The 57671-nt window shown below is 32.9% G+C and carries 52 protein-coding genes (2 of these 52 running past the window's edge); 15 read left to right on the forward strand and 37 right to left on the reverse strand.

The features are described from left to right. The 22 genes from IEV63_RS05235 to hisG all read right to left on the reverse strand — a co-directional run. Positions 1-598 carry the 5' portion of an N-acetylneuraminate synthase family protein gene (locus tag IEV63_RS05235; RefSeq protein ID WP_188405735.1) on the reverse strand. 386 nt of this gene lie to the left of the window's left edge, so only the first 598 of its 984 coding nucleotides appear in the window; its start codon is at positions 596-598; its stop codon lies beyond the left edge, outside the window. Further along, positions 591-1406 carry a cytidylyltransferase domain-containing protein gene (locus tag IEV63_RS05240; RefSeq protein WP_188405736.1) on the reverse strand — a complete coding sequence of 272 codons (816 nt, stop codon included), beginning with the start codon at positions 1404-1406 and terminating at the stop codon, positions 591-593. The genes IEV63_RS05235 and IEV63_RS05240 overlap by 8 nt, the downstream gene beginning before the upstream one ends. Before the next feature lie 30 nt (positions 1407-1436). Then, positions 1437-2480, reverse strand: a complete 1044-nt coding sequence (locus IEV63_RS05245; RefSeq protein ID WP_188405737.1) for a nucleotidyltransferase family protein — start codon at positions 2478-2480, stop codon at positions 1437-1439. 10 nt (positions 2481-2490) lie between these two features. Further along, on the reverse strand, positions 2491-3546 hold the full coding sequence (locus IEV63_RS05250) for an N-acetylneuraminate synthase family protein (protein WP_188405738.1): 1056 nt from the start codon (positions 3544-3546) through the stop codon (positions 2491-2493). 15 nt (positions 3547-3561) lie between these two features. After that, the gene (locus IEV63_RS05255) at positions 3562-4380 is read right to left on the reverse strand and encodes a glycosyltransferase (protein WP_188405739.1); all 819 of its coding nucleotides are present in this window, start codon (positions 4378-4380) and stop codon (positions 3562-3564) included. 7 nt (positions 4381-4387) lie between these two features. Further along, entirely contained in the window at positions 4388-5008 is a 621-nt protein-coding gene (locus IEV63_RS05260) for an acetyltransferase (RefSeq protein WP_188405740.1), read from the reverse strand. 1 nt (position 5009) lies between these two features. Then, positions 5010-6158: a LegC family aminotransferase gene (locus IEV63_RS05265; protein WP_188405741.1), complete on the reverse strand. Its 1149-nt coding sequence runs from the start codon at positions 6156-6158 to the stop codon at positions 5010-5012. 12 nt (positions 6159-6170) lie between these two features. Continuing rightward, positions 6171-7382, reverse strand: coding sequence for a UDP-N-acetylglucosamine 4,6-dehydratase (locus IEV63_RS05270; RefSeq protein ID WP_188405742.1), 1212 nt, complete (start codon positions 7380-7382; stop codon positions 6171-6173). A gap of 17 nt (positions 7383-7399) precedes the next feature. Next, a complete protein-coding gene (locus tag IEV63_RS05275) occupies positions 7400-8263 on the reverse strand; it encodes an ABC transporter permease (RefSeq protein ID WP_188405743.1) in 864 nt (287 codons plus the stop codon). Between the two features lie 401 nt (positions 8264-8664). Beyond that, positions 8665-8985 carry a type II toxin-antitoxin system PemK/MazF family toxin gene (locus tag IEV63_RS05280; protein WP_188405744.1) on the reverse strand — a complete coding sequence of 107 codons (321 nt, stop codon included), beginning with the start codon at positions 8983-8985 and terminating at the stop codon, positions 8665-8667. Continuing rightward, positions 8982-9209 carry a hypothetical protein gene (locus IEV63_RS05285; RefSeq protein WP_188405745.1) on the reverse strand — a complete coding sequence of 76 codons (228 nt, stop codon included), beginning with the start codon at positions 9207-9209 and terminating at the stop codon, positions 8982-8984. Before IEV63_RS05285 ends, IEV63_RS05280 begins: the two co-directional genes overlap by 4 nt. Positions 9210-9672: 463 nt before the next feature. Further along, on the reverse strand, positions 9673-10659 hold the full coding sequence (locus tag IEV63_RS05290; RefSeq protein WP_188405746.1) for an SDR family oxidoreductase: 987 nt from the start codon (positions 10657-10659) through the stop codon (positions 9673-9675). A gap of 457 nt (positions 10660-11116) precedes the next feature. Beyond that, entirely contained in the window at positions 11117-11329 is a 213-nt protein-coding gene (locus IEV63_RS13115) for an endonuclease domain-containing protein (protein ID WP_373283719.1), read from the reverse strand. Continuing rightward, positions 11319-11522: an endonuclease domain-containing protein gene (locus tag IEV63_RS12990; protein WP_229737185.1), complete on the reverse strand. Its 204-nt coding sequence runs from the start codon at positions 11520-11522 to the stop codon at positions 11319-11321. The genes IEV63_RS13115 and IEV63_RS12990 overlap by 11 nt, the downstream gene beginning before the upstream one ends. A gap of 306 nt (positions 11523-11828) precedes the next feature. Beyond that, positions 11829-13115 carry a nucleotide sugar dehydrogenase gene (locus IEV63_RS05300; RefSeq protein ID WP_188405747.1) on the reverse strand — a complete coding sequence of 429 codons (1287 nt, stop codon included), beginning with the start codon at positions 13113-13115 and terminating at the stop codon, positions 11829-11831. A gap of 116 nt (positions 13116-13231) precedes the next feature. Continuing rightward, complete coding sequence (locus tag IEV63_RS05305) at positions 13232-15700, reverse strand: polysaccharide biosynthesis tyrosine autokinase (RefSeq protein WP_188405748.1); 2469 nt, start codon at positions 15698-15700, stop codon at positions 13232-13234. Positions 15701-15706: 6 nt separating this feature from the next. Further along, positions 15707-16501, reverse strand: coding sequence for a polysaccharide biosynthesis/export family protein (locus IEV63_RS05310; protein ID WP_188405749.1), 795 nt, complete (start codon positions 16499-16501; stop codon positions 15707-15709). A 320-nt stretch (positions 16502-16821) separates the two neighbouring features. Continuing rightward, positions 16822-17403 (reverse strand): imidazole glycerol phosphate synthase subunit HisH, encoded by a 582-nt coding sequence (hisH, locus tag IEV63_RS05315; protein ID WP_188405750.1) that lies wholly within the window; start codon positions 17401-17403, stop codon positions 16822-16824. A gap of 384 nt (positions 17404-17787) precedes the next feature. After that, complete coding sequence (gene hisB, locus IEV63_RS05320; protein ID WP_188405751.1) at positions 17788-18930, reverse strand: bifunctional histidinol-phosphatase/imidazoleglycerol-phosphate dehydratase HisB; 1143 nt, start codon at positions 18928-18930, stop codon at positions 17788-17790. Between the two features lie 5 nt (positions 18931-18935). Beyond that, on the reverse strand, positions 18936-19982 hold the full coding sequence (gene hisC, locus IEV63_RS05325) for a histidinol-phosphate transaminase (RefSeq protein ID WP_188405752.1): 1047 nt from the start codon (positions 19980-19982) through the stop codon (positions 18936-18938). A 7-nt stretch (positions 19983-19989) separates the two neighbouring features. Continuing rightward, entirely contained in the window at positions 19990-21273 is a 1284-nt protein-coding gene (gene hisD / locus IEV63_RS05330; protein WP_188405821.1) for a histidinol dehydrogenase, read from the reverse strand. Positions 21274-21275: 2 nt separating this feature from the next. After that, complete coding sequence (hisG, locus tag IEV63_RS05335; RefSeq protein ID WP_188405753.1) at positions 21276-22130, reverse strand: ATP phosphoribosyltransferase; 855 nt, start codon at positions 22128-22130, stop codon at positions 21276-21278. A gap of 418 nt (positions 22131-22548) precedes the next feature. Between hisG and IEV63_RS05340 the strand changes: the two genes are divergently transcribed. Continuing rightward, positions 22549-23181, forward strand: coding sequence for a MarC family protein (locus IEV63_RS05340; RefSeq protein ID WP_188405754.1), 633 nt, complete (start codon positions 22549-22551; stop codon positions 23179-23181). Between the two features lie 189 nt (positions 23182-23370). Further along, positions 23371-23766, forward strand: a complete 396-nt coding sequence (locus tag IEV63_RS05345) for a glyoxalase (RefSeq protein ID WP_188405755.1) — start codon at positions 23371-23373, stop codon at positions 23764-23766. 55 nt (positions 23767-23821) lie between these two features. Here the strand turns inward: IEV63_RS05345 and IEV63_RS05350 are convergent, their stop codons facing one another. Both IEV63_RS05350 and gyrA read right to left on the reverse strand, forming a co-directional pair. Beyond that, the gene (locus tag IEV63_RS05350; protein WP_188405756.1) at positions 23822-25090 is read right to left on the reverse strand and encodes a tetratricopeptide repeat protein; all 1269 of its coding nucleotides are present in this window, start codon (positions 25088-25090) and stop codon (positions 23822-23824) included. 21 nt (positions 25091-25111) lie between these two features. Next, on the reverse strand, positions 25112-27670 hold the full coding sequence (gene gyrA, locus IEV63_RS05355) for a DNA gyrase subunit A (protein ID WP_188405757.1): 2559 nt from the start codon (positions 27668-27670) through the stop codon (positions 25112-25114). Between the two features lie 226 nt (positions 27671-27896). Between gyrA and IEV63_RS05360 the strand changes: the two genes are divergently transcribed. Both IEV63_RS05360 and IEV63_RS05365 read left to right on the forward strand, forming a co-directional pair. Next, positions 27897-30458: an ATP-dependent Clp protease ATP-binding subunit gene (locus IEV63_RS05360; RefSeq protein WP_188405758.1), complete on the forward strand. Its 2562-nt coding sequence runs from the start codon at positions 27897-27899 to the stop codon at positions 30456-30458. After that, positions 30451-30951: a hypothetical protein gene (locus IEV63_RS05365; protein ID WP_188405759.1), complete on the forward strand. Its 501-nt coding sequence runs from the start codon at positions 30451-30453 to the stop codon at positions 30949-30951. Before IEV63_RS05360 ends, IEV63_RS05365 begins: the two co-directional genes overlap by 8 nt. Before the next feature lie 49 nt (positions 30952-31000). On the opposite strand, the gene IEV63_RS05370 is transcribed toward IEV63_RS05365, so the two are convergent. Together IEV63_RS05370 and IEV63_RS05375 are read right to left on the reverse strand one after the other, a co-directional pair. Continuing rightward, positions 31001-32032, reverse strand: a complete 1032-nt coding sequence (locus IEV63_RS05370; protein ID WP_188405760.1) for an RluA family pseudouridine synthase — start codon at positions 32030-32032, stop codon at positions 31001-31003. After that, entirely contained in the window at positions 32032-32670 is a 639-nt protein-coding gene (locus tag IEV63_RS05375; protein ID WP_188405761.1) for a PASTA domain-containing protein, read from the reverse strand. The genes IEV63_RS05370 and IEV63_RS05375 overlap by 1 nt, the downstream gene beginning before the upstream one ends. A gap of 400 nt (positions 32671-33070) precedes the next feature. On the opposite strand from IEV63_RS05375, the gene IEV63_RS05380 reads away from it, so the two are divergent. The 4 genes from IEV63_RS05380 (at position 33071) to IEV63_RS05395 (ending at position 35050) form a co-directional block, all read left to right on the forward strand. Next, a complete protein-coding gene (locus IEV63_RS05380; RefSeq protein WP_188405762.1) occupies positions 33071-33211 on the forward strand; it encodes a hypothetical protein in 141 nt (46 codons plus the stop codon). Between the two features lie 67 nt (positions 33212-33278). Beyond that, a complete protein-coding gene (locus tag IEV63_RS05385) occupies positions 33279-33566 on the forward strand; it encodes a phosphoribosylpyrophosphate synthetase (RefSeq protein WP_188405763.1) in 288 nt (95 codons plus the stop codon). Between the two features lie 90 nt (positions 33567-33656). Continuing rightward, positions 33657-34133, forward strand: a complete 477-nt coding sequence (locus IEV63_RS05390) for a Dps family protein (RefSeq protein ID WP_188405764.1) — start codon at positions 33657-33659, stop codon at positions 34131-34133. 68 nt (positions 34134-34201) lie between these two features. Continuing rightward, positions 34202-35050, forward strand: a complete 849-nt coding sequence (locus IEV63_RS05395) for a mechanosensitive ion channel family protein (protein ID WP_188405765.1) — start codon at positions 34202-34204, stop codon at positions 35048-35050. A 17-nt stretch (positions 35051-35067) separates the two neighbouring features. Here the strand turns inward: IEV63_RS05395 and bshA are convergent, their stop codons facing one another. The 8 genes from bshA to IEV63_RS05435 are packed head-to-tail and all read right to left on the reverse strand — an operon-like array spanning position 35068 to position 44388. Next, on the reverse strand, positions 35068-36189 hold the full coding sequence (bshA, locus tag IEV63_RS05400) for an N-acetyl-alpha-D-glucosaminyl L-malate synthase BshA (RefSeq protein WP_188405766.1): 1122 nt from the start codon (positions 36187-36189) through the stop codon (positions 35068-35070). Positions 36190-36233: 44 nt separating this feature from the next. Next, on the reverse strand, positions 36234-39146 hold the full coding sequence (locus IEV63_RS05405; protein ID WP_188405767.1) for a serine hydrolase domain-containing protein: 2913 nt from the start codon (positions 39144-39146) through the stop codon (positions 36234-36236). 9 nt (positions 39147-39155) lie between these two features. Beyond that, positions 39156-39638: an ABC transporter ATPase gene (locus IEV63_RS05410; protein ID WP_188405768.1), complete on the reverse strand. Its 483-nt coding sequence runs from the start codon at positions 39636-39638 to the stop codon at positions 39156-39158. 2 nt (positions 39639-39640) lie between these two features. After that, positions 39641-40432 carry a (Fe-S)-binding protein gene (locus IEV63_RS05415; RefSeq protein ID WP_188405769.1) on the reverse strand — a complete coding sequence of 264 codons (792 nt, stop codon included), beginning with the start codon at positions 40430-40432 and terminating at the stop codon, positions 39641-39643. A gap of 11 nt (positions 40433-40443) precedes the next feature. Next, the gene (locus IEV63_RS05420) at positions 40444-40866 is read right to left on the reverse strand and encodes an LNS2 domain-containing protein (protein WP_188405770.1); all 423 of its coding nucleotides are present in this window, start codon (positions 40864-40866) and stop codon (positions 40444-40446) included. Positions 40867-40876: 10 nt separating this feature from the next. Further along, complete coding sequence (locus IEV63_RS05425; protein ID WP_188405771.1) at positions 40877-42211, reverse strand: 4Fe-4S dicluster domain-containing protein; 1335 nt, start codon at positions 42209-42211, stop codon at positions 40877-40879. Between the two features lie 5 nt (positions 42212-42216). After that, on the reverse strand, positions 42217-43164 hold the full coding sequence (locus IEV63_RS05430) for an MlaD family protein (RefSeq protein WP_229737186.1): 948 nt from the start codon (positions 43162-43164) through the stop codon (positions 42217-42219). Between the two features lie 39 nt (positions 43165-43203). After that, positions 43204-44388, reverse strand: a complete 1185-nt coding sequence (locus IEV63_RS05435; protein WP_229737187.1) for an N-acetylmuramoyl-L-alanine amidase family protein — start codon at positions 44386-44388, stop codon at positions 43204-43206. 66 nt (positions 44389-44454) lie between these two features. Between IEV63_RS05435 and IEV63_RS05440 the strand changes: the two genes are divergently transcribed. From IEV63_RS05440 to IEV63_RS05450, 3 genes are read left to right on the forward strand one after another with little or no spacing between them, the layout of a single operon-like run. Next, positions 44455-47163, forward strand: coding sequence for a putative LPS assembly protein LptD (locus IEV63_RS05440; RefSeq protein ID WP_188405772.1), 2709 nt, complete (start codon positions 44455-44457; stop codon positions 47161-47163). A 6-nt stretch (positions 47164-47169) separates the two neighbouring features. Continuing rightward, positions 47170-47553, forward strand: coding sequence for a Rid family detoxifying hydrolase (locus tag IEV63_RS05445; RefSeq protein ID WP_188405773.1), 384 nt, complete (start codon positions 47170-47172; stop codon positions 47551-47553). Positions 47554-47557: 4 nt separating this feature from the next. After that, positions 47558-49288, forward strand: coding sequence for a sodium:solute symporter family protein (locus IEV63_RS05450; protein WP_188405774.1), 1731 nt, complete (start codon positions 47558-47560; stop codon positions 49286-49288). A gap of 30 nt (positions 49289-49318) precedes the next feature. Here the strand turns inward: IEV63_RS05450 and IEV63_RS05455 are convergent, their stop codons facing one another. Genes IEV63_RS05455 through IEV63_RS05465 form a run of 3 tightly spaced genes read right to left on the reverse strand, consistent with a single transcriptional unit; the run spans position 49319 to position 54170 of the window. Beyond that, positions 49319-51289, reverse strand: coding sequence for an OmpA family protein (locus IEV63_RS05455; protein WP_188405775.1), 1971 nt, complete (start codon positions 51287-51289; stop codon positions 49319-49321). Positions 51290-51291: 2 nt separating this feature from the next. Beyond that, complete coding sequence (locus IEV63_RS05460; protein WP_188405776.1) at positions 51292-52221, reverse strand: PorP/SprF family type IX secretion system membrane protein; 930 nt, start codon at positions 52219-52221, stop codon at positions 51292-51294. After that, positions 52221-54170, reverse strand: coding sequence for a choice-of-anchor L domain-containing protein (locus tag IEV63_RS05465; RefSeq protein ID WP_188405777.1), 1950 nt, complete (start codon positions 54168-54170; stop codon positions 52221-52223). Before IEV63_RS05465 ends, IEV63_RS05460 begins: the two co-directional genes overlap by 1 nt. 373 nt (positions 54171-54543) lie before the next feature. Between IEV63_RS05465 and IEV63_RS05470 the strand changes: the two genes are divergently transcribed. The 4 genes from IEV63_RS05470 to gpmI form a co-directional block, all read left to right on the forward strand. Beyond that, the gene (locus tag IEV63_RS05470) at positions 54544-55098 is read left to right on the forward strand and encodes a ClpP family protease (RefSeq protein WP_188405778.1); all 555 of its coding nucleotides are present in this window, start codon (positions 54544-54546) and stop codon (positions 55096-55098) included. 1 nt (position 55099) lies between these two features. Then, positions 55100-55537 carry a GNAT family N-acetyltransferase gene (locus tag IEV63_RS05475; RefSeq protein ID WP_188405779.1) on the forward strand — a complete coding sequence of 146 codons (438 nt, stop codon included), beginning with the start codon at positions 55100-55102 and terminating at the stop codon, positions 55535-55537. After that, on the forward strand, positions 55530-56270 hold the full coding sequence (locus IEV63_RS05480; protein WP_188405780.1) for a M15 family metallopeptidase: 741 nt from the start codon (positions 55530-55532) through the stop codon (positions 56268-56270). The genes IEV63_RS05475 and IEV63_RS05480 overlap by 8 nt, the downstream gene beginning before the upstream one ends. 63 nt (positions 56271-56333) lie before the next feature. Further along, a protein-coding gene (gpmI, locus tag IEV63_RS05485; protein WP_188405781.1) for a 2,3-bisphosphoglycerate-independent phosphoglycerate mutase crosses the window boundary here: on the forward strand, positions 56334-57671 show its 5' portion. 177 nt of this gene lie beyond the right edge of the window; only the first 1338 of its 1515 coding nucleotides appear in the window; the start codon lies at positions 56334-56336; its stop codon lies beyond the right edge, outside the window.

Here is a 57671-nt window from a genome sequence, read left to right on the forward strand (position 1 = left end):
TGCTTAATATTGCATAATTATCATCAAAAGCAGAATGATCAGTATATCCAATCTCAAGATCAGGAAAGATAGATTTGAGTTGTTCAATTTTAGCTATTTTTATTTTTTCAAGTTTCGATGGAAAGGATTGAAAGCCCACCATTAAAATTTTTAGTTTATTACCAAAATTATTTTTTTGAAGGATAATCTCATCCAAGGTTCGCCCTCCTACACCTAATATTATCTCAACATCTGATTTTTTTATAGCTTTAAGAAGTGATGTGTCGTTAAAAGAAACTGAATGAATATCTATATATTTTACCGAATGTTTTTTTAATAAATCCAAGGCTTGGATATTAAGAGGCATCAATATAATATCTAAGTTCAAACTTTTTGTATAACTGAATATTTCATCCCATTGCTCTATACTTAAGCAATAATCTGATAACTCATCATAAGCTTTGTGATATGTACTAACAAAATCATCAATATTAGTTAAAACCTGAAATTTAACCCCACTAGAACCTGCGTTTTTAGAATTAAGTATTAATTTTTTTAAAAAATTAATATCACCTTGATGGTGAAAAGCTGTTTCAGTATAAAGATAAAAATTATTCATTTAGACTCATTTTTAAAGATTCATTTTTCCTTCTATTCATATCTTTAGTAAACTCTTCAAAGCTAATTAACTTGTCATACGGCATTTTGACCATTTCTTGAGCTTCAAAAGATTTAACTGGCAACTTAATGTTGTCATTCTTATATATCTTTAAAATATCTGAAAGTTGAATTTCTCTGAAATCAATTTGTTTCAAGTGACTTAAAGTTAATCTTGTCCTTTCTAAATCAGCTTTTGTATCAACAGTCAACGAATATTTCGAATTATCTTCATTTGTAATTTCGATAATACCACAATTAAAATTTCTTGGTTCAAACAAATACAACATCAGATATTCACTTACATTGGGATCCATTTGTTCATGACACTTTTTTAAAGCTTTGTATCTAATAACTTCCGCAGTCGACCCTATTGGTGTGTTAATAAGTCTTACATAATCTAGATTCTTCTCATTCAAAAATTCAATTTGCTGTCCTATATATTCAATGGAAGTGAATGGGTTATCGCCTGTGATTCTTATTATATTATCTGCTTTTTCTATTTCACCCACTGCTAATAATCTCTCTGTAACCTGATTTGCAGAACCCCTATAAATTTTTATATTATTTCTAAGTGAAATATCCTCAAAAATATCATCCACAGGTTCAGATGATGTGCAGATATAAATAGAATCAATCGAATTAATAGTCTTTAGTCTTTCGATTAAAAAATCAATCATTGTAATATTTGGCAACAAATCTCTTAAAACTTTAAGTGGAAGCCTTGTAGAAACAGTTCTTGCTACTATACACGCAACTGATTTTGCCATATTAAATTTTTATTAAATTAGATGAAATCATCAATTTATATGTTTTATAAATTCCTGAGCTCTTTTATAGTCTGAAGGACTTCCTATATCAATCCAATAACCTAAAATAGGGTTATAAATAAGTTTTTTAGCTTCTAATACATTTTTTTCCATTAAATCTGTAATATCATAGAATTGATTTTTAGGAATTTTCCTTATTAGCTCTGTTTTGAACATATAAACTCCAGCATTGGAATGATACACGTAAGATGGTTTTTCTTTAAAACTTTTTATCTGTCTTTTTTCGGTTTCAAATACTGCAAATGGCACATCTACTTTATATTCTGTTGAGGCTATAACCATATCTGCTTTTTCATTTACCAAATCGAGATATAAATCTTCAAAGTCTACGTCTGTAAACAAGTCGCTATTCATTAATAAAATATATTCAGAATCGAAACTATCAACTAGAGACAATGCTCCTGCTGTACCTAAAGGTTTATCTTCCCAGACATATTCAATCGCTATTCCTTTACTACTTCCATCTCCAAAATAATCTTGGATTTGCTCTCCTAAATATTTTACAGATATATAAATTTTTTTCACACCATAACTGATTAAACGATCAATATTATGTTCTATAATAGGTTTGCCTCCTAAAGGTAACATGGGTTTAGGAATACTATCTGTTAAGGGGCTTAGACGTTTACCTCGTCCTCCAGCCATAATCATGCACTCTACTGGTAATATTGACTTTTTCTTCTCTAAATCAACAATTTTAACCATTTTGAATTGCTCATCTAAAACAGGCAGTATTAAAATATTTTTCTTTTTATACTTTTTCAATTCGACATAACCATCTTTATTGTAAATAAACTCAAAGTTTCTGTTACAAATCGAACCAACAGTTTTATTTATATCTTCATTTGAAGCAAGTGATCGCCTTATATCTCCATCTGTAAGTGACCCTATAACCTTATCACCATCATCAACTACAAACAAAATAAGCCTACTTACGTCCCTAACCTCATTTAGTTTTTTGAGAGCATCTAATATGCTTTGATTCTGATGAATTTGTATTTGATTAAGCTCCATTATAAAAAGGTTATATTAAATTTTCCCATTTCAATAAGCTATCTTCTTCCATGTTGGTCTTAAGAATTCTTCCGACAACATATTGTATTTCATTGGGAGGTATCTGCGTTCCCGGCCGCTTTGCAGTCAAATCTTCTCTAGTCAAAACATGACCTTTTGGAAGGTTACTTTTTATAACTATGCTTCGTCTGAATCTTTCTTTTTTATTTTCTTCTGCTTCAGAAACACTTCTCGTGAAGCTTCCTAATGAACTGACTATGTTTTTAGACTCTGTACATATAATTTTTAACTCTTCAGGATTTGCTGAAATCTCATGATCCCATCCTGGTAAGTCTTTGTCTAATGTAAAATGTTTTTCTATTAAACAAGAACCTAAAGCTACGGATGCTAAAGGAATTGATGTCCCAATTGTGTGATCTGAAAATCCAACAGGCAGATTAAAAGCCTGTTGAAGCATAGAAATATTATTTAGATGAATATCCTTATACTCAGGTGGATAAATCGATATACAATGAAGTAATATAATCTGTTCATTCCCAACACTACGGCAGGCTTCTATAGCTTTTTCAATTTCAGCTAAGGTTGCCATACCTGTAGATAATATAATAGGTTTCTTAAAAGATGCGACGTGTTTAATAAAATCAATATAATTGATATCCATAGACGCTATCTTAAAGAAATCAACATTCAAACGATTTAATAAATCTGCTTCTTCTTTAGAAAAAGGCGAAGAGGCGAAAGCAATATTATGACTATCACAAAAATCTTTTAACTCACGATGTTGCGCTTCTGTGAGTGCATATTTTTCTACCATTTCCTTTAAGGATCCAAAATGCTTTTTTTTGGAATCGTTGTAGGTTTGATTTCGCTCATATTCTTCTTTTGAAACTAATGATGTTGGAGTCCATGATTGAAACTTTACACAGTCTGCCCCAGCTTCTTTTGCACTTAAAATCATTTTTTTTGCAAGTTCCATATCGCCGTTGTGGTTGGCTCCAATTTCGGCTATTACATATGGTGTTTGATAATTAGCCACTTCTTTACTACCTAGAGTTATTTTGTTCATCTATTAAAATTTTAATTATGTTTCCCACCAAAAAGAATCATGTCTTGATTCTAATGTGTTTGTAATTGAATTAAGCTTTATATTCTTTAAATTAAGACTTTCTAGTTTCATATCATAACCAGCAGACTCCAAACCTTCGTAGTGAGCCTTTCTGACTTTAATTAATCTTTCTAATGCTTCATTACTTGTTTTGTGTAAAGTTGAGATATTATTTTGATGTTGTCTGTAGTAAGTGGATGTCTCCGATGTAAATATTGCGTTGATTGTATGGTCCTTCAAAAGTTGATAAAAAATAAACCAATCTGCTGCGTAAATTTCTCTATTAGCAGTTACTATATTTAAATCAATCAACACATTTTTTTTTATTGATGTATTTCCTAGTCCAATAATATTTTTATCATTGATAAATTGATCATTTATTTTAAAATTATTTTTAAGTCTATCACTCCAAATATTTTCTCTATATAAATCTCCATTATAAGTCATCAATGATAAATCATTAACAACAAGGTCATGTTTTTTCAACTTACCTACAACAACCTCTATTCTTTTTGGACCCATTAAATCATCAGCATCTTGAAAAATAATGTAATCCGTATTTAAAGTTTTTAAGAACTCAAAAGCTTCCAGCCTATTTTCGAATGGAGTTCCTTTTACTTGAATAATTTTAAAGTTAATTTTTAACTCTTCTAATTCTTCTTCAACGCCTTCCATATTGTCATTAAACACTATTAGTTCATTAGGAAGTAACGACTGTTCATTTATCGATGCCACTAAACCAAAAATAAAAGACTTTACATTTGGATAAAAAAAAGTAACTAGAGTCGATTTCATATTATCATTATTTAATCTTGCCAGGTACTCCTATAACCAAACTTTCTGAGTCAATATTTTTAGTTACTAGGCATGAACCTCCTATAATATTGTTTGAACCAATTTGCAATTTTTGAAGGATTATACTTCCTACTCCAAATAAATTATTGGAACCTATTTTTACTTCTCCAGATATATTCGCAGAAGGATTTATAACATTAAAATTTCCTATGTTAGAATCGTGACCGACCGTACTATTTAAGTTGAAGATATTAAGATTTCCTATTTTTATATTTGCTGTGAACACAACATTTTGAGTAATAATATTTCCATAACCTAAAGAAACATCTATACCAATATTAGCTTTATCACTTATAATATTCGGAAAATTAAATCCAGAAAATTTTTGGTGAATTTTTTTAATTTTATTTGGATCACCAATACCTATTGCAATATTAATATCCTTTTTATTGCTTAATAAAAATTCTGTCTCATCAAAAATGGGAACATTTTCATTATTTATTTTCAAATAGTTAAACTCAGAATTATAGTCAATAAAACCCTTTACTTCATACTTCCTTTCAGTTACAATAAGACTATAAACTTCTTTTGCAAACCCTGATGCTCCAATAATAAAAATCTTTTCCATATTACTTAACACTACTTGGTATATTTACAACTCGATCTTCTAAATACTCTGCATTTTCAAGATTGGCTTTTGGGCAATCCTGAAACATAGCTAATTTGGTCATCAATTGCCAAATGGGTCTGGTCATGACACCAGCGTCATTCATTTCTTTTAAAAATAAATTTCTCTCTCCCAAAGATTCTAAAATAACTGCATTTAACCAATAGTTAGACATTTCATCGGTTCTTTCCTCAAAAGTTTTGATGCCTTGTTTTTCAAAAAAGGTTTTATATGCTTGAGCTAAATTTCTCTTTTTCTCAAGGAATTGGTCGAGTTGTTCCAGTTGAGCTAAACCCAATGCTGCATTTAAGTTGGGCATTCTGAAATTATACCCAATTTCATCATGATGGTATTCCCATGAATGTGGCGTTTTGGCTTGTGTACTCAAATGCTTGGCTTGCTGTGCTAGTTCTTCATCATCAGTAACAATTACACCTCCACCACCGGTAGTCATAATTTTGTTACCATTAAAGCTAATTGCGCCTAATTTTCCAAAACTCCCTAAATGTTGACCTTTATACTTGCTTCCCATAGCTTCAGCTGCATCTTCCACCAATTCGATATGGTATTCTTTACAAATCTGCCTAATTTCATCTATTCTACAAGCATGACCAAAGGTATGCATTGGTAAGCAAGCTTTAATACGTCTTCCGGTGTTTTTGTTGTAACAGGTCATTTTTTTCACTTCAGCATTTTGCCCTAAAAAATTGAGCATCGACTTTGGTGATAAACCCATAGTATCTATATCCACATCTACAAAAACAGGAATGGCATTGGCATAGGTAATGGCGTTTGTTGTGGCGATAAAAGTTAAAGGCTGAGTAATGACCTCATCGTTTGATTCAACACCAACTAACTTCAAACATAAATGAATTGCATTGGTCCCATTCACACAAACTACCGCTTTTTTCACACCAACATATTTTGCTAGTTTTATTTCAAACTCATCCACAAATTTACCAACGCTCGAAACAAAAGTAGAGTTAATACATTCGTTTAAATAAGCTTTTTCATTTCCATTAAAAACTGGAGCATGTAGCGGAATAAAATCTTTTGTCCCGTAATATTTCCTAATAAAATTGATGATATGTTGGATTTTTACTTGGTTCATTATAAAAGTTAATTACATTTTACCATCTAAATATTTACCTGTCTCTTTGTGTCCAAAATTAGAAATCATTTTATTGAATAAGCTTACTATTTCTGTTTTATTCCACTTTCTGTTTTGAAGCATTTTATTGATTTCATCTTCGAAATAATTTAACTTCTTTTCATCAAGTTGAAGTTCGTTTTTAATTACGCCTAAATTTTCAAATTTATTCATGTCTAAAACTTCATCATTTGTGTAGAATTCTTCAAAATCCTTTTCCCCTGTGGTATCACTTTTTGTAAATAAACAAGGCCACACTTTATCTTTGTTAGTTGATTGTCCAATCTTTTTTTCATTTTCAAAAAACTTTCTGGCTTCTTCTTCTGATGAACAGATATATGGTTTATATCCCAATTGTTTTAGATAATTTTCAGCAATTTCAGAAAATGTAATTAAATGCAATTCTTCACTTAATTTAGGGAAATATATATCTCGATTTTCACCAAAAACACTTGACATCAAGCACAATTCTCCAGATTCTTGGGGGATTACAAAATAGCGTTTTATGTCGTGAGGGGCAACTATTGGTTGTTGTTTTTGAATACGTTGATTAAATCCATGAAGAAGAGACCCATCAGAAAAAGCAACGTTAGCAAAACGAGCAGTGGAAATTTCAATCTCTTTACTTCTGCGCATCAAAAACATTTCCATGATTCGTTTAGAAGCACCCATGATGTTTACAGGGTTAGCTGCTTTATCTGTCGATACACAAAAGTATTTTTTTACGCCTTTATTTATTGATTGTTGGAGTGTTTTATCTGTATTAAAAATATTAACCTGAATCATCCGCATTAACGTATAGGGATCTTTTTCAGAGCGAACATGCTTAAGAGCAGAAAGGTTTAGCACAAAGTCATAATTACCATCAGCTTCCCAAAATGCATCGTATTCCACAGAACCAATATCTAAAGCAAAGGTTTGAAAGTCACCATTAATATAACCGAACGAACTTCTTATATCTCTAACCAACTCTACCATATTGTTTTCGCTGATATCTACAACATGTAGTTTCCTAGGGTTACGTTTAAAAATTTCTTTGGTTGTTGCCGCTCCAATTGTTCCTGCTCCTCCAAGAACTAGAAATTTAGAATTTAAAATAATTCTTGACAAATGTTTATCTACATTATTTAAATCACTAAAAAATAATTTTTTATTTCTACCTATAAGCTCTAATAAATCTATCAAACTAATGTTACTTTAAATTAAACCGTATCTACAAAACTCTTTTCTGTGCGATTAAAAATTCCTAAGCCCAAAAAGAAGACCACTAAGGAAAAACCAAGTGCGTAAAAGAATCCCCACCAGGTGAACATTCCTGTGTCTAAGGTCATATAACGGAAGCCTTCTATAATTTGTGCTAAGGGATTGTATTTAAATACCCAGAAATATTCGGGTTTCTTTTCTAAAATTTCCCCCATAGGGAAAGGAACAGCAGAGATGTACATTAACAGCTGCACACCAAAACTAATTAGTACCGTAAGGTCTCTATATTTAGTGGTCATAGCGGAAAGAATCATTCCCAAACCTAAGCCTGTTGTTCCCATGATAAATACATAAGCTGGGAATAAAACTAAGTTGGCGTTGGGATTCACGGGACTTCCTGAAAGTACGAAGTAAATATAAAACCCGATAAAAATACTTAGCTGTATGCCGAGCTTTAATAAGTTAGAAACAGTAATGGACATGGGCATAATTACTCTTGGAAAATACACCTTTCCAAAAATACTTGCGTTTTTTGTAAAAGTATTAGATGTTCCGGTCAGACATTCTTTAAAATACGTCCAAGCTGTGATTCCCGCTAGGTTAAACAAAAAACTAGGCACTGTGCCGGTTTGTATATTGGCTACATTATTAAATACTAAAGTAAAGATGACCGAAGTAAAAAGTGGCTGAATTAAAAACCATAATGGCCCTAAAACGGTTTGCTTGTATACGGTAACAATATCTCGTTTTACAAAGAGCACTAATAGGTCTTTGTAGCGCCATATTTCCTTAAAGTTAAAATCGAATAAGCTTTTTTCTGAGTTGATCTCATAAAGCCATTCCTTAGATTCTGTTTTGTTCATCTTTTGTACAATGTTGTTAGTTGGTAGCTGTTAGTTGGTAGTTTTTGGTTTTTAGTTTGTAGCAGTTGATTGTAAGCCTTTGGTCGTTAGTTATTAGCTAATAATTTTAAATTCATAAATCTTGATTCTAAAATCTAATATCTCAATTCTTAAATCTAATTTCTAAGCTGATAAATTTAAAGATTTGAATTGTTTCCTCCCTTGCTTGTGCTGAGTTAAACCAAAGTAAGGGAGTCCCGATAATTATCGGGAAAGGTTGGTGTTTAGTTTAGTGAGTTATTTTTCTTACAATTCAAATCAAGTTTGCTTTAAGTCCTGGCTTTGATTCATGAGATTCCGTATAAATTTCTTGGGAAATTTTACGGAATGACAGTTCTATTTGAACTTCTACCAGGTGATTTTTAATTCAGTTTCAGCAAACTGATTAAGGAATTATTTAAATCTGCTATTTCCGCATGTTTTAATTCTCCTAGTTTCCCAATGGCTAAATTTTTATTTAAGGTAACTATTTTCCCAACTCGGATGAGTGAATTCATTTTTAGACCATTCAATTCTGTAGGTTTAATAATCATGTCATGATTAGTTTTCCACTTTAATTGAGTTGTCATGAAACTTACCGTTATGTCATCTTTAGCTTCCACTAAAATTACTGCTGGTCGTTTTTTAATTCCAGATAAATCAGTAAACGGAAATGGTATGAGTACAATATCTCCTTTTTTCACTTAAAACGTTCTTTTAAATCTGATTCATCATACAAGTCATCGTCATCGGCTAAAAAGTCGAATGTCTTAGCATCTGTAGCTAATTGCTCAATATTTTTCTGTACTATCTGATTATCTAGCTTGCTCAGTAAGTATTCAACATAATCACTGACATCTTTAAGTTTATTCTCAGGCAAATACTGTAAATTTTGAGTAGCTTGTTGTATTAATTTTTCTCGATTCATTATGCTAGGATTTAGTTGTTAGCTGTTAGCTGGTAGCTGTTAGCCTGTAGTTGTTAGTTGGTAATTTTAGTTGGTCGTTAGCTAGTCATTTTAAATTCTTAAATCTTGATTCTAAAATCTAATATCTCAATTCTTAAATCTTATTTCTAAGCTGATAACTTTAAAGATTTGAATTATTTCCTCCCTTGCTTGTGCTGAGTTAAACCGAAGTAAGGGAGTCCCGATAATTATCGGGAAAGGTGGGTGTTTAGCTTAGTAAATTATTTTTTATTCTGATTAATTAGACACTGAAACAAGCCTGTCTGACGGCAAAGGCAGGTTCAGTGTGACAGGTTTAATCAGTGTTTAGCTTAGTGAATTATTTTTTATAATTAAAATTAAGTTTGCGATAAGTCTTGACTTTGATTCATAAGATTCCGCATAAACTTCTTTGAAATTTTACGGAATGACAGTTGAAATTTGTTTATTCCCCTTTGGGGATTGAGGGGCTGAACTTCTCCCATGTAATTTTTAATCCATCTTTTACCGAAAACTTAGGTTTATAATCTAATAGGTTTCTTCCTTTTGAAATATCGGCTAATGAATCTCTGACGTCTCCTTGTCGTGGCGGACCGTAATTGGCTTGTAATTGAATCCCTGAAATAGCTTGTAAATCTTTCCATAATTGATTTAAACTGATGCGTTCGCCAAAGGCTACATTATACACTTGGTTGGTAGCTTCTTTAGGAGCAAAAGCTGCTTTGATGTTGGCTTGAATGGCATTTTCTACAAAAGTAAAATCTCTGGTTTGCTCGCCATCACCATTGATTGTAGGTGCTTTTCCGTCTTTTAGTGCTTGCATGAATAGTGGAATTACCGCAGCATAAGCTCCATTTGGACTTTGTTTGGGTCCGAATACATTAAAGTAACGCAAACCTATAATTTCAATTCCATAGGTTTTTGCAAATACATCTGCGTATAACTCATTTACATATTTGGTCACTGCATAAGGCGAAAGTGGCTTTCCGATGTTCTCTTCTACTTTGGGAAGTGCTTTTGAATCGCCATAAGTGGAAGATGAAGCGGCATACACTAATCGTTTAACGGTGTTGGATTCTTTTTGGGCTACCAGCATATTTAGAAATCCATCGATATTGACTTTATTAGTGGTAATCGGATCATTAATAGAACGTGGAACAGATCCTAAAGCTGCTTGATGCAATACAATGTCGATACCAGTCATGGCTTTTTTACAGATTTCCAAATCACATATATCGCCTTCTATAAATTCAAAGTTAGGATGGGTTTCAAATTCTTTGATGTTATGATAGTAACCATTTGAAAGGTTATCTAGTACAACTACTTTAGGACAACTATTTTTTAATAAGAATTCAACGATGTTGGAGCCGATGAACCCTGCGCCCCCTGTTATCAGGAACTTGTTGTTTTTTATGTTTTTGTTTTGTGTCATGAATTATTATATTTCTTGCTCAGTTGCGTTTGCCCTAGACCTAAAGAGAACGCAACTTACTTGAATATTTAGTTTATCTGTTTTTAAATTCTTTTTGCTCTCTTTAGGGTTGGGGAAACAAAAGGAATAAAACTATGTTGGTTTTGGGTTTTCAGTTGCGTTTGCCCTAGACCTAAAGGGAACGCAACTTACTTGAATATTTAGTTTATCTGTTTTTAAATTCTTTTTGCTCCCTTTAGGGTTGGGGAAACAAAAGGAATAAAACTATGTTGGTTTTGGGTTTTCAGTTGCGTTTGCCCTAGCCCTAAAGAGAACGCAACTTACTTGAATATTTAGTTTATCTGTTTTTAAATTCTTTTTGCTCCCTTTAGGGTTAGAGAAACAAAAGGAATAAAACTATGTTGGTTTTGGCTTTTCAGTTGCGTTTGCCCTAGCCCTAAAGAGAACGCAACTTACTTTATTTAGTCGTTAATTTTGTAATCACGGTTTTCAATTTATTCATGACGACTTCGATTTGGTTTTCAATTTCATGGTTGGTGAAACGTATTGTTGTAATTCCGTTAAACCTTAAGAACTCATCTCTTTTAGAGTCGTGTTCTCTTTGTTCTTTAGAATTATGATACTCTCCATCAACTTCTATACAAAGTTTAAGTTGATGATTATAAAAAATCTAATATATAATACCCTAGTGGATGCTGTCTTCGAAATCTGTAACCCACACTTTCTTTATTTTTAAGCAACTCCCACAGCTTCGTTTCAGATGAAGTCATTTTACTTCTTAATGTCTGTGCTCTTTTAAAGGTTTCTGGTCTAGCGCCCTTAAACATACTATTGTTATGATATAAATCTTTATTAGAACTCAAATCATAATTTTATTTCTCCCTTCGTGGACTAGGGGGATTTCCCCATGGCTTCGCCATAGCTAGTCCCATTTTACAATTGGAATAGCGATGCTGGTTTTATTAAATCTAGCTCAAATATACAGTTATCTTGAACTTATAAAAAATTCTTAAATGCTAAAATTTTAGGATCTTATGAAAGACTTATTATGGTTTACCAAAAGCTTAGATAACTGACATCAAAAGTAGTAGCTATAAGGTAAGTATAAAAGATTCTTTTTTAAATTTACTTTCCAAATTTTTAGGAAAACAAAGTTTTTCATAAAATCATTATAATCTTCCGTCTACTTTATCTTTTGGTAAGCATGATTTTACATCGAAAATCACATGATTTTCGGCTGTTAATTGGTCAAAATCTAATGCTAAGAATTCATTATGCGAAACCGCTAAAACAACGGCATCGTATGTTTTTGAAAAGCTATTGCATTGGGTTAGTAAATCTACATCGAATAGTGTTTTTACTTCCTGCGGATTTGCCCAGGGATCGCAAACATCTACGTTCATATTGTAAGACTTTAGCTCTTCAATAACATCAATTGCTTTCGTGTTTCTAGTATCTGGACAATTTTCTTTAAACGTAATTCCTAATACCAACGCATTTCCGTTTTTTACTTTTGCTTCTTTGTTAAGCATTAGTTTAATCACTTCGCCGGCCACATAGCGACCCATGCCATCGTTCATACGTCTTCCTGATAATATAATCTCTGGGTTGTAGCCTACTTCTAATGCTTTTTGAGCTAAATAATAAGGATCTACACCTATACAATGCCCGCCTACTAAACCCGGTGTATATTTGGTAAAATTCCATTTGGTTGCTGCTGCTTCTAGTACATCGTCGGTATCGATATTCAACAATCTAAAAATCTTAGACAGTTCGTTTACAAAAGCAATATTAATATCTCTTTGTGAATTCTCAATTACCTTAGCCGCTTCAGCAACTTTAATGCTGGGAGCTAAATGTGTTCCGGCTGTAATTACAGATGCATACACATCGTCTACAACTTTAGCTATTTCTGGTGTTGAACCCGAAGTTACCTTTAAAATTTTCGTAACGGTATGTTTTTTATCGCCTGGATTGATACGTTCTGGCGAATAACCTACATAAAAGTCAGCATTCATTTTTAATCCAGATACATCTTCTAAAACTGGCACACAAACTTCTTCAGTAACCCCTGGATATACGGTTGACTCATATACCACGATATCATCTTTTTGTAAGTGTTTCCCAATGGTTTCACTAGCCTTAATTAAAGGAGTTAAAACTGGTTGGCGGTTTTTATCTGTTGGGGTTGGTACGGTGACTACATAAAAATTAGCTTCTACTAAATCTTCGGTATCTGCTGAAATTGTAAGTCCAAATTCTGTATTATGTAAAGCTTTTTGTAAATCTTCATCTTCTACTTCAAGCGTATGGTCGTGACCTGATTGAAGTTCTTTTACACGTGCTTGGTTAATATCAAAGCCAATGACTTTGTATTTTTTTGCGAAAGCGACTGCCAACGGAAGCCCCACATATCCTAGCCCGATAATTGCGATGGTGTGTTTTTTATTGTTCATAATATAGTTGTTAGTGGCTTCACTACGATTTCATTTTCATAAAATCACTCAGCCTATAAGTTAGTTATCCTTCTTAAATTTTTAAATTATAAATCGCAAATCATATATCATAAATTTCAACTTTTAAATTTTCGTTTCAATTTAGACCAAGTGCTTTTTTTCTTATCTCTAGCTATGTATCCATCTCCATATTTACCATATCCGTAGCCGTAGCCATAACCATAGCCATAGCCGTAACCATAGCCATATTTTGCTTTTTGCTCGAAAAAGTTCATCACAAAACTGATGTTATTGATCTCACCCATTTTGTATTTTTCATTGATAATTTCGAGCATACCTTTTTTGGTATAGTTTTGTCTAACTAAATACAAAGTTGTATCTACATGTTTAATAATGTTTAAGGCATCGGACACCAAACCAATTGGTGGTGTATCAATAATAATGTAATCGTATTCTTTTTTCAATTCTTCGATCATTTCATCCATTCGGTCACTTATAATAAGTTCTGATGGATTAGGGGGAATTGGTCCTGAAGTAATAATATCTAAATTGGTAAAACCTGAATTTTGTTTTACATCTTCCAGACTAGTTTGACCTATTAAATAATTTACTACTCCTATTTTGTTGTTAATGCCAAAGTCGTCAAATATTTTTGGCTTTCGTAAATCTAAACCTATCAATACTGTTTTCTTACCGCTAAGCGACATGACAGAAGCGATGTTAATGGATGTAAAGGTTTTACCTTCTCCAGATATAGAAGAAGTACACATAATAACCTTTGAAGCTGATATATCATTCCCTTGTTTAAACGTAAACTGTAAACTAGTTCTTATAGCCCTAAAGCTTTCGGCTACTGCTCCTCTTGGTTTTTTAAGCACTGCCAAATTATTAGCAACTGGCGATTTACCAATTACGCCTATAATTGGAATGTTAGATTTCTTTTCAATATCTTGTGGATTATTTATTTTGTTATCTAGCAAAACAATAACAAATATAAAGAGCAATGGAATTAAACTTCCAAACAAAATAGCCATTACATAATTTAGCTGATTGTTAGGGCCTATTTTACCACCACCTGTATCTTTAGCAATATCTATAATTTTAATATCGCTTACACTAGCTGCCTTAATCAGTTTAGCTTCATTTTTCTTAGTTAGAAATAAATCGTAGGTCGCTCTACTTAAATCGTATCTGCGTTCAATTTTCAGTAATTCTTGTTGATCTTGCGGAAGCTCTCTTACTTGTTCTTCAAACTTCATTACTTCTTTGCCAATACGTTTTAAATCGTTGTTTAACAATTTTAAGGAAGAATTGATGTTTTCTAATAAAACATTTTTAATAGCTTCAATATCGCGGTCTACTTCTACAAGACTTAAGTTTCCTTCTTGTGCAGTATAGCTTAACTGATTTCTACGATTGGACAATTGTATAATTTGTTGCACTAACAAACTAATACTATTTTCTTCTATTCCAGAAACTGTTGGTGCTGGAATTTCTGAATAATCTGTTTTGTTTTGAAGATATTCTTTTAAGTTTTTATAATAGTCAATACTTCTAATAATTTCGCGTTCTTCGTTGTCTAATGAAGTTAAACGACTTCTCAATAGTGTACTTTCTGCATCTAAATCGAAAATATTGCGTTCTGTTTTGAACTCGTCTAGTTCATTTTGAACCATTTGTAGTTCTTCTCCCCGATCAATTAACATAGAATCGATAAATTGAATAGTACGCGTTGCAAATAGATTTTTCTCTTCTAGCATTAACTTACTCAGTTCGTTTACGGTACCATTTAAATAATCTACTATCCGGTTTTTATTGTTACCCCTTAAACCAAGGTTAATTACCGATGAACTCTTTTCACTTTCTGCCGAAATATTTTGGTAATTACTCACTTTTCCATTTAGAGATGAAAACTTAAAAAAATATTCACTACCATCGGATGGCCAGTATTTTAAATCTACTTTTTTAAGTTTACCTTTAAAGAAATGAGTATGGATTGGTTCGTTAAATTTATACTTTTTACTAAAATTAAGTGAATCAACAGGTTTTGTTAAATCGTCTTCTTTGTAATAATTATAAAAAGTACCATTAAACGGCAATTCGGGTTCAAAGCTTAGTGTAAATTCTTTTTCGTTAAGTATTTTAACTTTAAACAACTGATTTTGTAATTGATAAGCAGAAGTTTCTTGTTCGATTTTAAAAGGTGTATTACCATAGGAATCTACTAATTGATACTCTCCCATTTTAAGGTAATCTATATAATATTCCAGATTTTTTACTACCCGTTCGTTGTGCGTACGAGATTGTAAAACAATAATGGTTGAAGTAACTTTGTTAGATGTACCACCCCAGTTGAAGGTTAAGCTGGTATTTGATGTAAACAAAGGATTGGAATTATCTTTAATTTCAATCATGCTCTTCATCTCGTAGATAGGGAGTTTTCGTACACTGATGTAGTAAGCAATAAACAAGCCTATACTTATACTTCCTAAAAAAAGCCACCAATAACTTAACAACTTAAAAAGAAAGCCCTTAATATCAAAAGACCCTGTAACATCACCAATTTCAAATTCTTCTTCTGCCATAATGCCTTAAGGATTAAAACGAATAAGTAGTATTGAAATTGTAGCAAGAATACCTACTAAAGAAGTAATGGTTGAAAAGGCATTCTCTCCTAAGCCAAGTGTTTTTGAAGGTAAGGGATCGGCTATCAATATATCGTTGGGTTGTACGTAATAATACGGGGAGTTGATCGCATCAATATTGGTCATATCTACATGATGTATTCGTGTGCCATCAGGATATTTTCTTAAAATAACAATATTGCGCATGTCTCCTGTTAAATTTATACCCCCTGCATTAGCTATGGCCTCCGTTAAGGTAACTTCGGGGCGATAAAAAACTTGCCCTCCTTGGCTACCAAACTCACCTAAAGTAGTATAACGTATACCTGGCAAACGTACAGTTACATATATGTTAGCTTCTTTTTTAAAAGACTTATCTAGCAATTCTTTTTCTACCAAATGTTCTATTTCTTCTAAAGTTAAGCCAATCACTTTTATTTTTCCAAGATTAGGAATACGTATTTCTCCATGACGGTCTATTTTATACCCGTCGAAATAAGCTGCTTCTTCTGTGGTTGCTGTCGCATTAGCATCGGTAACTGGATTGAATATGTTTACCATTTCTTGGTCTAAAGCTTTTACTCGAATGCTCAATAAGTCATTAATTTGAACACGATAAGGTTCTTGAAATTTTTGTAGAGAAATTAATGAATCTGTTAAATCTTCATCACCTTGTTGTAAATAGGTAATTTGTTTTCTAGTGATACAAGATGAAGCGAGTATTAAACTCAATAATGCCAAAACTAATACGTTTCTGCTCATTTAACAAATAATTAGGTGAGCAAATATAGAGTTTCGTTTTTTAAAAGGAAAATAAAAAAAGCTTAAAATAAGGACTGGATGAAAAGAATTCTGTTTAGATGCTTTTGTAGGTGTTTTTACGTAGTAATACTTCTACAATCAATCATTTATAGTCTAAACTATGAATTTTACTTTAAGTGTGTGCTATATATATGATGACCTAAAAATAACTGTAGAAATATGCTGCGCTTGATATAAAAATAAACGGGTATATTTAATCAGATTATGCTTAAAATCTCTCTGAATCAGAATTTTAAGGAATGGCAGGTCAAAATTTAATTTTAAAGTGCTAAGAAATTTTTTAGCAACTGCTCTCCTACTTTTCCACTTTTTTCGGGATGAAATTGTACTCCGTAGAAATTATGTTTTTGTAAAGCTGAAGTGTAGTCTATTCCATAGTTGGTTGTAGCAATAGTATGCTTATTTATGGGAACGTAATATGAATGTACCAAATACATATAATCTTTTTCCTTGATGTCTTTGCATATAGCTGATTTTAAATCGAATATTTGATTCCAAGCTATTTGTGGCACTTTTAATGCATTGCTGAATTTCTTTACTTCTGCATCAAAAATACCCAAACAATCGGTATTGCCTTCTTCTGAATACGTACACATGAGTTGCATGCCTAAACAAATGCCTAAAACCGGTTGTTGTAAACTGGGAATTAGCTTGTCTAATCCTGTTTTTTGTAATTGCTGCATTGCATAATTGGCTTCGCCTACTCCAGGAAAAATTACTCGATCAGCTTGCTGAATTTCTTCCCAATTAGACGAAAGCTTGGCTTCAACCCCTAAACGTTGAAATGCAAATTGAATGCTTTTGATGTTGCCTACGCCGTAATTGATGATGATTAAATTCATTTTGGGATTTAGGATTTAGGATTGATGATTTTTGATTTAGGATTTTTGATTTAGGATTTGATTTCGATACAATTTTAAAGTTTTTTTATTTGGAAAAGCTTTAAAACCAATCCATCTGACAATATCTTAATACAATTTTTTTTCAATATCGTGTAAAAAAATCATAGACACGTTATTTTAAGTTCGATATCTTCGACCAAAGCTCAGGATTAACTGAAGGCGAGAAGTGTTTCCATCTCGACTCCGCTCGATGCTCAAACCTATTGTAAAATTCAAAAAAAAAATCAAAAGTTCAAAAAATGATAGGATTAAAAGACTAAACTGACGAAAAAGAACAATTACATTATTTCTTAATACTTAATTCTAATATCTTCATTTTAAAAACTACAGTATTCCTTTTGTGCTGGGTAAAATCATTTTTTCTGTGTTTCGTTTAGTTGCCATTTTAATGGTCTTGGCAAAGGCTTTAAAAATAGCTTCTATTTTGTGGTGTTCGTTAGCGCCGATGGCTTGTATATTTAGATTTGCTTTTGCGGCATCTGAAAAGGATTTAAAGAAATGCAAAAACATTTCAGTCGGCATTTTGCCAATCATTTCTCGTTTAAAATCGGCTTGCCATACCAACCAATTTCTTCCACCGAAATCGATGCTTACTTTGGCTTCACAATCATCCATGGGTAAACAAAATCCGTAGCGTTCTATTCCGAGTTTATCGCCTAAAGCTTCGTTAAAAACTTCTCCTAATACTATGGCCGTATCTTCTATGGTGTGGTGTTCATCTACTTCTAAATCGCCTTTAACCTGAATGTTTAAATCGACTTGACCATGTTTCGCGATTTGCGTTAACATATGATCAAAAAATGCAATTCCCGTTGAAATTTCACTTTTTCCACTTCCATCAAGGTTCAATTCGATGACTATTGAAGTTTCTGAAGTAATCCGTTTTATTTTTGAAACGCGATTCCCAAACTTTAAAAAACGGTAAATCGCTTCCCAAGATTGGGTTTCTAAAGCAACAAAAGGGTTTAAATCTTCTGCTATTGATACTTCTTCGCTTCCTAAATCAGGATTTACGTTTAAAAAAATTGCTTTGGCTCCTAAGTTTTTGGCTAATTTTACATCGGTAATTCGATCGCCAATAACCAACGAATTGGCTAAATCGTATGCTTCTGAAAAATACTTGGTTAACAATCCCGTATTGGGTTTACGTGTCTCTGCGTTTTCTTCGGGAAAGGTTTTATCGATGAGTACCTCAGCAAATTGAACACCTTCATTTTTAAAACTACGTAAAATAAAATCGTGTACAGGCCAAAAATTCTCTTCTGGATGTGATTCCGTTCCTAAGCCATCTTGGTTGGTAATCATCACTAATTCGTAGTTTAATTCCCTTGCAATTTTACCCAAATAAAACAAGGCTTGTGGATAAAAATCGAGCTTTACAAAAGCATCGATTTGAAAATCGGCTGGCTCTTGAATTAAAGTACCATCCCGATCGATAAACAAAACTTTTTTTGGAAGTTGATTCATGTAATTTATTTTTGAGCATTTAAGTTCAGTAAAGCCTGAACTAACTTTATATTTTCTTTGGGTGTCCCGATACTAATTCGCAAACAATTTTCACAATGTAACTCGTTAGTTCGGTTGCGGACCACAATTCCTTTTTCAATTAATTGATGGTAGCGTAAAATAGCATTATCTACTTTCATCAATAAAAAATTAGCTTCCGATGGAAATAGTTTTTCAACAAAAGAAATCTTTTTTAGTGCATTACGCAGTAATTCCCGTTCAGAAATTAACATTTCTACTTGATTCTTATAAGTTTCAGCTGAAGCTATTACTTCCATCGCTTTGGCTTGCGTTAACTGATTCACATTGTAAGGTGGTTTAATTTTATTGAGCAATTGAATGATTTCAGTTTGCGCAAAACCCATTCCTAAACGGATTCCTGCATGCGCAAATGCTTTTGAAAAGGTTTGTAAAACTACTAAATTTGGAAAATGATTCAACTCACTTACGAATGAAGCTTGTGTAGCAAAATCAATATAAGCTTCATCTAAAACTACCAATCCCTTGAAATTTTTTAAAATGAATTTAATGGCTTTGGTATTCATTACATTTCCACTCGGATTGTTAGGAGAACACAGAAAAATCAATTTTGTACGTGAGGTAATCGCTGCTAAAATCGCTTCGGTTTCTATCTGAAAATCTTTAGTTAAAGGAACTTCATTTAACTTAATCTCGTTTACTTCTGCCAATACTTTATACATTCCGTAAGTTGGCGGAATGCTAATAACTTCGTCTTGTTTAGGTTCACAAAATGCACGAAAAAGCAGGTCTAAAACTTCATCGCTTCCGTTGCCTAAAATCATATTTTCTGCAGGAACACCTTTCAATTTTGCTAAAGCTATTTTTACTTTTGAAGCATGGGGGTCGGGATAGCGATTGTAACCCGAATTAAACGGGTTTTCGTTCGCATCTTGAAAAATAAAATCCTGATGGCTTTCGGTAAATTCATCTCTGGCAGATGAATATGGCTTCATTTGAAGCACATTTTTACGGGCTAATTCACTTAATTTCATAACCAAGCTATTTTAATGATTCGATTCGTAAGCTCATGGCATTTTTGTGCGCATCCAATCCTTCGGCTTCAGCCATCAATTCTACGGCCTTTCCTATATAATGAACACCTTCTGGCGAAATCTCTTGAAAAGTAATGCTTTTGGTAAACGCATCTAAATTTACTCCGCTGTATTGTTTGGCGTAGCCGTTAGTAGGTAAAGTATGATTGGTTCCTGAAGCGTAATCACCTGCACTTTCTGGGGTGTAATTTCCTATAAAAACGGAACCTGCGTTTTCAATATTTTCAATAAAAAAATCATTATCATTTGTACAGACTATAAAATGTTCGGGAGCGTATTCATTGATTAAATTCAATGCGTCTTCCTTATTTTCTAAGAGAATAATTTTAGAATTTTTAATAGCCTTTGTTGCGATTTCTTTTCGAGGTAATTCATTTAATTGTCTAATAATTTCCGTCTGAACTTCACCTACTAAATTAGCTGAAGTGCTTACTAAAATTACTTGCGAATCGGCTCCATGTTCGGCTTGACTTAATAAATCCGAAGCGACAAATGCAGGTTTAGCCGATTCGTCTGCCATAACTAATAATTCTGATGGTCCAGCCGGCATATCGATACTCACATTGTATTGGGTAGCCAGTTGTTTGGCCACGGTTACATATTGATTACCCGGTCCAAAAATTTTAAAAACCTTAGGAATGCTTGCCGTTCCAAATGTCATTGCTCCAATAGCCTGAATTCCTCCTGCCTTGCATATTTTTGTAATTCCGCATAACTGAGCTGTGTATAAAATAGCTGGATGAATTTTTCCTTCTTTATCGGGTGGTGTGCACAACACGATTTCTTTACAACCAGCTATTTTGGCTGGTAAAGCCAGCATTAAGACTGTTGAAAAAAGCGGAGCGCTACCACCAGGAATATACAAGCCAACTTTTTGGATCGGTCTTTTTTCTTGCCAGCATTTTACGCCAGGTTGTGTCTCTACTACTACCCGACTGGTTTTTTGGGCTGCATGAAAAGTTTCTATATTATGTTTAGCTAGTTGAATGGCTTCTTTTAAATCGGAAGTTATAAGTTGTTCAGCTTCTTGAACTTCTTCATTCGAAACCAGCAAATGATCTACTTCAACGCCATCGAACAAGCGTGTATATTTACTTACCGCTTCATCGCCTTGTTGAATTACTTCAGCAAAAATTTGTTCAACTGTTGCTTCAATATCTTTTAATTCTTGGGTAGGTCTTTTTAAAATAGTTTCCCATTCTTGTGGTGATGGATTTGTAATTAATTGCATCATTAGATTACCATTTTTTCGATTGGACAAACCAAAATTCCTTCAGCTCCCGCTAGTTTTAGCTCGTCTATAATTTCCCAAAATTTTTCTTGTTGAATTACGGTGTGCAAAGAACTCCAGCCTTCTTTAGCTAACGGCAGTAAAGTGGGGCTTTTCATACCGGGTAAAATAGAAATAATTTGGTCGATTTTGTTGTTGGGTGCATTCAGCAACACATATTTAGACTCTTTAGCTTTTAAAACCGTTTGAATTCGGAATTGCAGCTTAGCCAATAGCTCTGCTTTCTCATTTGATAAATTAGGTGATGTAGCTAATACCGCTTCACTTTTTAAAATAATTTCAGTTTCCTTTAAATTGTTTTTAAAAAGCGTGCTTCCACTAGAAACAATGTCGCAAATGGCATCGGCTAATCCAATATTTGGAGCAATTTCTACCGAACCACTAATTTTATGTAGTTCAGCTTCAACTTGGTGTTTTTTAAGAAACTTTTGAACCGTATTGGGATACGAAGTAGCAATTTTTTTACCTTGTAAATCATCAACTGAATGGTAGAATTCATTTTTAGGTATTGCAATAGAAACTCGACATTTGGAAAAGCCTAATCGTTCGACAATAGATAAATCTTCTCCTTTTTCGTATAATAAATTCTCGCCTATAATCGCTAAATCTGCAACGCCATCTCTTAGGTATTGTGGAATGTCTCCATTTCTAAGAAAAAGTACTTCCATAGGAAAATTAGTAGCTGAAACTTTTAGTTGATCACGACCATTATCGATGTAAATTCCGCAATCTTTCAATAATTTAAGCGATTGTTCGTTTAATCTACCCGATTTTTGAATTGCTATTTTTAATTTCATTTATATGTAATTATAAGTTTATAAAAAAACCCGTTTGATAAGCTCAAACGGGTTTTGAATTTTATTTATGATGTAGCACCAATCATTTATTCAACGCCGTTTTGAGCGATGTGTGAAAATGATGTATGTGCCAAAATTTCTTCATTATCCTACAAAATTAAACCTTAAATTGAATATGCCAAGTTTACTAACAATTATTTAAGTAAGTTGGAAGGTTTTTAGCTAGTGGTAGTTGGTAGTTAATAGTTGGTGGTTTTTCTATTTATATATGGGTTATTGTCAAGATCTTGATACATTTTTTTGAAGTTACTTGAATAAATAAGAAATTGATCTCTTTTAAATATTTTAAAATTAGATGAATTGGCTATTGTTATGCTTTAAACTTAATCCTATTTTTGCAAGCTTAATTTTTTGAAAAATGACAGATTACATCACTTTTGGAATTTTGTGTTTCACTACTTTTTTTACCATTATTAATCCGCTAGGAGTTATGCCTATTTTTATGACTATGACGCGAGAAATGGAAAAAGAAGACCGAAACTTAACAGCTAAAAAGGCTATTTTAGCATCTTTTATTACTTTAGTGGTCTTTGCCTTTTCAGGACAAATATTGTTTAATTTTTTCGGGATTTCTGTAAATAGTTTCCGTGTTGTTGGTGGAATTATCTTCTTTTTAATGGGTATGGATATGCTGCAAGCCCGATTAGGTACAGTAAAAGTAAAACCCGAAGAAATTAAAGCCTACGTTTCCGATATTTCAATTACACCACTTGCTATTCCTATGATTACTGGTCCTGGTGCCATTACCAATGCTATTGTTTTAATGGAAGATGCTAAAGAGATCGAGTTTAAGTTGGTTTTATTGGTTGCCATTTTAATTGTATTTGCTATTACGCTAGTAATTTTGCTTAGTGCAACTAAAATTATCAAGCTATTAGGTACAACTGGTAATAATGTATTGATGCGCTTAATGGGCTTAATTATTATGGTAATTGCTATTGAATTCTTTTTGAGTGGTTTCAAGCCGATTATTCAAGACATTTTGGCTTAAACAGTTTATGCTTATGTAGTTTATATTTCGACTAGACTTGCTATGCTAGAATCTTAAAATATGTTTGTTATATCTTGAGATTAGTACGGATTAATAGAGCCTATTTATTTAGAGCTCTAAACATTTACATTATTTAATTTTTAACTAAATATATAGGTTTACAAAAATGTTGATGTTTAATTTGCAGTTATGAAAAATAGAGATGAATATTTGCGATCAATCAGACCTGAATTGAAGAAAGCAAAAGTAAAACCGGACACTTTAGCGCACGAAGCTTTTCAAAATAATACGCTACGACCAATTGCTAAATTTCAAAACGATTTGTTAGCTGAAGTTTTTAAGGTTTACATCAAGTACCGTAAAAATAAATTTTACGGTTTAAATTTAGAAAACAAACAAACTTATATAGAAGATGCTGTAAAAAAAGATGCTAAGTTAAGAAGACAATTACAAGGGGTTTTTATTGGTCTTTTTACAATAGAAGAGTATGAAGTATATTCATCGGACTACAAAGCTTATAATAAACGTATTAACAATCTGTGTATTGAACGTTTAAAGAGTCAATTGCAATTGTTTGAAGCATAAAAAAACCGTCTCAATAATTTGAAACGGTTCTGTTATATGTATTAAGCTGCAAAACTTAGTTCATTGCATCTAACTTTTCTTTCATATCTTTTGCCTTTTCATCTTCACCTGTTTGGTAGTAAATGTTCATTAAAGTTTGAACTACTCCTTTACTATCTGGATTAATTTTATAAGCTTCTAATAAAATAGGTAAGGCTTCTACATAAATTTCTTGTTTCTGTTGGTTTAATTTTTCATACTTTTTATTGTCAGCAGCACTCATGCCCAATTCATTCATTTGGTCGATAATGCCTTGCTCTTTAGCTAAAATTACACTGGCTAAATTTAAGTATGCATTCAACAATTCAGGGTTAAGCTCAATGGCTTTTTCGTAGAATTGCTTAGCCGCTTCCATATCATCTAATTGTTCTGAAGAAATACCCAAATTTAAATATACATTAGCATCGTCTGGAGCCATATCTTTAACTTTATTCATAATTTCTCTGTACATTTCCAAATTATCCATTTGGTAATACAAATCAGCTTCTACTTGTAGCATGGTAATATCTTCTGGATCCATTTCTTTGGCTACTTGAACCGCTTGCATTGCTTTTTCTGGCTCTTCTAACTGTAAATACAATCTCGAAACTGTTTTTGCTATCTCAGCTTTTAGTGATGGAGATTTTTCATCTACAGGATCTTTATAATCGCCCGTTTTTAATGCGATATCTCGGTAGTCTTTATCTTGACCGAAACTTTCTTTTTGGCCAGTTTCTATATTGGTTGCAAAGTAAGTTACCGAACTCCCATCAAAACCTAATTCCATTAACGTTTTAAAATAATCAATAGCCGTATCGTATTTTTGAGCGTTTATTGCATTACCAGCTGCATAGTATAAATGAACCGTATCTTTTTTTCCTAATTGGTAAGATGTATAAAGTTTTTTGGATGCCAACTCAAACTTCTCTTCATTTTGATTATCTACTGCTCCATTAACGAGTGCATTTTTAATTTGGGTAATACCGTTTAACGCATCTTCATCGTTTGCATCATTAGCTAAGGTTTTATTATAAAATTCAGCTGCTTTTTTTAAATCTTCTAAAGATGCATCTTTTCCTTCATTTGGTCCGAAGTAAAATTTACCATAAGCATTGTAGTAACGGTTTACCCATTTTTCACTTTCGGCTTCAATATTTAATTCTTTTGCTTTTTCAAGTTCAGTTTTAGCATCAGCAAAATTGTTTTGGTCTAAAGCTTTCATTGCGCTTCGTACTTCTCCTTTTTGAGCATTAGCGACAAAACTTAAACATAAAGCCAATCCTAAGGTTATTAATTTAGTATTCATTTTGATGTATAATTTTTGTTATTATTCGTTTGTTGGTGCATCATCTTGCGGTGCTGCATCAGTATTATTCGTTTGTTGATTATTTTCTAAATTATCAGCTTCTTCGTCAATTTCTTCGTCTTCGATAGCTATTTTAGCAACTGCAGCAATGGAATCGCCATCTTTTAAATTGATTAATCGAACTCCTTGCGTGGCTCTACCCATGGTTCGCAGTTCTTGCATAGACATTCTAATAGCCACTCCAGACTTTTTAATAATCATTAAATCGTCTGCATCGGTAACATTTTTAATCGATACTAAATCGCCAGTTTTTTCTGTAATTGAAATGGTTTTCACCCCTTTTCCACCACGATTGGTAGTACGATAAATCGGGTCACCCGATTCTGGGTCATCTATAAATGTACGTTTACCATAGCCATTTTCTGAAACAACCAATACGGTTTCTTCTTTTGGGTTGTTAACGGTTATCATACCAACAACTTCATCTTGATTAGAACCTAAGGTAATTCCGCGAACACCAGAAGCATTCCTTCCCATAGGACGAGTTTTGCTTTCTTCAAATCGGATAGCTTTACCTGATTTTAAAGCAAGCATAACTTCAGACTCTCCATTGGTTAGTGTAGCCGAAAGTAATTCGTCTCCTTCTTTAATAGTAATGGCATTAATTCCGTTGGTTCTTGGTCTTGAATACTGTTCTAAAGATGTTTTTTTAACCTGACCTTTTTTAGTAGCCATCAACACGTAATTTGAATTTACGTAATCTTCATCTTTTAAATCTTGCGTACAAATAAAAGCTTTTAGCTTATCATCTGGGTCGATATTAATTAGATTTTGAATAGCTCTTCCTTTAGAAGCTTTAGTTCCTTCGGGAATTTCAAAAACACGCATCCAGAAACATTTACCATTTTGTGTGAAAAACAGCATGTATTGGTGGTTGGTTCCCACAAACAAATACTCAGAAAAATCTTCGTCTCTTGTAGTTGTTGCTTTCTGTCCTACTCCGCCTCTACTTTGTGTTTTATATTCAGACAATGAAGTTCGCTTAACGTATCCTGCATGAGAAATAGTAATGACAACTTGTTCATTAGGAATCATATCCTCCATGCTCAAGTCACCACCAGCATATTCTATAACAGAGCGGCGTTCATCACCATATTTTTCTTTAATTTCAAGCAATTCATCTTTAATAATTTGCATTCTTCGTTCTTCGCTGCCTAAAATATCTTTTAAATCTTCAATCGTTTTCATCAAATCTTCATATTCAGATCTAAGCTTATCTTGTTCAAGACCGGTTAATTGTCTTAAACGCATTTCAACGATTGCCTTAGCTTGAATTTCAGATAATTCGAAACGCTCAATCAATTTAGCTCTTGCTTCGTCTGCGTTAGATGAGCCGCGAATAATTTTAATTACTTCATCAATATGGTCTGATGCGATAATTAAACCTTCTAAAATATGAGCTCGTTCTTCTGCTTTACGGAGTAAAAATTGTGTTCTACGAGTTACTACATCGTGTCTATGTTCTACAAAATGATGAACTAAATCGCGCAAATTCAACATTTGTGGTCTTCCTTTTACCAGTGCAATATTATTTACACTAAAAGAAGATTGCAATGCAGTATGCTTATATAAGGTATTAAGAACTACATTAGGAACCGCATCTTTTTTCATAAAATAAACAATACGCATTCCGTTTCGATCAGATTCGTCGCGTATTAAAGAGATGCCTTCAATTTTTTTATCGTTTACTAAATCGGCTGTTTTCTTAATCATATCAGCCTTATTCACTTGGTAAGGAATTTCAGTTACGATAATACACTCTTTACCATTTACTTCTTCAAAAGAAGCTTTAGCACGCATAACTACTCTTCCACGTCCTGTTTTGTAGGCTTCTCTTACTCCGTCGTAACCATAAATAGTTCCTCCGGTAGGAAAATCGGGAGCTTTAATAAACTCCATTAAACCTTCCACATCAATTTCTTTATTATCGATGTATGCAGAAACGCCTTCAATTACTTCAGTTAAATTATGTGGAGCCATATTCGTGGCCATACCAACAGCAATTCCACTAGCACCATTTACCAATAAGTTAGGAACTCGGGTAGGTAAAACAGTAGGTTCTTCAAGCGTATCATCGAAGTTTAATGAAAAATCTACGGTTTCTTTGTCTATGTCCGATAGTAATTCTTCACTAATCTTACGCATTCTCGCTTCAGTATATCGCATTGCTGCTGGGCTGTCTCCATCTACCGAACCAAAGTTACCTTGCCCATCAACTAATTGATAGCGCATACTCCAATCCTGTGCCATCCTTACCATTGCATCGTAAACCGAAGTATCTCCATGCGGATGATACTTACCAAGCACTTCACCTACAATTCTAGCTGATTTTTTATGTGGGCGATTCGATAGAACGCCTAATTCATTCATTCCAAATAAAACCCTTCTGTGTACTGGTTTAAGACCATCCCTAACATCGGGTAAGGCTCTTGAAACAATTACAGACATTGAGTAATCAATGTAAGCTGTTTTCATCTCGTCTTCAATATTGATAGGAATCAATTGTTCGCCGTCTGCCATAAATTAAATTTTAATTAATTTGTTTGAGCCGCTAATTTACATAAAAAAATCACTATTTTGGCACTACTGAAGTCATAAAACCTGCTTTTTTGTTAACAAAAGATTATTAGCAACTTAATGCCATATTGGCATCATTTTATGGCATGTTTAGTATATATTTTGTTATTTAGTATTTATTATTAATGGTATTGTTTTTGAACAATAGTATACAAATGAAGATAGAAATATGGACGATAATTTTTCACCTAAAGTAAAAGATGTAATTAGTTTTAGCAAAGAAGAAGCCTTACGTTTAGGCCATGATTTTATTGGCACTGAACATTTAATGCTTGGTTTGCTAAGAGATGATACTTGTAAAGCCGTCGAACTTTTAAACAGTTTTGATGTAGACCTCAACCGACTTCGAAAGAAGGTAGAAATTATAAATCCTACCGACTTTACTTCAAATAAAATTAACACTAACCAAAATTTACATTTAACTCGACAAGCTGAACGCGCTTTAAAAGCTTCATTTTTGGAAGCTAAGCTTTTTCAAAGTTCATCGATTAACACTGCACATTTGTTGCTTTGTATTTTACGAAATAACGAAGACCCTATTACCAAACTATTGGGTAAATTAAATGTTAATTACGATAATGTAAAACAAGAATTTAAGTCTATGATTTCAGAAAACGGAAATACGTTTAACGAACCTAGAGCAGAATCCTATCCTGAAGATAATCCTGCTGGTGGTAGAAAATCTCCTTTTGAAGGCTCCAGCGACAGTGGTAAATCCTTCAAGTCTAATAAAAAATCTAAAACTCCCGTCTTAGATAATTTTGGTAGAGATTTAACCGCCATGGCAGAAGATGGAAAACTAGATCCTGTTGTGGGTAGAGAAAAAGAAATTGAACGCGTATCGCAAATTTTAAGTAGAAGAAAAAAGAATAATCCTTTACTTATAGGTGAACCTGGTGTTGGTAAAAGTGCTATTGCTGAAGGCTTAGCCTTGCGCATTATTCAACGAAAAGTTTCCCGTATTTTATACGACAAACGCTTAATTACTTTAGATTTAGCTAGTTTAGTTGCTGGCACGAAATACCGTGGTCAGTTTGAAGAACGCATGAAAGCGGTTATGAATGAATTGGAAAAGAATGATGATATTATTCTGTTTATCGATGAAATTCATACTATAGTTGGTGCTGGTGGTGCAACGGGTAGCTTAGATGCTAGCAATATGTTTAAACCTGCTTTAGCGCGTGGCGAAATACAATGTATTGGTGCAACTACTTTAGATGAATACCGACAAAATATTGAGAAAGACGGCGCTTTGGAGCGAAGATTTCAAAAAATTATTATAGAACCAGCTTCTATTGATGAATCTATTGAAATATTACAAAATATAAAAGAAAAATACGAAGACCACCATAATGTAGAATTTACGGAAGAAGCTATTTTGGCATGTGTAAAGTTAACATCTAGGTATATGAATGATCGTTTTCTTCCAGATAAAGCTATCGATGCTTTAGATGAAGCTGGATCTCGAGTACATATTACTAACATTAATGTACCACAACGAATTTTAGATCTAGAAGAGAAATTGGAAGAAATTAGAAAAATAAAGAATACAGTTGTTAAAAAGCAAAAGTATGAAGAAGCAGCTAAGCTTAGAGATGACGAAAAGAATGTTGAAAAAGAGCTAGAAATTGCTCAAGAGGAGTGGGAAGCGGATGCAAAAGAGAATAAAATTGTTGTGCATGAAAACGACATTGCAGATGTAGTTTCGATGATGACGGGAATACCGGTTAATCGAATTGCTAAAACTGAAGGCAATAAACTAGCAGAATTACCCAACACCATTAAAGGAAAAGTTATTGGTCAAGATGAAGCTGTTGTTAATATTGTAAAGGCCATTCAGCGAAATAGAGCTGGTTTAAAAGACCCTAACAAACCTATAGGTTCGTTTATTTTCTTAGGTCAGACTGGAGTTGGTAAAACTCAATTGGCTAAAGTACTTGCAACCGAGTTATTCGACAACGAAGATGCGCTAGTGCGTTTAGATATGAGTGAATATATGGAGAAATTTGCAGTTTCTCGTTTAATTGGTGCTCCTCCTGGCTACGTTGGTTATGAAGAAGGTGGGCAACTTACCGAAAAAATTAGACGTAAGCCATATGCTGTACTCTTGTTAGATGAAATTGAAAAAGCGCATCCCGATGTATTTAATATGCTGCTTCAAGTTTTAGACGATGGCCATTTAACCGACAGCCTTGGTCGAAAAATTGACTTTAGAAATACCATTATTATTATGACATCGAATATTGGTGCACGAAAATTAAAAGACTTCGGTACAGGTGTTGGTTTTGGAACTAAATCTCAAAAAGAACAAGAAAAAGATAACAGTAGAAAAGTTATTGAAGGTGCTTTGAAAAAAGCTTTTGCTCCAGAATTTTTAAATCGTGTAGACGATGTAATTATTTTTAATGCATTAGATAAAAAACATATTCATAAAATTATAGATATAGAATTAGCCAAATTATTCGCTAGAATTGAAGAAATGGGCTACACATTTAGCCTTTCTGATGATGCTAAAGATTTTATAGCAGAAAAAGGATTCGATGCTAAATATGGAGCTCGGCCTTTAAATAGAGCAATTCAGAAATACATTGAAGATGCATTAGCCGAAAAAATTATCAATACCGAAATTAACGAAGGTGATGAAATTAAAATGGATTTTGATAAAGAAAGCAATAAGCTGGTGTTGAGCACAAGCAATACTAAAAACCCTAAATCAAAAGATAATGAATAAGTTTTTAATTTCATTAAGTTTAATTGGATTGCTAACTTCTTGTAAGAATGAAAACAACAAGTCCAAAGAAGCTGAAATAGAAAACAAACAAGTTAAAGAAGTAACTCCTAGTATAGTTTCTCCTGAAATGGAAGAAATACCTGTTTTAAAAAAGTGTTACACCTATAGAGCTAAAGATCAAAAAGCTAAACTAAATTTAGAGCTGGAAGACGAAATGGTTACTGGTAAATTAAGTTTTAAAGGAAACGACAATAAAAATGGTTATGTAATAGGACAATTTCAACAAGACACTTTATACCTTACCTACAAATATGTAGAAGATAATCAAAAAATGGCAAAAGAATTAGTGCTACTAGAAAATAAAGATGATTTTACTTTACAAATGGCCACTGCCAATTATACACAGGTTAAAGGAATTGATGTTATTGCCGATCAAAGTAAAATTAAATTTAATGGACTTATATTCGAAAAGTTCGATTGTAAACAAGAGTAATACAATTTATTTTTCTGAAAATTTAAAAGCTGCTGTTTAGCAGCTTTTTTTAATATTGCTTACTATGTTTTGCATAATTTCTCCATTTAGCAATACATTCTTGTATATCCTGAGGTATTGGAGAATCAAATTGCATCCATTGCTTGGTTTCTGGATGCTCAAAACCAAGAGTTTTAGCATGTAAAGCTTGACGTGGTAAGACTTTAAAACAATTATCTATAAACTGTTTGTATTTAGAAAAAGCAGTACCTTTTAATATTTTATTTCCTCCGTAACGTTCATCGTTAAATAAGGTATGGCCAATGTATTTTAAGTGAACTCTAATTTGATGCGTTCTACCCGTTTCTAGTTTACAACTAACTAAAGTTACATACGTAAAACGTTCAATAACTTTGTAATGCGTAACAGCAGGCTTGCCAAATTCAGCATCGTCTCCTTCAAAAACAATATTTTGCATTCTATTTTTGGGGCTTCTACCAATATTTCCATCAATGGTTCCTTCGTTATTTTCTACATTTCCCCAAACCATCGCCACATATTCTCGTTGACTTGTTTTATGAAAAAATTGGTTGGTTAGGTGTTGCATAGCTGCTTCTGTTTTAGCAACAACTAATAAACCACTTGTTTCTTTATCAATACGGTGAACCAAACCCGGACGCTGACTAGAATTGTTTGGGAGATTTTCAAAATGATAGATTAGGGCATTGATTAAAGTACCCGAATAATTTCCGTGTCCAGGATGAACAACCATTCCCGCTGGTTTATTTACAACCAACAATGCATCGTCTTCATAAACAATATCGAGTGGAATATTTTCAGGTATAAGCTGAGATTCGTAGGGAGGATAAGACAAAAGCACTTTTACTTCGTCAAAAGCTTTTACCTTATAATTTTGCTTTACACTTATATTGTTTACATAAATATTACCATCTTTTGCTGCTTGTTGAATTTTAGAACGCGTTGCACTTTCTATGAAATTCATTAAAAATTTATCTATTCGAAGCGGCTCTTGGCCTTTTGCAGCAGTAAAATGATGATGCTCGTAAAGTTCGTCTTGATCCTGATCAAAGTTATTTTCCATTAGTTGTTTAAATTGGGATTTGTTTCTAAGTGCAACGTACTGTCTGCATTTGGCAAACTATCGCTTGGTGGTATTTTTTGACCATATTTCAATTTACCGTCGCCTACTACTAAATTTAGTGTAGATGTTTTTTTAATTCGCTGACCAGGCTTAATGGTATCCTTTTCGTGTAACAAATGTAAGACTACATCTGCAATATTTGGTACTACTTTTATTTCGCCAACCTGCAAACCTACAGATAATAAACTTGGTTTAGCTTGTCGCAAAGATTTTCCAATAATGTTTTTAGGAATTTCAACTTCTGGATATCCGGAAGGGTTTAAACTAATATAAATCTTACGATTTTCTTTAACAGAGCTACCCGATTTTGGCATCTGATCGGTAACCGATTTTTTAGGAAAATCTGGGTTGTAAGAAGTAGAATCTATAACTTCATATCGCAAATTAAGCGATTGGAGCTTTTTTTCTGCAATACTTAATTCTAATTTAGACAAATTTGGAACCTTAATATATTCTTGATGATTAGTAGAATATTTTAACCATACCAAAGTAGATAAAACAATTAAAGCTATTAAAATAACAGCAATGACAATTTGCTTTATAAAAGTTTTGCTTAAAAGAAATTGAAAAAAATTCATTTGGTACGATTTGGCGCAAAGATATTAATTGGAATGACTTAATTATAGTAAAAAAGAAAATCAATTTAAAAGTTAATGCATACTTTGGCTAAGCTCAGCTTTTATTAGCAGTTAAATTAAGAGACATGACTTTCTTATTTATAACCATATCATCAAACAAATAATAGCATTGGTAAATAAAATCTGCCTAACACAAAAACACTTAAAATACATTCTTTTTGGAATAGATTAAGGTATTGTAATTAGTATCAACGATTATCAATACTTATAATGTATATTAAATTGAACATTCTAAAGCAAAATATTTACTAAAGTTTAGCTATAAAAACTTTAGATTGCTTATTTTAATTGATGTTTATTTTAATTATATACAAAGGAAGCTAACTATAAGATTTAATATATGAAACTATCAAAATCAACATGGCTGTATATGGCTGCTGCAATTATTACCTTATATGGAATAATAACCGGTTTTTATTTATTTATTTTTCTTGCATTCCCTGTTGGTTTGTTTGGCTATCAAGATCAGAATAAGAAATAATACGTTAAATTGAATTTAATCAAACCTAAATTCTCTATAAAAACAGCTATCTTGGAAAAAAACAATTATGGATACACAAACATTATCACAAAAAATTGAAGAGCTTAAACAAAAGGGATATTTGGTTAATTATTCAGTAAAAGACAACCGTATTGTTAATCAAGATGAAAAAATTGAACTAAAAATAGATGACTTAATTATAGATGATTTTTTTAGATTTGAAGGTATGTCAAATCCATCTGATACATCCATACTCTATGCCATCAATACAGAAAATGGAAAGAAAGGGACTTTGGTTGAAGGTTATGGAGTAAATAGCAGTATTTCTAAAGCATTAGCTGAAAAAATAAAATAGCAACTGTTAAACATAATTTAAAGTGAAGCAAATCCTTAACTATAACTAATATTTATTTTATATTCGTATTTAATAATAAAAACTTATAAAATGACATATTTAAATTTAGACGAAAATAAAACAAAAGAAACCGTAAAAGAACTAAATAATCTATTAGCAGATTATCACTTGTATTACCAAAAGTTAAGAAATTTTCATTGGAATGTAAGTGGAAAAAACTTTTTCGATTTACATGAAAAGTTTGAAGAATTATACGATGATGCAAAATTAAAAATTGATGAAATTGCAGAACGTATACTTACTTTAAGACAAAAACCAAAAAGCAACTTATCAGATTATTTAAGTTTGAGTAATGTTAAAGAATCTGATGATGATTTGGAAGATTATAAAATGGTCGAAATGTTAATTGAAGATCATGGAATAATTATACAACAAATGCGTAAAGTAGTTAACGTAGCAGATAATGCTAGTGATGAAGGTACGATAGATTTGGTTGGAGCTTACATCCGTGAGCTAGAAAAGTCTAGTTGGATGCTCGAAGTATGGTCTAAAAAGATTAAAGCATAGTGTTTAATTACTCACTACTAAATAAATTCTCAGAACTCAAGTCTGAGCTAATTGACAAAATTTCAGGAATGGTAGATTCAATTATTTTGAATCTACCAAATTTTGTTATAGCTATATTAGTATTTATAGTTTTTATTATTATAGCCAAATATACAGGAAAACTCGTTGATCGAATTTTTCAAAAAACTACAGCCCAGCGTTCTGTTCGCATCATAATTGTAAAAGTTACGAAAGTTAGTGTTATTTTACTAGGCTTTTTTATTGCTTTAGGAATACTAAACTTAGATAAAGTATTAACTTCAGTTTTAGGAGCAGCAGGTGTAATTGGTTTAGCAATTGGTTTAGCACTACAAGGCACCTTAAACAATACCTTTTCTGGCGTAATTTTGAGTTTTTTACCACGAATCCAAATAGGCGATTGGGTAGAAACTAACGACTTTAGTGGTAGAGTTACCGATATAGATTTGCGTAGTGTTGTATTGCAAACCGCAGATCAAAATCAAGTAATTATTCCCAATTCCAAAATAGTAGATACACCATTCAAAAATTTTTCAAGAACGCATAGAGGAAGAATTAGCCTGTCTTGTGGTGTCGGTTATGAAAGTAATTTGGAAGAAGTACAACAACTTACAGAAAATGTAATTCAAAACACTTTTGAACAAAACATAGGCGAAGAAATTGAATTTTATTACCAAGAATTTGGAGACAGTTCTATCAATTTTATTGTTCGGTTTTGGACTAATGTTAGAGATCAAAAAGATGTATTAAAAGCTACTCATTTGGCTATACTAGCTATTAAAAGAACTTTTAATGAACATGATATCAACATACCTTTCCCAATTAGAACCTTAGATTTTGGAAAGAATAAATTCCGATCTGAAACTATTCAGATTAACCAAGATTCAAAGCAAACTTAAGTCACTTTAAAGTTTGCTTATTTACTCATTTTACGGTATAAATTTTCGTACATCGGCACAACTTCTTTAATATCAAATTTCCAAGCTTGCTTTTCTGCATTTAGCTTCATTTTAGCTAACTTTTCTTCATCTTTTAAGATACGAATACCACGTTCTGCCATAGCATCAACATCGCCTATATCACATAAATAACCAGATTCACCATCGGTAATTACTTCAGGCAATCCTCCCGCATTCGAAGCTACAACTGGTAAACCATGCGCCATGGCTTCTAATGCCGCTAGACCAAAACTTTCTTTTTCAGATGGCAATAAGAATAAGTTAGAAAAACACAATATACGTTCAATCTCGTTCGATTTACCTAAAAATATAATTTGATCTCGGATTCCTAATTCGTGTGCTAACTTTGATGCATTTTCACGTTCAGGACCATCGCCAATGATAAGGAGTTTCACCTTAATTTCTTTTTGTATTTTATTGAAAATTTCAATTACATGGTCAATTCGTTTTACAGGCCTTAAGTTACTAACGTGAACAATAATTTTTTCATCTTCATTGGCCATTAAATGGCGCTTGCAATTTTCAAAATCTTTTTGAAGATTATTCATATCGATAAAGTTAGGAATAACATGAACTTCCTTTTCAATATCAAAAATTGCTAAGGTATCTGCTTTTAAACTAGCTGAAACAGAAGTTACAACATCGCTTTTATTAATACTAAAATTAACCGCAGGCTTGTAAAAATTATGGCTTCCTACTAAGGTGATATCTGTTCCGTGAAGTGTTGTCATCATGGGCAAATGAATATTTTCTTCTGCTAGCATTTTTTGTGCCATATAACCAGCATAAGCATGTGGAATGGCATAATGTACATGTAAAACATCAATTTCAAACTTTTTAACTACGGTTACCAATTTACTTGAAAGTGCAAGTTCGTAAGGTTGATAATGAAACAAGGGATATTCGGGTACAATTACTTCGTGGTAATGAATATTATGTGTTAAATAATCTAAACGAACAGGTTGTTTGTAGGTTACAAAATGAATTTCATGCCCACGTTTTGCCAAGGCAATTCCCAATTCGGTTGCTACTACTCCACTCCCACCAAAAGTAGGATAACACACAATGGCTATTTTCATTTATTTAATTTTATTCAGATATTACTTTAAATCATCTTAAAAGTTTAATCACTTATTAGAGCTTCATATATAATTTCTTGGATTCTAGTTCTAACATTAGATTGTATTAGTTTTTTATTGTTAGCGTCTGGAAACGTACGATTAGATAAAAATACATAAATTATATCTTCATCGGGGTCAGCCCATGCATAAGTTCCCGTAAAACCAGAATGTCCAAAACTATTCATCGATAAGCAGCCACAAGTAGGACCCAAATCTTCAAGTTGTGGTTTATCGAATACAATTCCGCGTCTAACTTCATCATCACAATAATAGCAGGTATTAAATTTATCGATGGTTTCTGGTAACAAGTATTGTTTTCCTGCATAATTTCCACCTGTATTATACATCATCATTATTTTGGCAACGTCTTCAGCATTACCAAATAATCCAGCATGTCCACCCACTCCACCTAACATAGCAGCACCTTGGTCGTGCACAGTTCCTTGTACAATTTGCTTGCGCCAAAGTAAGTCGTTTTCTGAAGGGACTATTTGTTCTAATTTAAAATAATTTAAAGGGAAATACCGTAAGTTTTCCAATTGCATGCTTCCATAAAAAAAGCTTTTAGCAAGTTGATTTATAGGTTTACCATAAATATTTTCTAAGTAAGGCTTTATTATATAAAATGGCAAATCGCTATACTTGTATTCTTGTTTATTAAGTAATTCAGAATTTTTAATTTCTTTATAGATGCTGTCTTTATAGTCTGTACGTAAAAACAATTGCGATGCTACTGGTATTGAAAATTCTTCTGAATAATTGGGTTGATAATACGTATCAAAATTATCTAAAGTATTTTTATAAAATGGTATCCAAGATTGCAAACCTGCGTAATGCGAAAAAAGTCTTTTTAAAGATAAATTTGCCTTATTTGTCGATTTATATTCTTCCAAAATATCACCTAACTTAGAAGTTTCTATATCTAGATACGCTTGCTCCTGAGCAAGCATTAAGATGGGAAGCGTTCCTAAAATTTTGGTTAAAGAAGCCAAATCGTATATACTATTGCTCGTAACTGGAATTTTACGTTCGTAAGTATGGTAACCAAAGTTTTTTTGATACACAATTTCGTTTTCTTTTGCCACTAAAATTTGAAAACCAGGTGCCATTTTTTCTGCTAAAATTTCATCTGCTATGCTATCAATCTTAGAAAAAATAGAATAATTAAAATTCTTATTTATCGGGTTAGCATAGCCAAACAAATTAATGGCTTTAGTTTGTAAACCTGTTCCTTCGGGAAAGGAATTTCGAATACTAACCGGTAATTTTCCTGAAATAGGTTTTGCCCCAAATAGCATTTGAGCTGCTAAACTTTGCGCGATTTCAGTATTTTGATAAGCTTGTAAAATCACTTCTGTATTGATATAGCTTTGTAAGTCTGAAAGCGCGTAAGGACTAGAAAAATTAACTAAATAAACCCTGTTATTTTCACTGATAAAGTCGATAATTTCTTTGTCACTTTTAGATAAGGCATAAGATTTCCAAGGATTTGAATTAGAAACATGGTAACCGATAATGACCTGATCGTACTTTTCAAGATTATTTTTATTTGAAGCTTCCTTCAACGAAATTTGATCGATTTGATGGTATGTATTCAGTCTATTCAAAAAAGCCTGTCCATCCGCATCTCCTAATTTTAAATAGGCCATTTTTTCTTTATGGTTATTTAGGATAGGTAAAGCAGCCATATCATTTTTAACTAAAGTAATTGCATTTTGAAAGGCTAACTCTTCTATCGCTTCATTTTCAATTGTATGTAAATCTTCATATAAATGCTTTGTATTTACCAATCTATTTTCATGAAGGCCGGCTAAATACTTCGCCATCAGGATTTTTTTTACCGAATTCGCCAAACGCTTTTCAGAAAAAACTTCATCAACATAAGCTGCATGTATTTCTTCGATAGCTTGCGGTATATCTTCTGAAATTAACAACACATCGTTACCCGCTAAAAATGCATCTAAATCTACTTTTCCTGGTTTACTATACTGGCTTACGCCCTTCATATTTAGGGCATCGGTAATAATTAAACCTTTAAATTGAAGTTCGTTTTGAAGCAAATTAGTAACAACTTTTTGCGATAAAGTTGTGGGCAAACCCGATTTTGTTTCTAAAGATGGTACGTTGAGATGAGCTACCATGACACTGTGAACACCAGCTTCAAAAAGCTTATGAAAGGGATACAATTCTACTTCACGAATACGTTCTTCAGTAAATTCAATACTAGGTAAAGTTTTATGCGAATCTTGAGAAGTATCGCCATGCCCTGGAAAATGTTTTGCATTGCTCAACACACCAGCATCGCGCATTCCTTGCATAAATGCAATGGCGTTGTTGGCAACACGCACTTTATTTTCACCAAACGAACGATTTCCAATTATAGGATTTTGGGGGTTGGTATTTAAATCGGCAACCGGGGCAAAATTAATGTGAACCCCTAAACGTTTGTTGTGTTTACCAATTTGGTAACCTACTTTTTGAACTATTTCTGGATTTTGAATGGCTCCAAGAGTCATGTTCCAAGGAAAAGCAAAAGTTGAATCTAAGCGCATAGCCAAACCCCATTCTGCGTCCATACCTATTAGCAATGGCACTTTAGAAGCATTTTGGTAAGTATTGTTTAATTTAGCTTGCCGAACAGGTCCACCCTTAGAAAAAATAATCCCGCCAATACCATAATTTTCGATTAAGAATTTTGCTTTATTGGTATGCTTATCGTCTTTTTCTGAAAAAACATCGACCATAAAAAGCTGTGCAATTTTCTCTTTGGTACTTAGGCTTTGGTAAACTGAATCGACCCATTTTTGCTGAGCTTTTTCATTTTCAGCCAACAAAGGATTGATTTGTGCAATAGTTTCAGCGCATATAAAAAAACAAGTGAATAGGAAAATCCAGCTAAATTTAGTGTTTATCATGAAATTTACTTAAAGTAAGCGCTTATGCCAAGATTCCGTCATGGGAACTTCCCAAAACTCGTTAAATTCTTGTTTAGTATGTACTAGGTTATTAAAGACAATTGTATTAGGAGAAACCGACTTGTTTTTCACCATTTTTTTAAATTCCTTTAAATCTTTATAAGCAATAAACTTACCTTGTTTAAAACTCACATTCATTCGGTCTAACAATTCTACATCGTAGGTTTTTTCTAATCCTTGAATAAAGTGCACAGAAGCATCTATAGAACAACCCGATGCGGTAGATTCGTTTTGGTCTAGACCAAAAACAATAAAACGATTGTAAGGCAATTGAAACCCAGCTTGAAGCTGTGCACCATGGGCAGTCCATTCTTCTAAAAAAGCCGAAATTCGAACTTTCAATTCTGCTACTTCATCTTCTGTAAAAGTTCGGTTGCATTGGTATACCCAAATGCGTGAATCATCTGGTAAGGCATTAAAGTCTATTAGCATATTTAAAGGTCTTCAGCATTAGCAATCATTTCGGCAACATCAAGGACTTCAATCGAATCTTCTTTTTCTTTATTTTTAACACCGTCGGACATCATGGTGTTGCAAAATGGGCATCCAGCAGCAACTACATCAGGTTTGGTTTCCAAGGCTTCTTCAGTACGGTGAATGTTTACTTCTTTGTCTCCTTTTTCGGCATCCTTAAACATTTGCGCGCCTCCTGCTCCACAACACAAACCTCGGCTTTTGCACGATTTCATTTCAACAAGTTCGACTTCTAGTTTACGCAATAAATCCCTTGGTGCTTCATATTCATCGTTAGCTCTACCCAAGTAACACGGATCATGAAAAGTAATTCGTTTACCCTTGTATTTACCACCTTCCACTTTTAACCTTCCTTCATTTAAAAGGGATTTTAAAAACTGGGTGTGGTGCATCACTTGGTAGTTTCCACCGAGTTCGGGGTATTCATTTTTTATGGTATTGAAACAATGTGGGCATGCAGTGACTACTTTTTCAATTTCGTAGGCATTCATCACTTCAATATTAGTCATGGCTTGCATTTGAAAGAGAAACTCGTTTCCAGCTCTTTTAGCTGGATCGCCAGTACAGCCTTCTTCAGCTCCTAAAACAGCAAAATCTACTCCTGCTTTATGCAATAACTTTACAAAAGCTTTGGTTATTTTTTTGGCTCTGTCGTCGAAACTTCCTGCACATCCAACCCAAAATAATACTTCAGGTTTTTTGTTTTCTGCCATATATTGTGCCATTGTTGGCACTGAAATCTGTTCGCTCATAAAGCTTTATTTTATTCTTTAAACACTTCTATAGTTACATTTTTTTCGATTAAGTCTGTAAACTTACCTTTGTAGCGTGTTGCTCGTACTAAGTGGTTATCGATCCAGTGGTAATTTCCACCCCGTGGTTTACCCATTAATAGCGAATGGTATTTAAAGCCATTATCTGTAAGCCATTTTTCAGTAATTGCGCGATGATCTTCTGTTCTGGAAGTAAAAAAACAAATTCGGTGTCCTTTTTCAAACCATCTATTAACTGTCGCTAAAGCATCTGGAAAAGCTATGCAGGTTGCCATTCTTTCAGGTTCTTCATTAGGAACGTCTTCGGTAATGGTACCATCTATATCAATTAAATAATTTTTTACATCGTCTGGTAAAACTGGACTAATATATTCATCTCCAGCTTTTGCTTTTTTCAATAAATCATCACTCATAAACTTAGTTTTATACACCTTCTTCTGCCCATTTTAATCGGTCTTGCTGATTATATGGCCAAGGTGCAGCGTTATTTTCAATATTACTCATTGCATTATTTAATTCTGATGGAGCAGCACTTTGTTCCATAACCAAGTATTGACGCATGTCCATAATAATCGATAATGGATCAATACCAATTGGACAAGCTTCTACACAAGCATTACAAGTTGTACATGCCCAAAGCTCTTCTCGTGAAATATAATCGTCTAAGAGTTGCTTTCCATCGTCTTGAAACTCACCTTTGTTTTTATTTAAATTGAGTCCGACTTCTTCTAAACGATCACGGGTGTCCATCATTATTTTTCGAGGTGAAAGCTTTTTTCCTGTTTGATTTGCAGGACATTCTGATGTGCATCTTCCACATTCTGTACAGGTGTAAGAACTTAAAAGTTGAAACCAGTTTAAATCGGTTACATCTGAAGCGCCAAATTTTTCGGGTATTTCTTCAGCATCATCTTCAGCGAATTCTGCAAATGGGTCGGCATTGGGATCCATCATTAACTTCACTTCGTTGGTAACCGATGCTAAATTTTTAAATCTTCCCTTTTGCTCTAAATTGGAATAATACACATTTGGGAAAGCTAATAAAATGTGTAGATGTTTAGAATAGTATAAGTAATTCAAGAAAATTAAAATTCCTATAATATGAGCCCACCACGCACTGCGTTCTAGCACCACTAAAGATGGGTTGGACATATTTTCAATTAAAGGCAAAATAAATTGACTAATAGGATAAGCCCCTGCTTCTACGTAACCTTGGTATTCGTTAAGTTGCAATTGGTAATCGGCCGCATTCATGGTTAAAAACAAAAGCATCAACACAACTTCAAAATACAAAATGTAGTTGGCATCGTTTTTTGGCCAGCCTTTTAATTCTTTAGAAAGAAAACGCTTTATATTCATTACATTTCTTCTTATCCAAAAAATGATTACTGAAAGCAATACTAAAAAGGCTAAGATTTCGAAGCTACCGATTAAAAAATTATAAACTGGACCTAAAAATGAAAAAACACGGTGCGTGCCAGCGATTCCGTCGATAATAATTTCTAAAACTTCAATGTTTATAATTACGAATCCTACATACACAATAACATGAAGAAAACCTGCAATAGGACGCGTAAGCATTTTGGATTGGCCTAAAGCAACACGCATCATTTTTTTAAATCGCTCTTGTTTTTTATCTTTTCGTTCTACATCTTTTCCTAGTAAAATATTTCTTCTGAGTTGCTTCACATTTTTTACAAAAAAAAGGACGGCAGCGCTAAAGGCTAGCAAAAAAATTATTTGTGGTAAATACTGCATATTGTTTATTTTTTCTCTTCTGGTTTAGAATATTCTTTATCTTTTTTACCAAAAATAGAAAAATGCACATATCGCTTTGGATTCAGCTTCATATCTTCTAACAATTCTTCCAATTGTTTAGTAGATGCTTCTAAATTATTGTACAATTTTTCATCTTTTAGTAACTTACCCATATTACCTTCACCATTTTGAAGACCTTTTGCAAGCCCATTCAAATTTTCAAGTGTTTCAGAAAGATTTGCAATGCTTTCGCTGATGTTAGCATTTGCGAGTGTATCGGATATATTTACTAGATTTTCGGATGCTTTATTAAAATTGCTAAGTGTTTCAGAAAAATTAGTTTTATTATTTTTTAATAGCAGATTGGCTTCTTCTGAAGTATTTTTAAAAGAAACCAGTGCTTCATCTAAATGAGTAACTGAATTTTTTAACGAAGTCCTAGTTTCAGCATCAAAGATCTTATTAATTGATGTTAGCAGAGTATCTAAATCAACTAAAGTATTTTCCATTTTTTGCTGTAATGGAGCTAACTTATCATTAACCAATTCCATTAAGCCATCGTCTACTTGGCCAGGTAGTGTATCTCCAGATTTTGCGATTTCTTGGATATTGTAATCTGGAACTATAGCCATGGATTTACCTCCTATAAAATCGCCACCATAAATTTTAGCAATTGAATTTTTTGAAAAATTAAAATCGTTATTAATACTTAAAGTTACTACTATTTTTCCGCTTTCATTTAAAAAACGAATATTGGACACTGTACCAATGCGCAAGCCATTAATGGTAATTTCGGAAGATTGGCTTAAACCTTCTACATCGTCGTAAACTACATAAAATGTTCTAGATTGTTCAAAAAGGTTTTCTCCTTTTAAGTAGTTGTACCCAAAAATAACCAGCAATACTGCTGTAATACCTAGAAGTCCAACTTTAAATTCGTTTGTAATTTTCAAAATAATCGATTTATTAATTTGCTAATTTATGAATCTTATTTAGTTCATTTTTGATTTTAAAGCTTTACTTAACGAAATTTTTTCACCTAGTGCATTGTCGTATGCCACAATAAATGCAGATGTAAAACCTTTTTTCTTTACATGCTCTAAATTATCTTCAGCTTCTATATAATCTAATGTAGATTTATAGTAATATCTGTAAAAACGACCGTCGTATTCGCGCGTAAGGTTTTCTAATCCTTTAAAATTTTGTGGAGTCGGATCTAATTTACTGGAGCCTGCTGCTACTTGCACTTTAAAAACAATACCATCTTCTACCTGAACATCTTCAACATTTTCTTTTTGTTCTTGTTTAATTTTGCTTACTTCTTCTGTGATGTCAATAATATTTATATTTTCTTTATATTGTATTACTGCATCAACAATTTGTTTAGCTAACTGGTATTTTCCACTTTCTGATTTTAAGTAATCCGCATCGACTTTATTTGTTATAAAGCCTAGTTCTACTAATATGCTTGGCATGTAAGTTTCTCTTAACACCAAAAAGTTATCTTGTCTAACACCTCTATCTTTTTGCTTTAATTTTTGAATTACATTATTTTGTACGTAGCTAGCTAATAAGATACTTTGATCTAAGTATTCTTCTTGCATAAGCATATATGTTAAAATAGATTCAGGTGAATTAGAATTGTAATTACTATAAGTTACTTCGTAATCTTCTTCTAAGTAAATTGCCGAATTTTCTCGCATTGCGGTGTTTAAATTATCTTTGGTACGGGCTATACCAAATACAAAGGTTTCAAAACCACGTGGATTTACACTACTAACCCCATTACAATGTATAGAAACAAATAAGTCGGCCTTACTTTTATTTGCAATGTCTGCTCTTCTTTTTAAGCCAATAAACTCGTCGGTAGTTCGGGTATATAGAACTTCAACATCATCTCTTTTGGCTAACAAAGCACCAATTTTTAAGGTAGTAGACAACGCAACATCTTTTTCTTGCAAGCGATTGCCAATGGTTCCAGGATCTTTCCCACCGTGTCCTGCATCTAAAACTACTTTTATTTTATTGGAATAATCTTGTGCGTAGCAAGTTTCTTTTTGTAATACAAGCAAGCTTATAAACATACTAAAAGCCAGCCATTTTATTGCATTCATATTAAAAATAGACAAAGACATAAAGATAGGATTAGATATAATTTGCATTTTTAGTTTAGACATATAAAATTATATGTAATTTTGGCAATTCAATTTTGAACAATAAATTCAAAAATAGCACAATTCATCTTGCGAACAAATATACTTTATATACTTTATATATTTGGCTTGTTTTTTACTCAATTTGCTTTTTCGCAAGAAGAAGAAAAGGTTGACTTAAATAAACTTTTTCAAAAAGATTCTACTTTAAACATCGATCCATCGTTTCAACCTGCTTATGGAATCATACAAGACAGTATAGTTAAGGACTCTATACCCGAAAAAAAGAGCATGATTAGCGATATTGTAAAATCTTATGCCAAAGATTACAAACGCGTGGCACGTAAAGAAAATAAAATGTACTTGTACAATGAAGCCAAAATTGAATATGAAGATATGGTTATTGAAGCAGGCGAAATTGTATTAGATAACACAACCAGCGAAGTTATAGCGCGTGGCATATCAGATTCTACAGGATACAAACAGCTGCCTGTTTTTAAGCAAGGTACAGACGAAATTAACCCAGACTCTTTACGTTATAACTTTAACACAGGAAAAGCCCTGGTTTACAATTCGAGAACTCAACAAGGTGGGTTTACCGTACGTGGACCGGTTTCAAAACGAGAAAACGATTCTGTATTTTTTATTAAGAATGCGAAATTTACTACAGATGATGATGTAGACAATGCTGATTATTACTTTAAAGCAAACCGAATTAAATTTGTACCCAATAAAAAAATTGTAACCGGTTTAGTGCAAATGTATATTGTAGACGTGCCTATGCCGCTTGCTTTGCCTTTTGGTTATTTTCCAATGGTAGATAAGGCTACATCTGGCTTTGTTTTACCCTCGTTTGGAGATAATCGTCAACGCGGATTTTTTTTAATGAATGGTGGTTATTACTTCGCCATTAATGATTATGTAGATTTATCAGTATTAGGAGACTATTACACCAACGGTAGTTGGGCTACACGAATTGATTCTGACTATAACTTAAGATATAAATTTAATGGAACAGTCAGTTTTAGGTATGAAAATCTGCTTCTAGAAGAACGCGGATTTCCAGACTTTTCTGAACAAGTAATTTACAACTTTAGATGGAACCACCAGCAAGATGCTAAAGCCAATCCCAATAGTCGATTTTCTGCTTCTGTAAATATAGGAAGTAGTCGTTTTTTTAGAGAATCGGTAAACCAGGCCAATCAAGGAAATTTTTTGAATAACACTATGAATTCATCTATTTCTTACAACAAAACCATCGCTGCTGGACCAGGTATGAATTTAAACCTTACCGCAACTCATAGTCAAAATACCAATACGCAAGAAATTAACATGACCTTGCCTACCCTGCAATTCAGTATTAATCGTGTGTATCCTTTTGAACCTAAAACTGGTACTAAAAAAGGAATAATTCACAATATCAATTTACAGTATAACTTACGTGGAGAAAATAGAATTAGAACCACAGACGAGCGTTTTTTAACATCTGGAATGTTTAATGACCTAAACGCAGGAATGCGGCATAGCATACCTATTAACACGAACTTTAAGGTTTTTGATAACTTTAGTGTTAGTCTTAATGCCAATTACGATGAAACTTGGGTAATGCAAACTTACGAGAAACGATTTGACGAACAAACTCAAGAAGTTGTTACCGATACCATACAAGGTTTCGATTCGTACAGGACTTATAATTTTTCAACAAGTGTGGGTACTACGGTTTATGGAATGTTTCCTTTTGGAGAAAATGCAAAAATCAATGCAGTTCGGCATGTCATGCGACCGAGTATTAGTTACAATATAAATCCTGCTTTCGATCAATTTTACGATCAATTTACACGAACAGGCCTAGGCGCTAACGAAGATGAAATTATTGAATATTCTCGATTTGAAGGAAGTTTATTTGGTGCGCCAGGAAATCGATTTTCAAGTAGTATGAATTTTTCACTAGCTAACGATTTTGAAGCAAAAGTCCGAAACGACGACTCAACAGCTACTGGAGATGACCGATTTAAAAAAATTAAGTTGCTAAATAACTTCGCCTTAAGTACAAGCTATAATTTTGCAGCCGATTCGCTTAAATTTTCACCGATTGCACTTCGTGGAAATATTCCTATTGTAACCGATAAATTCAATATAAATTTAATTGCAGCTCTCGATCCTTATGCTTTAGATAACAACAACAGGAGGATAGATAAATGGAATATTGATAATGGTGGAAGTTTATTTAGATTAACTAATGCTAACGTGAGTTTTAGTTACTCTTTATCCGACAAAACTTTTGCCAAAGAAGAAGATGAAGAAGATGAAGAAGAGCCCGACCCGCTAAATGATGACACCTTTAGCAGCGGTGGACGTCCAGATGATTTATTTGGTAACGGGCAAATGATGAATGACCCCAGGTCTCAAAGGAGGCAACAAGATAAAAAACCAAAAGAAGACGAAAACGAATACTACAATTACAAAATTCCTTGGAATTTAAATCTATCGTATACCATGACCTATGGAAACCAAACAAGACAAAACCAAATTACATCACACTCCGTAATGTTTTCTGGCGATATTGAGCTTTCCCCGCAATGGAAAGTTGGAGTTTCGTCTGGTTACGACTTGGCTAATCGTGGTTTTACTTTTACTCAACTACGATTTAACCGAGATTTAGGCAGTTGGAACATGAGCTTAAATTGGACGCCTATTGGTCCAAGAGAATCTTGGTTTTTCTTTATAGGAATTAAAGCCAATATGTTGCGCGATTTAAAATTTGATAGAAACCGAGAACCAAACCGAAGACTTAACTAAAAATAGATGAAAAAAAATATTACTACCGAAAAAGCACCTCAACCCATTGGTCCGTATAACCAAGCTATTGTTTTCAACAATATGGTTTTTACATCAGGACAAATTGCTATTAATTTAGAAACTGGAAACTTAATTAAAGCTAGTATTGAAGAAGAAACCATCTTAGTTATGGAACATTTATCTGAAATACTACAAGCTGCAAATTCTAATTTTGAAAATGTAATAAAGGTAAGCATATTTGTGAAAGATATGCAAGATTTTGATGCTATTAATGCTGTATATGCAGCATATTTTGAAGACATGTTGGCGCCTGCAAGAGAAACTGTACAAGTTGTCCAACTTCCTAAAAATGCAAATGTTGAAATAAGTATGATTGCTGCTGTAAACTAAACCTATGCAACTCGAGCTATTAGATTGGTCGCTTATAATTGGATTCTTTGTAATTAGCCTTGGTATTGGCATATTTGCTGCCAAACAGAGTGGTAAAAACAGTGAAAACTTTTTTTTATCGGGTAGAAACATGCCCTGGTGGTTGCTTGGTATTTCGATGGTGGCTACAACTTTTGCAGCAGACACACCAGGATTAGTTGCTGGAATAGTTCGTGAAGATGGTGTAGCAGGAAACTGGATTTGGTGGTCTTTTTTACTCACCGGAATGCTGACTGTCTTTTTTTATGCCAAATTATGGCGAAAAACGAATATAACTACTGATTTAGAATTTTATGAATTACGATATTCGGGAAAAAGCGCGGCATTTTTAAGAGGATTTAGAGCCCTATATTTAGGGGTGATTTTCAACATTATTATCATGGCAACGGTTTGCCTAGCAGCTATAAAAATAGGTCATGTAATTTTCGATTTTTCTGCTTTACAATCCTTACTTATTGCTTGTAGTGTTACCTTAGTGTATTCAACTTTGGGCGGCTTAAAAGGAGTTTTATTAACCGATTTTGTACAGTTTATTATTGCAATGACAGGCAGTATTTGGGCCACAATTTATTTGGTTAATCTACCTGAAGTAAATGGAATAGAAAATCTGATTTCTCATCCATTAGTAGAAAGTAAAACTTCATTTTTTCCTGATTTTAGCGAACCTCAATTATTTGTGCCTTTGCTCGTAATTCCTTTGGCTGTTCAATGGTGGAGTGTTTGGTATCCTGGAGCAGAACCTGGTGGTGGTGGATATATTGTACAACGTATGTTGGCAGCTAAAAATCAAAATCACGCTACTAAAGCTACTCTGTTTTTTACAATTTTTCATTACGCAGTTCGTCCTTGGCCATGGATAATTATGGGTTTAGCATCTATTATTCTCTTTCCAGATTTAAACAGTTTAGCAAAAGCCTTTCCGCATTTAGATGAAAGTTTCGTTAAAAATGATTTAGCCTATGCCGCAATGCTAAAATACTTACAGCCTGGTTTACTGGGTTTGGTAGTAACTTCTCTAATTGCTGCATTTATGAGCACTATTTCTACTCACTTAAATTGGGGAAGCAGCTATGTAGTAAACGATTTTTACACCCGTTTTATAGCACCGAAAGCAAGTGCTAAAAAACAAGTGTTAATAGGAAGACTTAGTACAGTATTAATGATGGTTGCAGCTGCTCTACTTGCTTTAATTTTAGAAGAAGCCAAAAAAGCATTCGATTTGCTTTTGCAAATTGGAGCCGGTACAGGCTTGTTATTTATATTAAGGTGGTATTGGAAACGCATTAATCCATACAGTGAAATTACAGCGATGTTAGTTTCTTTTGTAATTGCTTTGGTTTTTTTCTTAGATGAAACATATGAGTGGGAATTGTTTCACTTTTTAGCTTATCAAAAATTAATTATTGGTGTAGTTTTAACTACAATTGCCTGGGTTAGCGTAAGCTTCCTTACTTCTCCAGTAAATGCATCTAAGCAAAAAGACTTTAATACTAAAGTTTTTGGTAATGTTTCTAAATTTGAAAACTTCGGCACAAAAACACTCTGCTTCTTTGCAGGTGTTATTGGTGTATATGGTATTTTATTTGCTTCTGGTTTTTTTATATACCAAGACTTAATTTATGGTATAATTTGTAGTATAGTAGCAATCTTCTGTTTTTATTATATTCATTTGAAATGGAAAATAATTGTTCGTTAACTCAATTTAAACCAATTTTGGCATTATACTTTATTTGTCTTTTATTTCTGTAATAATAAATTCACTTCTACGGTTTTGTTGATGCTCTTTTTCTGAACAATCTACATCATCTTTACAGTGATTAACTATTTTTGATTCCCCATAGCCTTTGGCTGTTATTCTATTTTCACTAATTCCATTTTTAATAATCCACTCTTTTGTAGATTGGGCTCTATTTTGAGAAAGTTTTTGATTATAGCTTTTACTGGCCCGACTATCGGTATGCGAACCAATTTCAATAGAAACATCTGGGTAACTTTTTAAAACACTTACAATTTTAGCTAATTCTATTGCAGCATCAGGTCGAATAACATATTCATCTAAATCAAAATATATCTTTTCAATTTCAATGATTTTACCAATATCCTTTCCCAATGCTACTGCTTTCATTCGCTTGGCTAAAGGAACAATTAAGGTGTCTTTTTGTAATAATACAGATTTTGAAATAGGTATTTCTTTTACTTCATAATTTTCTTTTATAAAACGCAAATACATTTTAGCAACATCTTTGTTTTCAGATAAGCTTACATTTCCATTTACATCGGTAGAATCTAGTTTTATTTTTTGATAAGATGAATTGTAAATTTCAAACTTTACTTTGGCTAAATTCTCTCCATTTTCTTCATCAATTACACGTATTTCTTTAATTAATAAATCATCAAAATTAGGCAAATAACGCTGTTTGATGCGGTAAATATTATCACGTTTGTATTTTCCTACACTGCGATTTGTTGAAAAGAAACCGGTTAAGCTAGAATCGATAATTAAAGCAAAGTCGTCGAACTTGGAGTTTATGCCTGCACCCAAATTGGTAATTTTAGGAAAGGATTGGTCGGGTTGTTTTTCGGCTGCAAATAAATCTAAGCCACCCAAGCCCAAATGTAAATTAGATGCAAAGTATAAGATATTGTTGTATGCCATAAAAGGAAAACTTTCTGTTCCACTTGTGTTTACAGGTTTCCCAAGGTTTTCTGGCTCTCCAAACAAATCCTTTTCTAATAGTTTAACGCGCCAGATATCGGCTTTACCAAAACCACCTGGGCGGTCGGAAGCAAAATATAAATAATCTTCATCTGGACTCAGTGTTGGGTGTGCAGTATTAAATTCGTTGCTGTTAAAAGGTAATTCTTCTATATTTTGCCATGTACCATCTACAAAGGAAGCTTTATAAATCTTTAAAATTTGTTGTCCTTCAATATTAGTAGACCTTTCATTATTAATAAAAGCATTTCTTGTAAAAAACACAGTTTTAGCATCTTTTGTAAAACAAGTTGAAGACTCGTGATAGACCTGCGTATTAAGCTGGTTGGTAAACTTTTTAACTTGGCTTAATTCTTTAGTACGCTTATCCATTTCTGCAACATACAATTGGGTAAAAGGAGAATCGTCCCATTGGTGTCGATTTTTTTTAAAATTACCTGTATCTCGAGCCGATGTAAATACTATTTTATTTTGATAATAACTCGGTGCATAATCCATTTCTAAGGAGTTAATAGCTGTTACACCAATGCTATAATCTTCACTTTTAGCTTCAATTTTTTGTAAATAATCTAATGTGTAATCTTCCTGTGCTAATTCGTCTGGAAATTTAGCTTTAAATTGTTTTAGTAAACTATTAGCTTCATTGTACCGATTAACCGATTTTAAACTGTGCAAATATCGTAGGTAATGTTCTTCATGTAAAGTATTTGGGTAACGCCTAAATAAAAGTTTGTATTTAGGGTAAGCGCTCCTATAATCACCTTGAAAAAAATAAGCATCGGCGGTTTTTTTCAAAATTTGCTCGCTAGTAACTCCATTTTGTATTAATGTTTTATAAATGGCAACTACATCTACATAAGCTTTATTTTGATTATGCTTTTCTGCTTTTTCTTCATACCATTTCTGAGCAACAAGCGGTTGGAATGGTACAAAAATCAACCAAAAAACAAAAAACAAAAATGATATACTTCGTTGCTGCATAATTAGAAAAATCGGGGTGAAATTAATTTGCTTTTTCGGTTAAATAATTCGAAACGAATAAATAATTCGTGACTTCCTGAATGGTATTGTTGTAAAGAAGTAGTTTCTATATCGTATGCATAACCTATGAAGCATTTTTGATTGACTTGAAATCCAGCTAAAAAGCTAGCCGAAGCATCCCAACGCCAAGCTGCTCCTAAAGTAAATTTTTCATAAAATAAAAAATTTGCACTTAAATCTATTTGCAATGGCGAACCCTCTTGAAGCTTTAAAAAGCTAGCTGGCTTGAATTTTGTGAAGGGAAAAATATCGAACACATAACCACCATAAAAATAAGCGGTAGGTCTGTAAACAGAGATAGCTGTAAACGAATTACTATCTAAATTACTACGTTGCAGTATAGCTGGAACAGATAAACCCATAAAGCTTTTTTCTGAATGCAAAAATAAACCAGCTCCTATATTAGGATTAAATTCGCTATTAAAATTAGATAAAAGCGGATCGTTTGCTTGCTGTGGATTTAATCGGTTATTACTTATATTAAAAATATTAGCATTAAAACGCAATCCGAATGATAGCCTAAATTTTTTGCTGATTTGAATCCAATAAGAAACATCTACAGATGCATTGGTTTCATCGATTGGACCAATACTTTCTGACAAAAAATTAAGTCCGAAACCTAGTTTTGAATTCTGAATAGGTGTATGTGCAGAAAAAAGGTAGGTTTCAGGCGCATTATCAAAACCAAGCCACTGCGACCTGTGCATGGCAAACAAACTCAAAGCTCCGCGATTTCCAGCAAAAGCAGGGTTTATACTTTGGTTGTTATACATGTATTGAGAAAACTGTGCATCTTGCTGAGCAATTGCTCGGTTAGTTACTACAAAGCAAATAAAAATTGAGACTAGCAAAATGTTTTTGTGCTTCAACATCAATTTTCCCTTTTAATAAACAGTGTTCCTTTTTCTGTGATTTTTTCTTCTTGGTTGGTGTATTGAATAATGTAAAAATATACTCCAGAAGGTAAACCTTCATCGCTGTTGTAAATTGCCCTTGCAGAAGAATTTCCTGTAAAAACAACATCTTGATTATCGTACGATTTTGCACTAAATACTTCTACTCCCCAGCGGTTAAAAATTTTAACTGTATTATCTGGATAACAAGCTATTCCTTCAATTACAAAAACATCGTTAATGCCATCGTTGTTAGGAGTTATGGTATTAAATATACTTACATCGCAAGGTGGTATAGGTACTTCAGTAGGATTATTTTCAATAAAAAATTCGTTATCAGACAAATCAGTAATTTCTTCATCTAACAAGGTATAACCAATTGCCGTTGCTTGATTAATAACTTTCCCAATAGCAAAATCGGACAATTGCACATTATATTCTGCAGAAAAATTTGTTTCATTTTCTTCTTCCACGAGTAGCGTAATTGGCTCTCCAAAAAGACGCAAGCCTGGTAAATTGTCTTCAATACGTACCGAAAACAAATCTACGTTTCCCGTGTTTTTAATATTGAAGTTATATTGAATTAAACTTCCTAAGTTTAGGTTTTCTTCATTAAATGAAGCTTCTTTTATTAGTGATAATTCAGGATTTTGGGGTAATAAAACCACGTTACAATCAGGGCAATTTGAATTGTAAAAAGGGTGATTTTCGTCTAAAACATTCGAATTATCTGAAAGCCTTGAGAAATCAAATTCAGCATATGCATAATTAATTGAAGCGGTATTATATAAAGCCCCACGATTTATATCATCTTGAGTTATAAAATAAGGAAGTTCGAAACTAAAACTTTCATTTGGTGCAAGAATTAAGTCTGCCAAGCCTTCTATTTCATAATTTTCAAAGAAATTGTCTATAAAAACAAATTCATTTAAATTAACAAATCCGTTATTAATGATTTCAAAAACATAACGTACTTCATCTCCTACTTGTGCTTCATTTTCATCTCCCAAATAAATCCCTTGTTTTGTAAAGCTCAATTCTGGTTCAACCAAAGGAGCGCGGATAGGCTTAAAAAAAACTCCAGAATCATAAATTGAATCTGCTGTGTCTGCCAATGCAATTTTAACTTGATAAGTTTCACCAGGCAAAAGATTTATGGCGGTAGATTCTATTAAAGTGGTTAACCCGTTAAACTCAACATCTACAAGAAAAGGTCCAGGCTGATTTAAAGGATTTTCTTCTCCAGTATTTAAATGACCATTATTAATATACAATTCTGTTTGATTTAAATCTACATTTGCTTCACTCGAACCAAAAAATCCTAAAACTCCACCGTTTACAAAATTTACTGCTGTTGGGTTTCCGCTAGTTGGTATTTTAGCTATGTTTTCAGCACCTTCAATTCCAGGACCTTCAATAAATATTGCAAAAACATCATTATAAATACTACCAACAAAATCAGGATACTCTTCTGAAGCAAATTGGTAAGAAAAGACTATAGAGTTACTTAAATTCCCAAGACTTACATCAAATTGAAAAAGCACAACATCAAAAGTAGCACTTTCTTCGATAGACTGTAAATCTTCATCTTCGTAGAAAATATTATTAGTTGAACTAGAATTACTACTAGCATTTACTTGAGACAATTCTGTATTTACATCTCCCGTAGAAAAATAGACCCCACTATCCATAAGAAAATTTGGGTTTATAAAATCTTGTTCAAAAAGAGCTATTTGAGACTCTGGATTACCAGATAAAATAACAAGGTTAGAAATTTGTAAGTTTTCACCTTCTAAAGCTTCAATTAAATTAGTTAAAGTTGGATTTGTAGTATAATCGATTTGAGCAAATGTTGCTAATTGAAAAAAGAAGAATCCACACAAAAGCAAATACTTTTTATAAGAAGATTTTTTACTAAATAGAAACATTTACAAGTATTAAATTGCTAAATATACATAATTTAAAAGAAGCTTTCAACTCTTACAGTCCTTATAAGTATAGAACACCTAAAAGGTATTGGAAAGAAAATTAAAAGAAAATACCAGCTAATGAAATGCATTGAAAGAATGCATCTATCTATAAAAGTTGATTTTTAAGAGCGGGAGAACGGGTTCGAACTGATAACATTCAGCTTGGAAGGCTGGCTCTAAGAATTGAGCTACACCAGCATTTTAGTTTACAAATTTAGATTATGTAAAATATGAGCAACTAAAAGTTTTTGTTAATTGTAAAGCCATCTAAACTTGAAATCCTTAATAAAATGTAACTTTACAGCCAATAATTTCAAATAAATAATTCAAAATGAGTTCAAAAAAAGGAAAGGTAGAAGATTTAATTGAACAAAAATTTTTAGAAAATAGAACAATATTTTTAAACGGACAAGTAGATGGCAAATCTGCTAAACACGTAATTGACCGCTTGTTGTATTTAGACATGGACAATCACGATGAAATTAAATTTTACATCAATAGTCCAGGCGGTTACGTTACAGATGGTTTTGCAATTTACGATACCATGCAAGCCATAAAAAGTCCTGTAAGCACAATTTGTAGTGGTCTAGCCGCTTCTATGGGTTCTATTTTACTCTCTGCTGGCAGCAAAGGTAGGCGTTTTATACAGCCATTGGCCAAAGTTATGATTCACCAACCCATGGGTGGTGCTCAAGGTCAGGCTTCCAATATTGAAATTCAAGCAAAAGAAATTTTAAAAACCAAAGAACTTAGTGCAAAAATACTTGCCGAAAATTGCGGGCAAGATTTTGACAAAGTAATGGCCGATTTTAAACGTGATTATTGGATGGACGCTGAAGAGTCGATAGCTTATGGTATTGTAGACGGGCATTTTAAGGATATGTAACATGTTTATTCGGCAAGTTTCTGTTACAGATATCATTCCGATTCGGCACCAAGTATTACGTCAAGGCAAAGCAATTGAATCATCTTATTTTACAGGAGACACATCCAAAAACACCTTCCATTTAGGTGTTTTTTTAAACCATGAATTAGCTGGAATTTGTAGCCTTGTTAATCAGGAAAAAACTATAAATGCTAAGCTTTACACATATCAATTAAGGGGTATGGCTGTATTAGACAAATTTCAAGGAAAAAAAGTAGGCACTTCGCTAATGCATTTTATTCCTGACTTTTTAAAGTCAAAATCCAATAGTAACTTATGGTGTAATGCAAGAACCAGTGCAGTTTTGTTTTACGAAAAATTTAATTTTGTAAAACAGGGCGATGTTTTTGAAATTCCAGATGTGGGTCCACACCAATTGATGCATATTACCTATGAATAGAAGAACATTTGTTGAATACCTTGGTTTTTCGTTTGTCATGTTAAATTCCTTATCGAGTTTAGCTTCTGTTTTTAAAACTAATGAAAAAGATTTCTTAATAGGAAAAAGCAAAACTTCGATTTTTAAAAAAACAGGAACACATTTTCTAGAAAAAGAAACAGCATTGCAGTTTCAATTAATGCAAAATGCCGCTCTACAGGATGGTATTGAAATTGAAATAGCTTCCGCTTTTAGAAGTTTTTCAAGACAAAAGAAAATTTTTGAAAGCAAGTTTGAAGCGCTTCAAAAAGAAAACAAAACAGCTCTTGAAGCCATTCAGCAAATTATTCGCTATTCATCCATACCAGGTACATCTCGCCATCATTGGGGTACGGAAATTGATATTATTCAGAAAATAGATAAGAATTTATATAAAGGCGATGTACTATCAACTTCACATTTTAGCAAAGGGGGAGCTTTCTACAATTTGCATTTATGGATGCAAAAAAATGCAGCTTCATTTGGGTTTTACTTAAGTTACACCGATGCAAAAGATAGAACTGGTTTTTTGTATGAGCCATGGCATTATTCGTATTTACCAAGTTCTAAAAAATATTTAAAAGCCTATCTTCAATACAATATGCAAGACCTTATTCAAACTGAAAAAGTAAAAGGTTTTCAAGCCTTAGATAGAGAATTTTTCAACAATTATTTTACCAAATATATATTAGGAATTAACCCGATTTTAAAGTAAAACTAGCAAACAAGTTATGCTAAACCACAAGAATGCTTATTTTAGCAAAAACAAACAAAAAACATGGGTAAAAAAGTAATCTTAACTATTTTAGATGGCTGGGGAATTTCTCCAAATCGACAAATTTCTGCAGTAGACCAAGCCAAAACGCCTACCATGGACGGATTGTACAAAACCTATCCGTATGCGACTTTACGAACTGACGGCCTGCATGTTGGCTTACCGGAAGGCCAAATGGGAAACAGCGAAGTAGGACACATGAATTTAGGTGCCGGCAGAATTGTTTATCAAGATTTGGTGAAAATTAATATGGCTGTAGAAAAAGATACTTTAAAAAATGAACCTGTTTTAAAACAAGCCTTTCAATATGCTAAAGAAAATGATAAATCTATTCATTTTTTAGGCTTAGTGAGTGATGGTGGTGTGCACTCACACACTAAACATGTAGAAGGCTTGGTAAAAGCTGCAGAAGATTATGGTGTTTCGAAAAAATATGTGCATGCTTTTACCGATGGTAGAGATGTAGACCCAAATTCTGCCAAAAGTTTTATAGAAGAATTGCTCCCTATCTTAAAAGAAAACAATGCTAAATTAGCTACAATTATTGGTAGATATTTTGCAATGGATCGAGATAAACGCTGGGAACGTGTTAGCAAAGCCTACCAATTACTGGTTCATGGTAAAGGAGAAGCCAGCGAAAATGCAATTGCTGCAATACAAAAAAGCTATGATCAAAATATAACCGATGAGTTTATTGAGCCTATTGTATTAACAGAAAAAAATCAAGCTATTGCTAAAATTAAAAATGGCGATGTGGTTATCTTTTTTAATTTTAGAACCGACCGTGGAAGACAACTCACTCAAGCTTTAAGTCAACAAGATTTTCCAGATTTTAACATGGAAAAACTAAACTTACATTATGTAACTATGACAAAGTATGACGATACTTTTAAAGGAATAGATGTGGTTTACAAAAAAGATAATATTAAAGACACCCTAGGCGAGGTGCTCGAAAAAAATAGTAAAACCCAATTAAGAGCCGCAGAAACTGAAAAATACCCACATGTAACCTTCTTTTTTTCAGGTGGACGTGAAGATGCATTTAAAGGTGAAAAACGAATTATGGTAAACTCACCTAAAGTAGCTACTTACGATTTACAACCCGAAATGAGTGCATTTGAATTGAAGGATAAACTACTTGCAGAAATTGAGAATAAATCTAGCGACTTTATGTGTATTAATTTTGCTAATCCTGATATGGTAGGACATACCGGTGTTTTTGAAGCAGCTGTAAAAGCCTGTGAAACTGTAGATGAATGCTTAGGCGAATTAGTAAAAAAAGCCGAAGAAAACAATTATAGCATGATTGTAATTGCCGATCATGGCAATTCTGAAACTATG

Origin of the sequence: Psychroflexus salis (assembly GCF_014640175.1) — a bacterium.
GTDB classification, from domain to species: Bacteria; Bacteroidota; Bacteroidia; order Flavobacteriales; family Flavobacteriaceae; genus Psychroflexus; species Psychroflexus salis.

Coding starts and splice junctions, on each gene's coding strand:
- IEV63_RS05310 (WP_188405749.1), bottom strand. CDS start 16,501: ATGAGCAGAAACGTATTAGTTTTGGCATTATTGAGTTTAATACTCGCT.
- IEV63_RS05480 (WP_188405780.1), top strand. CDS start 55,530: ATGAATAGAAGAACATTTGTTGAATACCTTGGTTTTTCGTTTGTCATG.
- IEV63_RS05450 (WP_188405774.1), top strand. CDS start 47,558: ATGCAACTCGAGCTATTAGATTGGTCGCTTATAATTGGATTCTTTGTA.
- IEV63_RS05300 (WP_188405747.1), bottom strand. CDS start 13,115: ATGAACAATAAAAAACACACCATCGCAATTATCGGGCTAGGATATGTG.
- IEV63_RS05385 (WP_188405763.1), top strand. CDS start 33,279: ATGGATACACAAACATTATCACAAAAAATTGAAGAGCTTAAACAAAAG.
- IEV63_RS05350 (WP_188405756.1), bottom strand. CDS start 25,090: ATGAATACTAAATTAATAACCTTAGGATTGGCTTTATGTTTAAGTTTT.
- IEV63_RS05245 (WP_188405737.1), bottom strand. CDS start 2,480: ATGGAGCTTAATCAAATACAAATTCATCAGAATCAAAGCATATTAGAT.
- IEV63_RS05250 (WP_188405738.1), bottom strand. CDS start 3,546: ATGAACAAAATAACTCTAGGTAGTAAAGAAGTGGCTAATTATCAAACA.
- IEV63_RS05460 (WP_188405776.1), bottom strand. CDS start 52,221: ATGTTGAAGCACAAAAACATTTTGCTAGTCTCAATTTTTATTTGCTTT.
- IEV63_RS05360 (WP_188405758.1), top strand. CDS start 27,897: ATGGACGATAATTTTTCACCTAAAGTAAAAGATGTAATTAGTTTTAGC.
- IEV63_RS05445 (WP_188405773.1), top strand. CDS start 47,170: ATGAAAAAAAATATTACTACCGAAAAAGCACCTCAACCCATTGGTCCG.
- IEV63_RS05265 (WP_188405741.1), bottom strand. CDS start 6,158: ATGAACCAAGTAAAAATCCAACATATCATCAATTTTATTAGGAAATAT.
- IEV63_RS05255 (WP_188405739.1), bottom strand. CDS start 4,380: ATGAAATCGACTCTAGTTACTTTTTTTTATCCAAATGTAAAGTCTTTT.
- hisG (WP_188405753.1), bottom strand. CDS start 22,130: ATGAAATTAAAAATAGCAATTCAAAAATCGGGTAGATTAAACGAACAA.
- IEV63_RS05455 (WP_188405775.1), bottom strand. CDS start 51,289: ATGCAGCAACGAAGTATATCATTTTTGTTTTTTGTTTTTTGGTTGATT.
- IEV63_RS05290 (WP_188405746.1), bottom strand. CDS start 10,659: ATGACACAAAACAAAAACATAAAAAACAACAAGTTCCTGATAACAGGG.
- bshA (WP_188405766.1), bottom strand. CDS start 36,189: ATGAAAATAGCCATTGTGTGTTATCCTACTTTTGGTGGGAGTGGAGTA.
- hisB (WP_188405751.1), bottom strand. CDS start 18,930: ATGAATCAACTTCCAAAAAAAGTTTTGTTTATCGATCGGGATGGTACT.
- IEV63_RS05370 (WP_188405760.1), bottom strand. CDS start 32,032: ATGGAAAATAACTTTGATCAGGATCAAGACGAACTTTACGAGCATCAT.
- hisC (WP_188405752.1), bottom strand. CDS start 19,982: ATGAAATTAAGTGAATTAGCCCGTAAAAATGTGCTTCAAATGAAGCCA.
- IEV63_RS05475 (WP_188405779.1), top strand. CDS start 55,100: ATGTTTATTCGGCAAGTTTCTGTTACAGATATCATTCCGATTCGGCAC.
- IEV63_RS05415 (WP_188405769.1), bottom strand. CDS start 40,432: ATGAGCGAACAGATTTCAGTGCCAACAATGGCACAATATATGGCAGAA.
- IEV63_RS05420 (WP_188405770.1), bottom strand. CDS start 40,866: ATGAGTGATGATTTATTGAAAAAAGCAAAAGCTGGAGATGAATATATT.
- IEV63_RS05395 (WP_188405765.1), top strand. CDS start 34,202: ATGGTAGATTCAATTATTTTGAATCTACCAAATTTTGTTATAGCTATA.
- IEV63_RS05260 (WP_188405740.1), bottom strand. CDS start 5,008: ATGGAAAAGATTTTTATTATTGGAGCATCAGGGTTTGCAAAAGAAGTT.
- IEV63_RS05240 (WP_188405736.1), bottom strand. CDS start 1,406: ATGGCAAAATCAGTTGCGTGTATAGTAGCAAGAACTGTTTCTACAAGG.
- IEV63_RS05390 (WP_188405764.1), top strand. CDS start 33,657: ATGACATATTTAAATTTAGACGAAAATAAAACAAAAGAAACCGTAAAA.
- IEV63_RS05365 (WP_188405759.1), top strand. CDS start 30,451: ATGAATAAGTTTTTAATTTCATTAAGTTTAATTGGATTGCTAACTTCT.
- IEV63_RS05405 (WP_188405767.1), bottom strand. CDS start 39,146: ATGATAAACACTAAATTTAGCTGGATTTTCCTATTCACTTGTTTTTTT.
- IEV63_RS05340 (WP_188405754.1), top strand. CDS start 22,549: ATGACAGATTACATCACTTTTGGAATTTTGTGTTTCACTACTTTTTTT.
- IEV63_RS05435 (WP_229737187.1), bottom strand. CDS start 44,388: ATGTCTAAACTAAAAATGCAAATTATATCTAATCCTATCTTTATGTCT.
- IEV63_RS05285 (WP_188405745.1), bottom strand. CDS start 9,209: ATGAATCGAGAAAAATTAATACAACAAGCTACTCAAAATTTACAGTAT.
- gyrA (WP_188405757.1), bottom strand. CDS start 27,670: ATGGCAGACGGCGAACAATTGATTCCTATCAATATTGAAGACGAGATG.
- IEV63_RS05425 (WP_188405771.1), bottom strand. CDS start 42,211: ATGCAGTATTTACCACAAATAATTTTTTTGCTAGCCTTTAGCGCTGCC.
- hisH (WP_188405750.1), bottom strand. CDS start 17,403: ATGAATTTAATCATCATCAATTACGGCGTAGGCAACATCAAAAGCATT.
- IEV63_RS05275 (WP_188405743.1), bottom strand. CDS start 8,263: ATGAACAAAACAGAATCTAAGGAATGGCTTTATGAGATCAACTCAGAA.
- IEV63_RS05410 (WP_188405768.1), bottom strand. CDS start 39,638: ATGCTAATAGACTTTAATGCCTTACCAGATGATTCACGCATTTGGGTA.
- IEV63_RS05345 (WP_188405755.1), top strand. CDS start 23,371: ATGAAAAATAGAGATGAATATTTGCGATCAATCAGACCTGAATTGAAG.
- IEV63_RS05375 (WP_188405761.1), bottom strand. CDS start 32,670: ATGAATTTTTTTCAATTTCTTTTAAGCAAAACTTTTATAAAGCAAATT.
- IEV63_RS05465 (WP_188405777.1), bottom strand. CDS start 54,170: ATGTTTCTATTTAGTAAAAAATCTTCTTATAAAAAGTATTTGCTTTTG.
- hisD (WP_188405821.1), bottom strand. CDS start 21,273: ATGCAATTAATTACAAATCCATCACCACAAGAATGGGAAACTATTTTA.
- IEV63_RS05470 (WP_188405778.1), top strand. CDS start 54,544: ATGAGTTCAAAAAAAGGAAAGGTAGAAGATTTAATTGAACAAAAATTT.
- IEV63_RS05380 (WP_188405762.1), top strand. CDS start 33,071: ATGAAACTATCAAAATCAACATGGCTGTATATGGCTGCTGCAATTATT.
- IEV63_RS05305 (WP_188405748.1), bottom strand. CDS start 15,700: ATGGCAGAAGAAGAATTTGAAATTGGTGATGTTACAGGGTCTTTTGAT.